General features: G+C 57.9%; 33 protein-coding genes and 3 pseudogenes (1 of these 36 running past the window's edge). 16 read left to right on the forward strand and 20 right to left on the reverse strand.

Annotation, left to right across the window (positions count from 1 at the left end):
- From B7449_RS05050 to B7449_RS05075, 6 genes are all read right to left on the reverse strand, one after another.
- Positions 1 to 607 carry the 5' portion of a mandelate racemase/muconate lactonizing enzyme family protein gene (locus B7449_RS05050; protein WP_039734531.1) on the reverse strand. It extends 551 nt beyond the left edge of the window, so the window shows 607 of its 1158 coding nt (coding positions 1-607); it begins with the start codon at positions 605 to 607; its stop codon lies off the left edge, out of view.
- Positions 604 to 1863 carry an MFS transporter gene (locus B7449_RS05055; RefSeq protein ID WP_082084766.1) on the reverse strand — a complete coding sequence of 420 codons (1260 nt, stop codon included), beginning with the start codon at positions 1861 to 1863 and terminating at the stop codon, positions 604 to 606. Before B7449_RS05055 ends, B7449_RS05050 begins: the two co-directional genes overlap by 4 nt.
- Position 1864: 1 nt before the next feature.
- A complete protein-coding gene (locus B7449_RS05060) occupies positions 1865 to 3466 on the reverse strand; it encodes a carboxylesterase/lipase family protein (protein ID WP_148431316.1) in 1602 nt (533 codons plus the stop codon).
- A gap of 31 nt (positions 3467 to 3497) precedes the next feature.
- On the reverse strand, positions 3498 to 5720 hold the full coding sequence (locus B7449_RS05065) for a TonB-dependent receptor (protein WP_048883414.1): 2223 nt from the start codon (positions 5718 to 5720) through the stop codon (positions 3498 to 3500).
- A gap of 369 nt (positions 5721 to 6089) precedes the next feature.
- Positions 6090 to 7310 (reverse strand): NAD(P)/FAD-dependent oxidoreductase, encoded by a 1221-nt coding sequence (locus B7449_RS05070; protein ID WP_039734533.1) that lies wholly within the window; start codon positions 7308 to 7310, stop codon positions 6090 to 6092.
- On the reverse strand, positions 7310 to 7633 hold the full coding sequence (locus B7449_RS05075) for a 2Fe-2S iron-sulfur cluster-binding protein (protein ID WP_039734563.1): 324 nt from the start codon (positions 7631 to 7633) through the stop codon (positions 7310 to 7312). Before B7449_RS05075 ends, B7449_RS05070 begins: the two co-directional genes overlap by 1 nt.
- Positions 7634 to 7822: 189 nt before the next feature.
- Here B7449_RS05075 and B7449_RS05080 point away from each other — a divergent pair, with 189 nt between their 5' ends.
- The 6 genes from B7449_RS05080 to B7449_RS05105 all read left to right on the forward strand — a co-directional run bounded on the left by B7449_RS05080 (position 7823) and on the right by B7449_RS05105 (position 15105).
- Positions 7823 to 9136 (forward strand): aromatic ring-hydroxylating dioxygenase subunit alpha, encoded by a 1314-nt coding sequence (locus B7449_RS05080; RefSeq protein WP_039734534.1) that lies wholly within the window; start codon positions 7823 to 7825, stop codon positions 9134 to 9136.
- 14 nt (positions 9137 to 9150) lie between these two features.
- Positions 9151 to 10587, forward strand: a complete 1437-nt coding sequence (locus B7449_RS05085; RefSeq protein ID WP_039734535.1) for a glutamine synthetase family protein — start codon at positions 9151 to 9153, stop codon at positions 10585 to 10587.
- 109 nt (positions 10588 to 10696) lie between these two features.
- On the forward strand, positions 10697 to 11503 hold the full coding sequence (locus B7449_RS05090) for an IclR family transcriptional regulator domain-containing protein (protein WP_039734537.1): 807 nt from the start codon (positions 10697 to 10699) through the stop codon (positions 11501 to 11503).
- Positions 11504 to 11697: 194 nt separating this feature from the next.
- Positions 11698 to 12765 (forward strand): lipase family protein, encoded by a 1068-nt coding sequence (locus B7449_RS05095; RefSeq protein WP_158003659.1) that lies wholly within the window; start codon positions 11698 to 11700, stop codon positions 12763 to 12765.
- 51 nt (positions 12766 to 12816) lie between these two features.
- Positions 12817 to 14274: an amidohydrolase family protein gene (locus tag B7449_RS05100; RefSeq protein ID WP_158003660.1), complete on the forward strand. Its 1458-nt coding sequence runs from the start codon at positions 12817 to 12819 to the stop codon at positions 14272 to 14274.
- Between the two features lie 57 nt (positions 14275 to 14331).
- Positions 14332 to 15105 carry an N-acyl homoserine lactonase family protein gene (locus B7449_RS05105; protein WP_039734539.1) on the forward strand — a complete coding sequence of 258 codons (774 nt, stop codon included), beginning with the start codon at positions 14332 to 14334 and terminating at the stop codon, positions 15103 to 15105.
- A gap of 112 nt (positions 15106 to 15217) precedes the next feature.
- Here B7449_RS05105 and glnT read toward each other — a convergent pair whose 3' ends face one another.
- The 6 genes from glnT to B7449_RS05135 all read right to left on the reverse strand — a co-directional run bounded on the left by glnT (position 15218) and on the right by B7449_RS05135 (position 21299).
- Positions 15218 to 16546, reverse strand: coding sequence for a type III glutamate--ammonia ligase (gene glnT, locus B7449_RS05110; RefSeq protein ID WP_048883419.1), 1329 nt, complete (start codon positions 16544 to 16546; stop codon positions 15218 to 15220).
- Positions 16547 to 16621: 75 nt separating this feature from the next.
- Complete coding sequence (locus B7449_RS05115; protein ID WP_039734540.1) at positions 16622 to 17959, reverse strand: FMN-binding glutamate synthase family protein; 1338 nt, start codon at positions 17957 to 17959, stop codon at positions 16622 to 16624.
- Positions 17960 to 17966: 7 nt separating this feature from the next.
- Entirely contained in the window at positions 17967 to 18653 is a 687-nt protein-coding gene (locus B7449_RS05120) for a GltB/FmdC/FwdC-like GXGXG domain-containing protein (protein WP_373321505.1), read from the reverse strand.
- Complete coding sequence (locus B7449_RS05125) at positions 18650 to 19549, reverse strand: class II glutamine amidotransferase (protein WP_039734541.1); 900 nt, start codon at positions 19547 to 19549, stop codon at positions 18650 to 18652. The genes B7449_RS05120 and B7449_RS05125 overlap by 4 nt, the downstream gene beginning before the upstream one ends.
- Positions 19550 to 19651: 102 nt before the next feature.
- Positions 19652 to 20305, reverse strand: a complete 654-nt coding sequence (locus B7449_RS05130) for a helix-turn-helix domain-containing protein (RefSeq protein WP_039734542.1) — start codon at positions 20303 to 20305, stop codon at positions 19652 to 19654.
- Positions 20306 to 20330: 25 nt separating this feature from the next.
- Complete coding sequence (locus B7449_RS05135) at positions 20331 to 21299, reverse strand: LysR family transcriptional regulator (protein WP_039734568.1); 969 nt, start codon at positions 21297 to 21299, stop codon at positions 20331 to 20333.
- Between the two features lie 85 nt (positions 21300 to 21384).
- Between B7449_RS05135 and B7449_RS05140 the strand changes: the two genes are divergently transcribed.
- The 5 genes from B7449_RS05140 to purU are packed head-to-tail and all read left to right on the forward strand — an operon-like array spanning position 21385 to position 27432.
- Complete coding sequence (locus B7449_RS05140; RefSeq protein WP_039734543.1) at positions 21385 to 22644, forward strand: sarcosine oxidase subunit beta family protein; 1260 nt, start codon at positions 21385 to 21387, stop codon at positions 22642 to 22644.
- A gap of 7 nt (positions 22645 to 22651) precedes the next feature.
- Positions 22652 to 22936 carry a sarcosine oxidase subunit delta gene (locus B7449_RS05145; protein ID WP_039734544.1) on the forward strand — a complete coding sequence of 95 codons (285 nt, stop codon included), beginning with the start codon at positions 22652 to 22654 and terminating at the stop codon, positions 22934 to 22936.
- Positions 22933 to 25965 carry a sarcosine oxidase subunit alpha family protein gene (locus B7449_RS05150; protein ID WP_039734545.1) on the forward strand — a complete coding sequence of 1011 codons (3033 nt, stop codon included), beginning with the start codon at positions 22933 to 22935 and terminating at the stop codon, positions 25963 to 25965. The genes B7449_RS05145 and B7449_RS05150 overlap by 4 nt, the downstream gene beginning before the upstream one ends.
- Entirely contained in the window at positions 25958 to 26563 is a 606-nt protein-coding gene (locus B7449_RS05155) for a sarcosine oxidase subunit gamma (protein WP_052279995.1), read from the forward strand. Before B7449_RS05150 ends, B7449_RS05155 begins: the two co-directional genes overlap by 8 nt.
- The gene (purU, locus tag B7449_RS05160) at positions 26560 to 27432 is read left to right on the forward strand and encodes a formyltetrahydrofolate deformylase (protein WP_039734546.1); all 873 of its coding nucleotides are present in this window, start codon (positions 26560 to 26562) and stop codon (positions 27430 to 27432) included. Before B7449_RS05155 ends, purU begins: the two co-directional genes overlap by 4 nt.
- 205 nt (positions 27433 to 27637) lie before the next feature.
- Here the strand turns inward: purU and B7449_RS05165 are convergent, their stop codons facing one another.
- The 5 genes from B7449_RS05165 to B7449_RS05180 form a co-directional block, all read right to left on the reverse strand.
- Positions 27638 to 29980, reverse strand: coding sequence for a TonB-dependent siderophore receptor (locus B7449_RS05165; protein ID WP_082084770.1), 2343 nt, complete (start codon positions 29978 to 29980; stop codon positions 27638 to 27640).
- Positions 29981 to 30427: 447 nt separating this feature from the next.
- Entirely contained in the window at positions 30428 to 30577 is a 150-nt protein-coding gene (locus B7449_RS19680; protein ID WP_141654744.1) for a DUF2474 domain-containing protein, read from the reverse strand.
- Positions 30564 to 31583: a cytochrome d ubiquinol oxidase subunit II gene (cydB, locus tag B7449_RS05170; RefSeq protein WP_039734547.1), complete on the reverse strand. Its 1020-nt coding sequence runs from the start codon at positions 31581 to 31583 to the stop codon at positions 30564 to 30566. Before cydB ends, B7449_RS19680 begins: the two co-directional genes overlap by 14 nt.
- Before the next feature lie 3 nt (positions 31584 to 31586).
- Positions 31587 to 33020, reverse strand: coding sequence for a cytochrome ubiquinol oxidase subunit I (locus B7449_RS05175; protein ID WP_039734548.1), 1434 nt, complete (start codon positions 33018 to 33020; stop codon positions 31587 to 31589).
- Positions 33021 to 33444: 424 nt separating this feature from the next.
- A complete protein-coding gene (locus B7449_RS05180) occupies positions 33445 to 34089 on the reverse strand; it encodes a TetR family transcriptional regulator (protein WP_039734549.1) in 645 nt (214 codons plus the stop codon).
- Between the two features lie 106 nt (positions 34090 to 34195).
- Between B7449_RS05180 and B7449_RS05185 the strand changes: the two genes are divergently transcribed.
- The 4 genes and pseudogenes from B7449_RS05185 to B7449_RS24750 all read left to right on the forward strand — a co-directional run.
- Positions 34196 to 34873 (forward strand): O-methyltransferase, encoded by a 678-nt coding sequence (locus tag B7449_RS05185; protein ID WP_141654745.1) that lies wholly within the window; start codon positions 34196 to 34198, stop codon positions 34871 to 34873.
- A gap of 430 nt (positions 34874 to 35303) precedes the next feature.
- Positions 35304 to 36752 carry a glycosyltransferase family 61 protein gene (locus tag B7449_RS05190; RefSeq protein ID WP_039734551.1) on the forward strand — a complete coding sequence of 483 codons (1449 nt, stop codon included), beginning with the start codon at positions 35304 to 35306 and terminating at the stop codon, positions 36750 to 36752.
- Positions 36753 to 36870: 118 nt separating this feature from the next.
- A pseudogene (locus B7449_RS24290) lies at positions 36871 to 37093 on the forward strand (transposase); the annotation flags it as partial.
- Positions 37067 to 37183, forward strand: a pseudogene (locus B7449_RS24750) (IS5/IS1182 family transposase); the annotation flags it as partial. The pseudogenes B7449_RS24290 and B7449_RS24750, both read left to right, overlap by 27 nt.
- 169 nt (positions 37184 to 37352) lie before the next feature.
- Here B7449_RS24750 and B7449_RS05200 read toward each other — a convergent pair.
- From B7449_RS05200 to B7449_RS05210, 3 genes are all read right to left on the reverse strand, one after another.
- Positions 37353 to 38846 (reverse strand): sugar porter family MFS transporter, encoded by a 1494-nt coding sequence (locus B7449_RS05200; RefSeq protein WP_039734552.1) that lies wholly within the window; start codon positions 38844 to 38846, stop codon positions 37353 to 37355.
- A 41-nt stretch (positions 38847 to 38887) separates the two neighbouring features.
- Positions 38888 to 39751: a shikimate dehydrogenase gene (aroE, locus tag B7449_RS05205; RefSeq protein ID WP_039734553.1), complete on the reverse strand. Its 864-nt coding sequence runs from the start codon at positions 39749 to 39751 to the stop codon at positions 38888 to 38890.
- Between the two features lie 85 nt (positions 39752 to 39836).
- Positions 39837 to 40922, reverse strand: coding sequence for a LacI family DNA-binding transcriptional regulator (locus B7449_RS05210; protein ID WP_199858322.1), 1086 nt, complete (start codon positions 40920 to 40922; stop codon positions 39837 to 39839).
- A 197-nt stretch (positions 40923 to 41119) separates the two neighbouring features.
- Here B7449_RS05210 and B7449_RS24295 point away from each other — a divergent pair.
- Positions 41120 to 41248 (forward strand): annotated as a pseudogene (locus B7449_RS24295) (IS481 family transposase); the annotation flags it as partial.
- Positions 41249 to 41282: the final 34 nt, after the last annotated feature.

Genomic DNA, 41282 nt, shown 5'->3' on the forward strand with positions numbered 1-41282 from the left:
ATCCCTGATTGGCATCCATGCGCAGCGTGATGCCATCCCCCAGCAGCCTGCGCAGTTCCGTGATGAGCGAGATATCCCGCGCGCTATCCACGCCCCCCTTGATCTGGAGGGTGCCGACACCATCTTCCACCGCCATGACGGCTTCCTGCACGGCCTCGGCCTGCGGCATCAGGCCCACCATATGCGCGACCGCCACGCCATCACGCACCTTTCCGCCCAGCAGCCTGTACACAGGCAGGCCTGTCACCTTGCCCCATGCGTCATACAGCGCGATACTGACGGCGCATTTGGCATAGACGTTCCCGACCGCCACATGGTTCATGATCTGGGCCGCACGCGTCACATCTGAAACATCCGACCCGATCAGTGCCGGCCCCAGCACGTTCTGGACCATTTCGATAACGGTTTTGACCGTCTCGCCAGCATGACGGCCAAAATCCCCGCCCCAGTCGGGAAGCGGTGTTGCTTCCCCCCAGCCGACAACGCCATTTTCCGTTTCGACCCGGACCGCGACAAAATTCCCCAGGTCCCCCAGCATGCCAGCCCAGCGGAAGTCACGCCGCGTGGGCAGTGAAAATGGGAACGCCGTAATAGAGATAATTTTCAAGTTCTCTTCTCCTCATGAAGAATTGGGGATGTCCGGTCTGGCGAATGGGTTCCGATACCGGTCTGGCTGGCCAGTCCTGTCCGGCCTCCGGGAACAAGCCACGCGGCAAGAAGCAGCGTGACCGACGCCAGCCCCCACAGGATATTCCACTGCGAAATGGCCAGAAAAACAGGTGGGGCAAGCAGGCAGACAAAGGACGTTATCTGCCCGATGATACCGGATGCGAGCCCAATATCCCCTGGGGACGTAACCAGTAATGGCAACTGTGCCGTGGCTGACCCGACCAGTCCCCCAAATGCAAGCAGCCACATGACCAGACCCAGCAGGGCGATCGGGAACGTCCCATACGGGAAAAACAGCACCAGGATCGCGAATATCCCCATCACGACCAGCAGGCGGTACAGGTTCCGGAAATCCACCTTGCGGATCAGAAGGTACCCCGTCAGGACACCACCACAGACCATAGCCAGTATCTTGGCCCCCGCAACGCCGCCGTTCGATACCTTCAGGCTCAGCCCGTACAGATGTTCAAGATAGGAAGGCGTGACCACACTGACCCCGTACGCCACGGCATTGGGCAGCGCCAGGGCAAGGGCGAGACGGGGCACGGCACGATCAAGCAGGAAAAGTTTCAGGCCCGCACGCAGGCTACGGACTTCCACGATTGCGGATTGTGCCGGAAGCCAGAACGCCAGCACGATCAGGACACAGAAAATACCACCGTCCCACGCAAATGACTGGCGCCAGTGGGTGCCTGTTGCAAACGGCACGGCCAGCAGCAGGCCACAGGCATAGCCAACCGGTCCATAGGTGGACCAGAAAGACAGCGCACGCGTACGGAGATTTCCATCAAGCCAGGAAACCAGGGCACTGGGGCAGGCGACCGCCATGCAGCCGAAGGCCGTACCTTCCAATGCCATGCCGCCATACAGCATTTCGGGATCACTGGCGCCAGCAAGGAAAATATTACCCAATGCCGCCAGAATACCGGCCAGGACCATGCCGTACCGGATGCCGATACGGTCAATCAGCCGCCCGATCGGCATGCAGGCCAGAGCGGCCGGGATCGAATAGATCGACAGCGCCATACCGGCTTGCGCACGCGATATATGCAGATCCCGCCCGATTTCGACAACAAACGACACGAATATGCCAACGCTGGTCATTGAAAGCACAATGCTTGCGTAACAGAAAGCGATCAGCATTGCGGATCTTACGTTCCGCCGGGCCACGGGCCTGTCTATTGCCGCATTCATGTCAGCCCTGCTCCAGCACGCGGTTTTCCATGGCTTTTCCCAGAAGTGCCAGCCTTTCGTAATTTTCTATTGGCACAAGCACCGGGGGCCGCTCATCCAGCCGGAACAGTTGCCGCTGTCCGGGCGTGTAACGTGGCCACTGGGGCAGGCCCGCACCGTTCGGGTTGCCGTTTCGTGCAAAATTCAGCCAGTAGCCCGACATCCTGCGCATGAGATCTTCCTGTTCGTGCTGGCGTTCGGACCATATTGGCTGGGTCTTGAACACAAAGCCTATTTCCGCGCCATGAAACGCATATCCCGGCGGCGCTGCGGTGGCATTTTTCGCACCCCATACAGCCGGAAGCGCATATCTGTAGTCAAAACGGTAGGCATAGCTTGTACTGACGCGGGCCATCATCATGGCCAGGACAATACTGTTCCAGTTGAAAACCAGATCCCCGAATACATCGCGTCCCATTGTTGTGGGCGTCGCCCCGGGTTCCGCCTGCATCAGGGACAGCACCCTGCCCGCCTCATTGCCATATATCTGATGGACAGCCTTGCCCAGGCCAGCGGCCGTGCCATTGCCGATGGGCGGGAACAGGCTGCCTTCATCATGATTATGTCCGGCCATGACCGGCACCCGGGCGCAGTTTCCGGCCGCCAGCATGCGAAAGGGATGTTCAGGCACAAGGAAACCGTCAATCACGGGATAGAACTGCCAGCTGAACCCGTATTCCCTGATCAGGATCTCTGGCGGCAGGCTACGTAGCCCGGCGAGATCGGGGTGGCCGATCCGACGACCGAAAGCGGCGCCTGCCTGCTGCATTTCAGGCAGTCGTCCGAGGAGAATTTCGGAATCCGGCCGCCCCAGCGGCGCACCGCTCTGGGCAATGGCGCGATGGAACAGCCCGCGTGACTGGGGCATGACCAGATGGTAGGCCACACTGAATGCACCGGCGGACTGCCCAAAAATGGTAACATTGTCCGGATCGCCACCAAAGGCTTCAATATTGTCACGCACCCAGCGCAGGGCGGCGATCTGGTCCATCAGGCCATAATTGCCCGAGACGCCCTGGGGGGACTCCCGCGCCAGTTCCGGATGGGCAAAAGACCCCAGAATACCAACGCGGTAGTTCAGGGAGACGACAACCACGTCCTCAGCCGCAAGTGCCGCGCCATTATAATGCGGATCCGCACTGGATCCCATGATGAAGGCGCCGCCATAAATCCAGACCATGACCGGACGGAGCGTCCCGCGACGCGGGGGCGCCCAGACATTCAGCGTCAGGCAGTCCTCGCTCATGTCCGCAGGGGTAAAGGCGCTGTCCGTATCACCGGAGAGCGAGGATGGCGCATACGGGCTATGACCGAAATGATCGGCCCTGCGCACCCCTTTCCATGCCCTGACAGGCTGGGGAGGACGCCAGCGGAGCGGGCCGACAGGTGGCTCGGCATACGGAATGCCAAGCCATGCGGTCACACCAGGAACAGCGGTAGAGACACCTTCCAGCGCCCCGTCCTTTGTCCGTATGACGGCGGAATGGGCCTCTGCCTTACTCCATCCGAGCATGGTCAGCCCCGAGCCGATCATGAAACCGCGTCGTCCTGTCTGCCCTCGCACCACGAAGCGCCTCCCCTATTCCATAACAGTATTAAAAGCCGGCACTGACCGTCGCCATGACCATGAACGGTGTCGAAACATAGTATGTGGGAGCCCCACCCGCTGCGATTGTCGTGCCTTTCAGGCCGCGCGATGCATTGGCGCTTGTCTGCACACCATACACACCCGACAGGTAATGGTTGTTCGCCGCGTTGATCATGTTGACACGGATTTCGGGCCGCTTGAGGAAACCGACATTGTTGAACCGGTACCCACCCGTCAGATCGAGCTGCACGTAAGGATCGATGGACGCATCATTCATGAAAGTCGAATACTGCCGCCCGACCCATTTCACGCCCGCGTTGCCGAAGAAGTGGCCATCGTCATAATCAAGCGCGAAACCAAGCTGGTATTTCGGGGCTTCGACAGCGCTTTTTCCCTTCGTGCGCAGATAATCCGCACCGACCTGCAGGTTGCTGTCCTGGCGGGCATCCAGATATTCAGCCGAAATATAGGGCCGCAGATGGTGCCAGGGTCCCGTGCCCATTTCGAAGTCAACGCCACGGGCATGTTCCCCACCGCCATTGATTTCGGACGGGATCTGCTGCGAACCGCGATAGGTTTCCGTGCTGACCAGACGGTTGGTAAAGTTGTAGTTGAAGAAGGCGATCCGCGCCATCAGGAGCTTTGAAGTATACCGGTAGCCAATTTCTTCAGTAATGGAGTATTCAGGTTTCAGGGACGTATTTCCCGCCTTGGTCTCCACGCCATTATAGGTCCCTTCGAACAGGGCATTGGATGACGGAACACGGAAAGCAGTGCTTCCATTGACATAGAACTGATGATGACGGTTGAGCTTGAACGTCGCGCCGAACATGGGCAGCGGTTCGGCATTGTTGGTGTTGGCATTATACGGCACGCCCGGCAGGGAGTTGACACCCTGACGCGTCACCATCGCTTCACGGAAACCGGCCATCATCTTCAGGCGGTCATGCAGCAGCGAGACCGTATCGGCAATGTACAGCACATTTGTCGTAACATAGGAGTGCTGCGCCATGAGCGAGATCGGATGACCGTTATACGTGTAGTAGTTCGTGGTGCCCCATGGGTCCAGCGGCGCGCCACTGGAGCTTACGCGCCCGTAATTCGAATACAGATCATCATTTTCGTACTGGAACCAGTAACCAAATGTAAGGGAGTTATGCTTCGTTTTATATTCAAGGTTCGTATTGAAACCTGACCGGGACGTTTCCTCGATATAGGGCTCATAGACCATCGAACTTCCGCCGATTTTTCCATCGCCATTCAGATCGACAGGCACGCTTGTCAGACCGGAGTAAACCGCGTTTTCACTTACGGTACCGCCAAAGCCCGTGGTGCCGAACATATAATATGTATAAGGGGTGAAGTTTAATTTCAGATTCCTGGTGATATTGATGTTGGTGGGCAGGGACACCAGCAGTGACTCATAGGGGTTATCATGCAGCTTGTAGTATTTTGAATTGGTGCCATTAGCCCAGTTGTTGGTGTAATTGTACTGACCGCCCTGATTATACTGGGCCAGGGTCGGATAGTTGTAGTTGGAAATATCAAATTCGCTGAACGAAATCGTCAGCTTGGACCGGCTGCCATGTCCCCAGTCCTTCAGCAGGCCAAGGTCCATGTGGGTCTTGGAGTCATGACCGTAACCGCGTGTGTGGTTGCCTTCCGACTGCGAGACGGAGATGAACATGCGCACGCCGGACCGACCGATCTCACCCGTATCCACACGGACAAAGCCACGCGCCATGTCATACGAACCGCCGGTGGAATCCGCGGTAATATGGAAGTTTTTGGATGGATCACGGGTAAACATGGTGACGACACCACCGGACGCATTGACGGTTGGTGTTGAAATATCCGGCGAACCCTGATCCAGCCGCACGCGTTCCAGGTTTTCTGTATCGGCCCATTCCGCCGGATTGACCTGGCTGTTGTAGGTGCTGGTAACGGGAATGCCTTCGTATACAAACCCCATCTGGGATGAATCGAGGCCACGCACCGAAAGACCGCCCCCCCCGAACTGCATGTTGAAGGGATCGCTCGATGCGGCATTGGCGCCGGGTTCATATTTGAGCAGCTGGAATATGGACTGTGTTGGCGACTGTTTCGCAATGAAATCGTGGCTGACCGTACTGGCCGACTTGAAGCCCGTTTCAGCCGAGATCAGGCCACCCCCCATCTGCCGCCCCGTAACGCCAGTCGAAGAAATGGCGCCATCGGCGGTAACGGTCATCAGTTCAACTTTCTGAGCTTCCGTCCGGTCTGCCGTTTTTTGTGCCTTATGCTGGCTTGCCCGGGTCTGCTTTGTCGCAACCGCGCTCTGAGCGCTAGATTGTTGCGAATATGTTGCGGCAACCACGCAGCTCGCCAACAGGAAAATTCGTCTACTAACGCTCATCTTTTATCTCCGGCCTGCAGAATATTACGACAATCAACCAAGTGCGCCTGACCCCGGCATGTCGTTACGGTCCAGCACCAAAAATGTAGCATCGCATGCGGTGATAAGAAACTATTTTTCCTTTCAGGAATTATCTTAGACGTCAGGTGTAGCACCAAACACACACAAAACTGCACCTTAGGGAAAGTATAAGTTGTGCTAATTCTATACTTTCAGGTCCAACTTCCCTTCATGTTCAAAACGTTGCTGCTCCAACTTCTTGCCGGCAGCCATCGCCCTACGGATCTGCATGTGAATGGCGGGGTTGTTGACGGTCTCGGCCGCGCACAGATTTTTTTCTGAATCGAAATGAAAGAATGAGCCCTTTCCATTTTCGATATCCCCATGCGTGATGGACGAGACGGCATTATCCAGAAAACCGACAGTCTGCAGCTTTGACCCCATCTGGTCAGACCAGAACCATGGCACCGGCCTGTAGGGGGTCGGATTGCCTGCAATGGTGGCGGCGACCGTCCTTGCCTGATCATGCGCATTCTGAACGCATTCCAGCCGCACCATGCGATCAACCTGAGCAACGGAAAAGCGCGTACAGTCCCCGATCGCATAGACGCAGGGGTCATCCGTCCGGCAGAATTCATCCACCATGATGCCATCGGCGCACCGGATACCTGCCTGCAAGGCCAGTTCCTCATTGGGGACAATCCCAAGGCCCAGTATGACCACACTGGCTTTCACATCCGGCTGGCCATCCAGCACGACCGCGTCCACCACGCCATCGGATGTTTCAAACCCGACCATGGGCGTATTCAGCAAAAGGCGTGATCCCGCCAGCACATGCTGACGCGCCACCCAGTCCGACAGCAGGGGTGAAGCCGACCGGGACAGGAGACGGCCGGATGCTTCTATAATAACAACATCACGGCCAAACTGCGTCCTGACTGTCGCCGCCAGTTCCAGGCCAACATACCCGCCACCCACGATTGCGACGGTCCCGTCCGTCGCCTTCAGGGTACGGACGATCTGACGCGCATCGGCAAGGGTGCGCAGGACATGCACATTGCCAGGCATTTCCCCTTTCCGCCACAGCCGGGGGCGACTGCCCGTCGCCAGCACCAGGTTGTCGTATTCCAGCGTCTCGCCATTGGACAGTGTTACGGTGCGCGCTTCACGACAGATGAAGTCCGCGCGCAGCCCGCGCCTCAGTTCGACCTGTTCATCTGTATAGAAGGCGTGGCTTTTCAGCTCGATATCTTCTTCCGACACCTTTGCGCAGATGAAGGTCTTCGATAGCGGGGGACGATGGTACGGCAGGGCATCATCCTCGCCCACAAGGATGATGCGTTCGGCGTAACCTGCGTCCCTCAGGGCCGATGCACACTGCACGCCAGCATGCGAGGCACCAATGACAAGCGTCCCCTTTCCCATTAAAACTGGCACTCCGGCACATCAACGCCAAAGGTTTCCACATCATCCGGCACGGTAATCTGGCATGCCAGGCGACTGTTGGGGCGCCGTTCCGCCGCGACACCGTCAAGCATTTCGGATTCTTCTTCATTCGCAGGGGGGATCAGCCCCACGTATTCCGGTTCGACATAGACATGACATGTGGCGCACGCGCACGCCCCACCGCACTCCGCATCAATTCCACGGACGTTTCCCTGCACGGCGACCTGCATGACGGTCTGGCCAGACTTGGCGGCGACCGATCGGGCGGATCCGTCAGGTAGGTGGAAAATCACTTCGGTCATGCTTGACATCCCCAATACATGCAATTGAGCGGTACACATGTCGTAACAAGTTTATTGTCACGAGTGCGAAACAAGCTTGCTCTTCTTCCACAATTAGCGCAAGCATAATGTCCATATACGGAAGTCTTGTTCGCTAATCGGACAAGATACAGCAAATACATCTGACATCTCGCTGGAGTACCTCGCGATATGATGAGTTCGGAACAGAACGATTTCATAACAAGAATTTCCGCCGGTACACCGGCCGGCACGCTGTTGCGCCGTTACTGGCAACCGGTGGCGCTGTCGGACGAACTTGAAGGAAAACGGCCTATCCGGCCGGCCAGGCTGCTGGGGCAGGATCTGGTTGTCTTCCGCGATGAAACCGGCAGGCTGGGCGTTCTTGACCGTGACTGTCCACACCGGGGGGCGGACCTGGCATTCGGTCGGCTGGAAGACGGTGGCCTGCGCTGCCCGTTCCATGGCTGGCTTTTCGATGTGCAGGGCCAGTGCCTTGAAACCCCGGCCGAACCTGCAGGAAGCAGGCTGTGCAGGAAGATCCACCAGCGTTCGTACCCCGTCGTGGAAAAAAGCGGCATCATCTTCGCCTATCTTGGTGAAGGCGAGCCCCCGGCCTTCCCGGCCCTTGACTGTTTTCAGGCCCCCGACAGCCATGTCTTCGCGTTCAAGGGACTGATGGAATGCAACTGGCTTCAGGCGCTGGAAGTCGGGATCGACCCGGCGCATGCAAGCTTCCTGCATCGCTTTTTTGAAGATGACGAACCCGAATCCGCCTATGGCAGGCAGTTCCGAGCGACATCTTCGGACAGTGACATGCCGATGACACGCGTGTTGCGGGAATTCGATGCCCCCGCAATCGAGGTCGATAAAACCGATTACGGCCTGCAACTGATCGCCACCCGGCCGATGAGCGGTGACAAAACCCATGTCCGCGTCACCAACCTTTTGTTTCCGCAGGCATTTGTCATTCCGCTTTCAAGCGAAATGACCATCACGCAATGGCATGTACCGATCGATGATACATCATGCTACTGGTACGCCATCTTCACCAGCTTCACGACACCCGTGAACAAGACCCATATGCGCAACCAGCGTCTGGAACTGTATACACTGCCGGATTACAGGCCACGTGTCGGACGCCATAACAATTACGGCTTCAATGTCGAGGAACAGCTCCACAAGACATATACCGGCATGGGCGAAGACATTAACGTACATGACCAGTGGGCCGTTGAATCCCTCGGACCAATCCAGGACAGGACGCGCGAACACCTGGGGCAGAGCGACAAGGGCATTATCGCCTACCGGCGCATTCTGGTTGATGCGATCACCAGGGCCATGAACGGCGAAACCCCGCTTATGGTCCTGACAGCCGATGAAGCAGCTGCGATCCAGGGCCCCGCCACCATGGACGGGGTCGCCCCCAGCAACAGTATCGACACCTACTGGCGTCAGGTCGACGCCAACCGACGCAACGGAGCTTCCTGGAAAAAACGCGATTAAAAAGTAGCGAGACAATGTCCTTCATAGAAAAATACGATCTGTGGTCACTGGAGCAGCAGCAGGCGGCCAGGGAAGTCCAGAACCGGATCAGGGCTGGGGACCTGTCGGTGGTCAGGTTTTCTTTTCCTGACCAGCACGGGGTCCTGCGCGGCAAGACACTGGTTGCAGGCGGGGTGGAGGGCGCTTTTAAAAACGGCCTGACAATCGCGTCATCGCTGTTAATGAAAGATACGGCGCACCGCACGGTCATTTCCGTCTTCACGCCCCAGAATGTTCCGGGGCTGAAGGAAATGCGCGGGTCGGCCGACATGGTCATGGTGCCTGACCCCACGACGTTCCGGGTGCTGCCCTGGGCGCCGCATTCAGGCTGGGTGCTCTGTGACCTGTATTTCAGGGATGGCCGGCCCGTTCCGATCGCCACGCGCCACCTGTGCCACAATGCCATGAAGTCGCTGGCCGATCAGGGATATGATTTCATGTCGGGGCTGGAGGTCGAATTCCACCTTACGCGCATGGTCGATCCCCGGCTTGCGCTGTCGGATGCAGGCCAGCCGGGGGAACCGTCCTCGGTGGAACTGACCCATCGCGGGTACAACTACTTAACGGAACTGAATTACGATACGCTGGACCCGATTCTTGAAGTCCTGCGGGAAAATGTTCAGGGCCTTGGGCTCGACCTTGCCTCGCTGGAGGTGGAATTCGGGCCCAGCCAGGTGGAAATGGTCTTCAATGTCGGGCGGGGCAGCCAGCCTGCCGATGACATGGTCCTGTTCCGTGCCGCCGCAAAGCAGGTCTGCCAGCGTCATGGCTATCATGCCAGCTTCATGTGCCGACCCCGCCTGCCCTCGGTCATGTCAAGCGGGTGGCACCTGCATCAGTCGCTGTGCGATCGCCAGACCCACCGGAATGTTTTCGAACCATCCGGCCCGGCGGACGCCATGTCGGACATAGGGCTGCACTGGATGGGCGGCCTGCTGAAGAATGCTGCCGCGGCGGCTGTATTCTCCACCCCGACCATAAATGGGTACAAACGCTACCGTCCCTTCTCACTTGCGCCGGACCGGGCGGCATGGGGCATTGACAACAGGGGGGTCATGGTACGGGCGCTATGCGCGCCGGGCGACAGGGCGTCGCGCGTGGAAAACCGTGTGGGCGAACCCGCAGCCAACCCCTACCTGTACCTTGCATCGCAGGTCGTGGCAGGCATGGACGGGCTGGCCAGAAAGATCGACCCTGGTCCCCCGACCGAAACCCCTTATGACAACCAGAGCCCCCTTCTTCCCCAGACCCTGGCCGAAGCGGTGGACGCGCTGCAGACCAACGAAACATTCCGCGCAGCCTTCGGGGGGCTGTTCATAGATTATATAACGCAGATAAAACGATCAGAAATCAGGCGGTATGAACTGGAGGTCAGCGAATGGGAACAGCGGGAATATTTCGACCTGTTCTGACCCCTGCCACATTACGGACAGGCCACCCCTGTCATGGCCGGGATGTGCCGGTCCGTATGACATGACATATCCATGGCCAACCTGACATAAACATGGGAACCATCAGAACATGAGCCGGCTTCAGAACAGCAGCGCCGATGCACGGAGTACAAACCCGGCTGGCAGGGATTTTTCGGAAGCACTGGCGCGTGGCCTTGCCGTTCTCGGGACTTTCTCATCCGACAGCCGGGCCATGACGCTAAGTGAAATCGCACGGAAGCTGGACCTTCCCCGCGCGACCGTGCGCCGCGCGCTTCTGACCCTTGTACATCTGGGCTATCTTGCCGAAGAAGGACGGCTGTTCAGGATCCAGCCCAAGATTCTGGAACTGGCCAGCAGTTATCTTGATACCAACCCCATATCGTCCATTCTCCAGCCATTGTGCGAACGACTGGCCACCGAACTGGACGCCAACTGTTCCGTCGCGGTCATGGACCAGACCGAAGCCCTGATGATCGCCTATGCTTCCCCCGGGAAATCTCCGACGTACCAGATCCGGGAAAACATCGGCATGCGGCTGCCCGCATATTGCAGCGCTGTCGGGCGTATCCTGATTTCCGCCCTCCCGCCCGAGGAACGTGACGCATTCCTCCAGAACCTGTCACCCGTACCTCTGACGCCATTTACGGTGACGGACAAACAGCGGTTAAGTGACATCTTCGCCCATACTGCCGAGACAGGTTTCTGTATTGTCGAACAGGAAGTCGAGATCGGGTACTGTTCGATTGCCGTTCCACTGATCCGGCGTGATGGGGTGCAGGTCGCCGCCCTGAACATGGGGACCCGCGTCGAGAAGATCAGTTCCCCCGAGAAAAAAGAGAGCATTATTCCGGTTCTGCATCAGGCATGTTCGGAAATAAGGAACCAGTTACTATGATACCAAAGTCTTGCTTGCTTTTATCCGTTGCTGCTGGCCTGACACTGGGCAGCGCGCATGCAGAAGGTGTTCTGGCCCCGCTCCCGCCCTTTTATGAATGGTCGGAACCTGTATCGGCTGCTCCGGGCACGATGCTCCGCACGGAAAAACTGACCGAGTCCTGGCTGCCCCCTGCGACAGGGAAAGCGCTGCGCATGCTGTACAGTTCCACGAATGGCCTGAACAATACAGAAAAGACCGCCGTATCGGGCTACATACTGTTTCCAAAATCCGCTCCCCCAAAAGGCGGCTGGCCGCTGGTTTCATGGGAACATGGCACCGTGGGCTTTGCCGATCAGTGCGCCCCGTCCCGGCGCGGGCCCAGTCCGCGCGATCAGGCCTATCTGGACGCATGGCTGAAAAAGGGATTTGCCGTTGTCGCAACGGATTACCAGGGACTGGGGACAGAAGGTCTGCATCCTTACCTGCTCTACCGGCCCGAAGCCTATAGCGCCCTTGATGCCGCGCGTGCGGTTATTGGCGACAGATCACTGAATATCCAGAACCGGATCGTCCTGATCGGACAGTCACAGGGTGCGGGTGCCGCACTGGCTGCCGCATGGGAATATCCGCATTACGCACCGCAACTGCATATTGTCGGTGGGGTGCTGACCGGACTGGTGACCGCCATTGGCGATAAGGAACGTAAAGGACAGACAAGCGTCGACAGGCATTATACGACCATCATGAAAATGGACCCTGCCTTTGCAATGCTGCGGCTGGCGGGCAGTGACCAGGCCATCGCGCCCCGGACCGACCTGCCTGCCTATCTGTCGGAAAAGGGAAAGGCGCTTTACAAGACGGCAAACGAGGGCTGTCTTCATGATCTGTTCAATCAGGCAAAGGCGCTTGATATCCATGAGGGCGGTGAACTGGTCAAGTCGGATCTTCCGCCATCCGATGCCAAATTCAACACCTATTTCGATCTGCCGGATGGCCATGTGACCATACCGCTTTTTGTCGGCACGGGCCTTTCCGATAACATGGCAGGCACCAACGGACAGTATGAAGCAGTCAAGACGCTGTGCCAGGCTGGCACATCCGTTGCCTGGTACAAATATCCCGGACTGACCCATAGTGGTACCGTCAATTACGCACTGCAGGATTCATGGCCCTTTGTTCAGGACGTCATGGATGGCAGGACAGTGCCCTCCTCCTGTCATGACCTTGCGGAACCTGGTCCCATACAGCCCCCGCGAACGGACGTGAAATTCAATAACTAAGCTTCCGGTATCAACCGGGATAATCGCAGTTTTCTGTTTATGGATGACACCATGGATCTGGATGTAGACTATCTTCTGGCCAACCCGACGGATCCTGAACTGGTGGCCAACCAGCGCCTGTGCCTGAACGGCAGGCATATCGCGCGTATTGTCCCCTCTCCTGATCCGGGTGGGACATCGCCCCGGGTGGCCATGCCGCCCTTTGCCAACGCGCATGACCATGGACGCGGTTTTCCCACCCTGTCTGTTGGCATAGCCGATGGTCCGCTGGAAATATGGATGGCGCGCCTTGGGCTGGAGCCGCGCGCCCTTTCCTATCTCAGCACGGCCTGCGCCTTTACCCGCATGGCGGAAGCCGGAATCGGTGCTGTGGTACACTGCCATAACACGCAGGATGGCCGCAGATTGCTGGAAGAAGCGCAAGGCGTGGCGCAGGCAGCCCGGCAGGTCGGGATCCGTGTTGCGTTCGCCCTGCCCTTTGCGGGGGAAAACCCGTTTGTCTATGGCGAAACGGCAGATCTGGCGCGCTTTGTCGATAATCCGCAGGCTCACCCGCAGCTATGGGCAGATCGCCATAAACGCACACTGGAAGACGGGCTGCATATCTTTGAAGAACTGAAGGCGCTGGAAACGGATACTTTCACCATACAGTTTGGCCCCGTTGGCCCGCAATGGACCAACCGGGAAACGCTTGAAAGGATTGCCGAGATTTCGGCGGTCGAAAACCGCCGTGTCCACATGCATTTCCTTGAAACAAAACTGCAGCGGGACTGGGCCGATCATCACTTCCCGCAGGGTATCGTAACCTATTTTGATGAAATTGGCCTGCTCAGTCCCCGCCTTACCCTTGCACATTGTGTCTGGCTTCAGCCGTGGGAACTGGAACTGCTGACACAACGCGGCGTCACGATCGCATGCAACCTGTCATCCAACATGCGTCTGTGCTCCGGCTTCCCGCCCCTGCCCCGGATCGTCCGTTCAGGCATTACGTTTGGTATCGGCCTGGATGGAATGGCGCTGGAAGACGATGACGATATCCTGCGTGAAGCACGCCTTGTGAGGGGCATAACGCAGGCCCTGGCCCCCGGCATTGACGGCCCGGGCGACATGAACCTGATGCTGCCCGCCTGCCTGAAGGCATTGATGCAGGATGGACGGTACCTTGTGACCGGATCGCGCGATGGAGGCCGTCTGGCCACAGGGGAGGTTGCGGATGTCGTTGTGCTGGATACCGGACGCATTCATGCGGCAGGTCCCGCCATGCCCCTGACCCCTGACATACTGATGTCGCGCCTGACACATCAGGACGTGGACAGCCTGATCATAAACGGGAAAACCATTGTCGAAAACGGTCGGTGCCGCACGGTCTCAAGATCCGACATTGAAGCAGAACTGCGCAGTACCGCCCGGTTCATCGATGCAAGGACCAATATGGACAGACAGGCGCATGACCTGCAGATGCACGACGGCATAAGACGCTTCTATCGGTCCGGTGCGCATACGGCCTGACTACGGTCCAATACAGATGACATACATGCAACAGACAACATACCATGGAGAAGTGGCATGACGGCCGTCGAACGTCTTTATATTCTTCTGTGTGGATATGAAGTCATACCCAAATCCGTCTCCACCCTGGGCCATGGGCAGAATTTCATGATCTGTGCCCCGATCTGTGTCTACCTGCTGAAAACGTTGACAGGGTGGACAATGCTCGATACTGGTCTGGACCCTTTTTATATTTCAACCGAGAAAAACAAAGCCAGATATTTTTCCGATTATGGCGTAACACCGCCCATTATCCGCGAAGGGCATGATCTTGAAGGACTGCTTGCGGAAATCGGCATCGGGCTGGACGACATTTCCGACGTCATTATTTCCCATCTGCACTATGATCATTCCGGATACATAAAAAAGCTTCCCAATGCCGTCATTCATATACAGGAAGCAGAATACTCTTACGCCATGGAGAGCAAGGAATACGGCTATTTTACCGAAGACTTCGCCAGTGATGATATTGCATGGACCTTCCATAACGGTGACTGGAACCTGTGCCCCGGGCTGGACCTGATTGCAACATGCGGTCATACGCCGGGGCACCAGTCGGCAATTGTTACCCTGCCCAGTTCGGGTAAAAAGATACTGACATTCGATGCCGGTGATTTACGCGAGAACTTTGCGCATGAAGTGCTGCCCGGGGTCACCTATGATGCCGAAGCGGCCCTTGAGTCCATCCAGCGGATCAATGCCCTTTCCCAGCGTTTCAATGCGGAACTCATCCTGTTCCATGACCCGCAGGAAATACAGGAACTGCCGCTATCCCCCAATTTCTATGCCTGAATGACCGGAATGCGGGCCGTAACGGACAAAGCGGCCCGCCCCATTTGCACCATGAAAACAGGCGGGAACCTGCCGGTCACCCGCCCTGCGCGCGTACACGTTTCATGTTTCTTCAGCAATCAAGTGTCGCCTGCCGCTCCCATGTGGACAGATGCCCACAATAGGCGTTCCACTCCCCCATTTTCAGGTTGATATAGGGGGTGACCAGCCCATCGCCCAGCAGTCGCCGCATCGCCGTGGACGTATCCAGCGCACGGACGGCATCCAGCAGGTTCAGGGGCAGTTTCTTGGCATCCGGGACGGTATGGCCGTGCGTGTACATGTTGATGTCCAGCGGCTTGCCCGGGTCAAGCCTGCGTTCCAGCCCATCCAGCCCGGCCGCCAGCAGGGAAGCCTGCAGCAGGTAAGGATTGGCCGCGCCATCGGGCAGTCGCATTTCAAAACGCCCCTTGCCCGGCACACGGATCATGTGGGTCCGGTTGTCCCCGGCATACGTAACGGAATTGGGGGACCACGTAGCGCCTGAAACCGTCCGCGGCGCATTGATGCGCTTGTAGGAATTCACCACGGGATTAAGGAAGGCGCACAGCGCATCCGCATTTTCGATCAGGCCACCGACAAAATGATACCCCTGCGCGGACAGTCCCAGCGGATCGCCGTCCGCATGACAGACATTCCTGCCGTTGTTCCACAGCGAGATATGCGCATGACAGCCGCTGCCCGTCAGGTTGACGAAGGGTTTGGGCATGAATGTCGCCCGCAATCCATGCTTCTCGGCAATGGAGCGCGTCATGAATTTGAAAAATACATGACGGTCCGCAGTGACCATGGCCTCATCGAATATCCAGTTCATCTCGAACTGGCCATTCGCGTCCTCATGGTCATTCTGGTAGGGTTGCCAGCCCAGATCCAGCATCGCATCGCATATTTCGGTAACGACATCGTACTGCCGCATCAAGGCCGATGCATCATAACATGATTTGGCAGCATTATCGTGCGGGTCACCAATGGCCTGCCCATCCGGTGTCAGCAGAAAGAATTCGCACTCTACCCCGGTCTTGACCGTCAGTCCGGCCTGCGCCGCCCGGACAATCATCCGGCGTAATGTATTGCGTGGCCCCTGTTCGATCCACTGCCCATGCATTTTCAGGTCGGATGCCAGCCAGCCAACTTCAGGCTTCCATGGCAGCTGGATCAGTGTCGTGGGGTCGGGTACGGCAACCAGGTCAGGATCAGCAGGAGAAAGCTGGAACGCAGCCGCAAACCCCGCAAATCCGGCCCCGTTCTTCTGCATTTCCTTTATGGCGACAGCCGGTACCAGTTTCGCCCGCTGTGCGCCAGACAGATCGGTATAGGAAATGAGAAAGTATTTTATTCCCCGTTCTTCAGCTACGGCTGCAAGATCGACAGGCGACCGCTGCGGGATAATATCTTGAACCATAAGCAGGATATCCGTGTTCAGTGTCGTCGAAAAATCTGAAAAGGAGCACCCGCGCGAAGGTACTCCGCCATGTCTTCAGAAGCCTTGCCTGCCCGGGTACCATTCCGTCCCGGCCAGGGGGATGCGGGTCATGGCGGCTGCTTCCATCGTCAACGCGACAAGGTCTTCGGGTTCAAGATTATGCAGGTGGCTCTTTCCGCATGCGCGGGCAATCGCCTGCGCTTCCATCGTCATGACGGACAGGTAATTGGCAATCCGCCGCCCCCCCAGAATGGGATCAAGGCGTGCGGCCAGTTCCGGATCCTGCGTAGTGATGCCGGCGGGATCGCGTCCGTCCTGCCAGTCATCATACGCACCGGGAACCGTGCCCAGCCGGGCGTATTCGTCCGCCAGTTCCGGGCTCTGGTCACCCAGTGCGATCAGGGCGGCGGTGCCAATGGCCACCGCATCCGCCCCCAGCGCCAGGGCCTTGGCCATGTCCGCGCCGCTGCGGATGCCGCCAGACACGATCAGCTGCACCTTGCGGTGCATGCCCAGATCCTGCAGCGCCTGCACGGCAGGGCGAATGGCCGACAGGATGGGCAGGCCGACATGTTCAATAAAGACTTCCTGCGTTGCCGCCGTGCCGCCCTGCATCCCGTCAAGGACCACGACATCCGCCCCGGCCTTTACCGCCAGCGACACATCGTAATAGGGACGGCTTGCGCCCACCTTGATATAGATGGGCTTTTCCCACGCCGTAATTTCCCGCAGTTCCTCGATCTTGATTTCAAGATCGTCCGGCCCCGTCCAGTCCGGGTGGCGGCAGGCGGAACGCTGGTCGATGCCTTCGGGCAGGTCGCGCATCCTGGCTACACGGCTGGAAATCTTCTGCCCCAGCAGCATGCCGCCGCCGCCGGGCTTCGCCCCCTGTCCCACCACCACTTCAATCGCGTCCGCACGGCGCAGGTCATCAGGGTTCATGCCATAGCGCGAAGGCAGGTACTGGTAGACAAGGGTTGAGGAATGTCCCCGCTCCTCCGGCGTCATGCCGCCATCACCTGTTGTCGTGGAGGTCCCGACCGCGCTGGCCCCGCGCCCCAGTGCTTCCTTGGCCTGTGCTGACAGCGCGCCAAAGGACATGCCCGCGATGGTCACCGGCGTCTTGAGGTGAATGGGTTTTTTCGCGAACCGCGTGCCCAGCACGACATCCGTGTCACAGCGTTCGCGGTAGCCTTCCAGCGGATAGCGGGAAATGGATGCCCCAAGGAACAGCAGGTCATCAAAATGGGGCAGCTTGCGTTTTGTTCCTGCGCCGCGGATGTCATAAATCCCGGTGGCGGCGGCGCGCTGGATTTCGGAAATGGTGAAAGGGTCGAATGTTGCGGAAAAACGCGGCTTCGTTCGCGGAGTCTTCTTGGTATTGTCTGTCATGGTGGCCTCAGTACGCCGCGGCGTTATCAACATGGAAATGGTACAGGCGACGCGCGGATCCATAGAGACGGAAGCTGTCCGCCGGATATTCGCTCACACCCGCGCGGTCCAGCAGGGACCGCAGGTGGGCCAGATCGTCAGCCGTCATGTCCTTTTCCTCGCAATCCGCGCCCAGGCTCCTGACTTCGCCACGCACGAAAATCTTCGCTTCGTACAGGCTGTCCCCCAGCGCTTCGCCCGCATCCCCACAGATGACCAGCGTGCCGGACTGCGCCATGAAGGCGCTCATATGCCCGACCGAACCACGCACCACGATTTCGATGCCCTTCATCGATATGCCGCAGCGCGCCCCGGCATCCCCATCAATCACCAGCAGCCCGCCGTGTCCCGTGGCGCCCGCTGCCATGCTGGCGTTGCCGCGCACGTGGGTACTGCCACTCATCATGTTTTCAGCAACGCCGGGACCGGCATTGCCTTCAATGGTGATGTTGGCGTGCTTGTTCATGCCGCCTGCGTAATATCCGGCCTGCCCGTCAATCACGACATCAATCGGAGCATTCAGACCAACGGCAAGGGCATGCCGGCCCTGAGGATTGCGGATGATCCATGCCCCTGTCGCATCCTCGCCCTGTAGCTGGCTGTTGGCTTCACGGAGCGTGCACCGGACCAGGTCGATTTCCTGCATGTTGCTCATGCCGCATGTTCCCAGTGATAGACGCGCTGTGGTTCAGGTTCAAAAACGGTTGCCTGCCCGATGCCTGGCAGCCGGGCGAATGCACGGTATTCGGAAGCGAACGCGACATAGTCATCCGTTTCCGCAATGACGGCAGGCTTGCATGCCACCGGGTCCCGCAGGACCGCGAACCCGTCGCGCGTGCCGACGACAAAGGTGTAAAAACCATCAAGATCCGTAAGCGAGGCCGTCAGCGCCTCATCCAGCCGTTCACCGTGTGACAGACGCCACGACAGATAGCCCGCGGCAACTTCCGAATCATTTTCGGTGGCGAATTTCAATCCTTCGCGCACCAGCTGGCGGCGCAGGGTATTATGGTTCGACAGGGAACCGTTATGCACAAGACACTGGTCCGGGCCGGTCGAAAACGGGTGCGCGCCAGCTGTCGTCACGGCGGATTCCGTCGCCATGCGGGTATGCCCGATGGCGTGGGTGCCACGCATGCCCGCAAGGTCGAAGCGGGTTGCGACATCTTCCGGCAGACCGACACCTTTATACAACTCGATGCTGTCACCGCTGGAAACGAATGTAATCCCGTGGCCGAATGCGTCGATGAACCGGCGCGCGGTCTTTTCATGTTCGGTCGGCAGAGTAATGACCGTGTGGTCATCGCGGCAGGTCATGGTTATTTCAGGACCAGCAATATCCGCCAGCCCTTTTTCAAAGCGTGCGGCCTGCGCGGGGGCGACGCCACGCACCGTAATCTTGGTCTGCCCGCGTCGTGCGCCGCCATAGACGGCAAAGCCTGCGCTGTCGGGCCCGCGCTCCGTCATGACCTTCAGCATCTGGGATGTCAGAAGCCCCAGTTCAGATTGAAGATCGGGATTTTTCAAAAACAACCCAACGATGCCACACATCGTCATTTCTCCGCCGAAAGAGGAAAAGATGTGACCATAAAGCCCTCATCTCCCCACCCTGTCAACGCAAAAGAACAAAACTTTCTTTAAAGGAAATTCCCGTCAGTCGTCCTGTCGCATATATATAATAATCGACAGGTAATTCATTGGTTTCTCTATCAATAGCTCCGGACCATGCGGGGCCTGGCAATCGAACATCAGTGTGTCCCCTGCCCCCATCTCATATGACTCGTTACCATGACGGTATAACACGCGACCGCTGAGCATGTAGATGATTTCCACCCCCTGATGGCGGAAACTGGTATACGGCTTCGCATCTTCATGCAGGGTGATCAGATAGGGTTCAACCACCAGGGTGCCATCCAGCAAATGTCCCAGCAACTGGTATTCATGACCGGCTTTCGTGCCCCGGCGTTCAATGACAACCCCCTGTCCCGCCTTGACAAAGGAACAGTCGCGCTGCTCCTCAAACGTGGCGAACAGCTGGCTGAGCGGTACATTCAGCGCACGGCATACGGATTGCAGGGTGGATAACGAGGGCGAAATCTGCCCGTTTTCTATTTTCGACAGCATGCCCAGCGATATGCCCGCGCCGCTGGCCAGATCAGCGCCAGTCAGTTCGGCCTTGCGCCGCAGATGGCGGATCTGCGCGCCCAGCGACTCTTCGAGCGTCAGTTCACGGACCGGACCGGCGGATGAGCCGGTGATCAGTTCGGTGGTCTTTTTTTCAGAACGGGGCTTGCGCGCGGTACTCATGTCTCTTCTCCCGGAAAGGCAAAAATCAGGACAGGACGTCCATCTGGTCGGCAAAGGCAGGGAAGCAGGCGGCCAGTTCACCCAGCGTCCGGTCCATGAGGACAGCCCGGAGCGATCTGGCAAAATCCAGCGGCAGACGCCCGAATTCGCGCCGCCGCGCCACCAGCGTCAGCCTACGGCGCAGCGTGCCGTTCGGCAGTGGATGACATACCAGCCCGTCACCACCATCGAAGCCAGCCTCATACATGCATAGCGGCGTGGTAATGGCGACACCCCCCAGCCTGCAGGCGGCCAGGACCCCCTCCGGACGGTCAAATTCCTGGCCATAGGGAATGTCCAGATTCAGCCGCCGCAGGTATCGTTCCACCTCCATGCCCGTGCGTGAGCGCAGGGAAAACCGCACGAAAGGGTGGGCTGCGAAAAATCCCGGCAGGTCCGGCAGCCGTGAAGGTGGCTGCAGCCCGGCGGGGCACAGCAGCATGTATGGCTCCTCGAACAGTGGCCAGCGCTCCAGATCCGCGACATCTTCCAGGTCATCGACACTGAGGACAAAATCAATCTGCCGGGTCAGCAGGGCGGTGACATGGGACTCGGTCAGGCCGGCATGCACCACCAGCCGGTCCACGCGGTCGCGCATGAAATGCGATACATCGCCCATTACGGCACGCGACAGGGAATCGACTATGCCGATACGCAGCAGGTCGACCCGGCCGGAGCGCATTTCATGCAGGCGTCCGACGATCTGACGCATCTCGACCATCAGCCCGACTGCATACTGACGCAGCACCGTGCCCGCCGCCGTCAGCACCATGGGGCGCACCCCGCGGTCAAACAGTTGCGTTCCCACCCGCTTTTCCAGCTCGGCGACTGTCTGTGACACGGCGGGCTGGGTTATGCCCAGCATCCGTCCCGCCGCCGCCATGCTGCCGTTGTCGCATACGGCAAGAAAGACGTTCAGCGCGGACAGGTCAAACGGGGGAGCGTTCAATGACATCATCCCATACCATAAGAAAAATTTATAATGTCTCCATTATGAAAGCCGTTAGCATGGACTACGGTGGCAGAGCGAAGACTTCGTAATGAAAAGTAATCATTATTCCATTTTTACCCTTCTGAGGGAAGCTCTGCGCGGGCAGGCGGGCTGGCGCCCCGTATGGCGGGACGCACGGCCACAGCCCGCCTATGACGTTGTAATCGTGGGGGGCGGCGGCCATGGCCTGGCCACCGCCTATTACCTTGCCCGGCGGTATGGCATCCACCGCGTGGCGGTCGTGGAAAAGGGCTGGATCGGCAACGGCAATATCGGCCGCAACACGACCATCATCCGTTCGAACTACCTGCTGTCGGGCAATATTCCCTTCTACGAATGTTCCATGAAATTATGGGAAGGACTGGAGCAGGACATCAATTACAACGCCATGGTCAGCCAGCGCGGCGTGCTCAACCTGTTCCATAACGATGCCCAGCGCAACGCCTATACCCGCCGGGGCAACGCCATGCGGCTGCACGGGGTAGATGCGCGGTTGCTGGACGCGGCAGCAGTACGCCGGAAGCTGCCGTTCCTGAATTATGATGCCGCCCGTTTCCCCATACTGGGCGGCCTGCTGCAAAAACGCGGCGGCACAGTGCGGCATGACGCCGTGGCGTGGGGTTTCGCCCGGGCGGCCGACCGGCTGGGTGTGGATATCATCCAGAACTGCGAAGTCACCGGCATCCGCATGCATGCGGGTCAGGCGGTCGGGGTTGAAACCACGCGCGGGTTCATTGGCGCGGGGCGCGTGGGACTGTCATGTGCCGGCAATTCGTCACGGGTCGCGGCCATGGCGGGCCTGCGCCTGCCGATTGAAAGCCATGTACTGCAGGCCTTTGTCAGCGAAGGTCTGAAGCCATTCATCGACTGCGTGGTGACGTTTGGCGCGGGCCACTTCTACATCAGCCAGTCCGACAAGGGCGGGCTGGTGTTTGGTGGTGATATCGACGGCTATAATTCATATGCCCAGCGCGGAAACATGCCGGTCATCGAGGACGTGTGCGAAGGCGGCATGGCGCTCATGCCCCGGATTGGCCGTGTCCGGCTGCTGCGCCACTGGGCCGGCCTCATGGACATGAGCATGGATGGCAGCCCCATCATCGACAGGACACCGGTGGACGGCCTCTATCTCAACGCCGGGTGGTGTTATGGCGGGTTCAAGGCAACACCTGCATCAGGTCTGTGTTTCGCACACCTGATCGCACGTAACGAACCCCATCCGGTCGCAACCGCATACCGGCTGGACCGCTTCGGCCGCGGGGCCGTGATCGACGAAAAAGGCATGGGCGCGCAGCCCAATCTGCACTGAGGTTCCAATGCGTCTGAACTGTCCCTGCTGCGGACCACGCGGCCTTGAAGAATTCACCTATCGGGGGGATGCCACGGTTCACCGTCCCGGTACGGATGCACCGGCACAGGCATGGGTGGAGTATGTCTACCTGCGGGACAATCCCGACGGATGGCACCGGGAACTGTGGTACCACGGCGCGGGCTGCCATGCATGGCTGGTCGTGACGCGCAACATGCGCACCCATGAAATTGCCGATGTCGCCCGCGCGGCAGATGTCGCGCGCCTGGCCAGGGAAAACGCCGGATCATGAAACTGCCGTGGAAGAAAGGCGCCTGCCCCTCCCGCCCGTCAGGACAGACCGGACGCCGTATCCCCGCCAATGGGATCGATCCGGACAGGATCATCCGTTTTACCTTTGACGGGACAAGCTATGACGCATATCCGGGTGACACGCTGGCGTCAGCCCTGCTGGCCAATGGCCTGCATCTTGCAGGCCGTTCGTTCAAGTATCACCGCCCGCGCGGCATCCTGACGGCTGGACCGGAAGAACCCAATGCCCTGATGGAACTGCGCACGGGCGCACGACGCGAACCCAACAGCCGCGCGACTGTCACCGAAATATTCGACGGGCTGGATGCCTGCAGCCAGAACCGCTGGCCATCCCTGAGAATGGACGCACTTGGCGTTAACGGTCTGTTTTCTCCCCTGTTTACGGCCGGGTTCTACTACAAGACCTTCATGTGGCCCGCCGCATTCTGGGAAAAGGTATATGAACCCCTCATCCGCCGTGCCGCGGGTCTCGGTCGGGCCGCGGATGCGGCAGATCCTGACCTGTATGAAAAAACCACCACGTTCTGTGACGTGCTGGTGGTGGGCAGTGGCCCGGCGGCGCTTGCCGCCGCCCTGGTGGCGGGACGTTCGGGCGCGCGGGTCATCCTGTGTGAACAGGACAGCGTGACAGGTGGTCGCCTGCGGGCGGACCGGACCGACATTGATGGCGTTCCCGGCTGGCAGTGGGCGGACCGGACCGTGACCGCCCTGCGCCAGATGCCCGAGATGCGCATCATGACGCGCACCTGTGTTTTCGGGACATATGACGGCGGCACCTATGGCGCGCTGGAACGCGTGGCGGATCATATTCCCTGCCCCGCCAGCGGCCAGCCCCGCCAGCGCCTGTGGCGCATTGTCGCCCGTCGCTGCATTGTTGCGGGCGGCGGAATTGAACGCCCCATGGTCTTCCCCAACAATGACCGTCCCGGCATCATGCTTGCCGGGGCCGTGCGCACCTATATCAACCGTTTCGGTGTCGTGCCGGGGCAGCGCGCCGTCGTCTTCACCAATAATGACGATGGCCTGTGCACGGCCGTGGACCTGCAGCATGCCGGTGCAGCGGTCACCGCCATTGTCGATACGCGCGCGGAGGCCAGTGATATGGCGCAGCAGGTGGCCCGCGGCACTGGCGCCCGCCTGTTCACTGGCGGCACGATTGCCAATACCTATGGACGCCTGAGGGTTCATGCTGCGGCCATACGGGACCGGTCGGGCAGGGTCAGGCATGTGGCCTGCGACCTGATCGCCATGTCGGGCGGCTGGAACCCGGAACTGAGCCTGACAACACATCTGGGCGCGAAACCGGTTTATGACCCGGAACTGTGCGCTTTCACAGCCGGATCTTTCCCGCCCGGCATGCTGGCGGCTGGCGTGGCCAATGGTACCTTCACAACCGCCGGCTGCCTGCACGAAGGGGCTGCGCGCGGGCAGGAAGCCGCTGCCGCGTGTGGCTTTGACACCGAACTGCCGCCTCTGCCCGCCGCACCACGGGAAAGCTACGGCATTCAGGCCATCCAGCCCGCGCCACGGGATCAGGCAGGCGGGGATGGCAAGGCGTTCATCGATTTCCAGAATGACGTTACGGCAAAGGACGTGCGCCTGGCCGCGATGGAGGGTTTTCGCTGCGTTGAACATGTCAAGCGCTACACCACGCTGGGCATGGCAACCGATCAGGGAAAGACATCCAACATCAATGGCCTGACGGCACTGGCGCAGCAGACCGGTCGGGACATTGTCCGGACGGGCACGACCATGTTCCGCCCGCCCGTGCAGCCCGTGGCCATCGGCGCGCTTGCAGGCGCGCATCGCGGCAGGCATTTCAAGCCGGACCGATTGACCCCCACCCATGAATGGGCGCGCCAGCAGGGCGCCGTGTTTACGGCCAATGGCATATGGCACCGGGCACAGTGGTTTCCGCAGGACGGGGAAACCCACTGGCGCGATACCGTCAACCGCGAGGTGAGGACCGTCCGTACGGCTGTCGGGTTCTGTGATGTCACCACGCTGGGCAAGATCGATATCCAGGGGCCTGACGCCGCCACCTTCCTTGATCGGCTGTATGTCAACGGGTGGCAGAAACTGCCCGTGGGGCGGGTCCGCTACGGCCTGATGCTGCGGGAGGACGGTTTTGCCTTCGATGATGGCACCACGGCGCGACTGGATGAGCAGCATTATGTCATGACCACGACCACCGCACATGCTGGCGCGGTCATGCAGCACATGGAACTGTGCCACCAGTGGCTGTGGCCGGAACTGGATGTCCACTTCATATCCGTAACCGATGAATGGGCGCAGCTGGCCATTGCCGGTCCGCGCTCACGCGATGTGCTGCGTCATGTCGTTGATCCGGATACGGACCTGTCCAATGACGCTTTCGGGTATATGCATGCAGCCGAAATCACCATATGTGGCGGACAGGCCGCGCGCCTGTTCCGCCTTTCCTTCTCCGGGGAACTGGCCTACGAACTGGCGGTTCCCGCACGGTATGGCGATGCGCTGGCACGACTGCTGATGAAGGTTGGTGCCCCGTATGGCATCGCGCCCTATGGCACGGAAGCACTGGGGGTGATGCGCATTGAAAAGGGTCATCCTGCCGGACCGGAACTCAATGGCCAGACGACGGCGCATGACCTGAACATGGGGCGGATGCTGTCCACCCGGAAGGACTTCATTGGCCGCACCATGGCCGCACGCCCTGCCCTGACCGACCCCGCGCGTCCCACGCTGGTTGGCCTGCGTCCGGTCCATGCACACGATGAACTGGTCGCCGGCAGCCACCTGCTGCCCCATGGCGCTGAGGCCACGGGCGCGCATGATCAGGGATGGATCTCGTCTGCCACATGGTCCCCGACACTGGATGGATGGATCGCGCTGGGCTTCCTGTCTGGCGGTCCCGGCCGTCATGGCGAGACGATCATGGTCCATAACCCACTGGCCGACAGCCAGGTTGCCGCAGTCGTCTGCCCCCCCACCTTCTTCGACCCTGCCGGAGACCGCCTGCATGCCTGAGACACTGGCCGCCACGCCGCCCATTCCATCAGCCCCCTTTACGCCACCCGGGGGCAAACAGGCCGCGCGCGTCACGATCGGACCGGGGCCGGATCTGCAGCTTGCCAGCATGCAGTTTTCCCCTGCGTCCCATGCTGCCGTCCAGACCGCACTGCTGGCGACATACGGCGTTGAGGCGCCTGTGACACCCCATGCCCGCGATGGCCATGACGCCGTGCGTTTCATATGGGCGGGACTGGACCTGTGGCTGGTCTGCGCGCCCCGGGGGCAGCCTGACCTCGTCGCCGGGCTGCACAGGGCGACACGGCCCCACGCGGCCATTACGACACAGGGGGATGGACGCAGCGTCATACGGGTCAGCGGCCCGGATTCACGGGCAATCCTGTCCAAACTTGTCCCGATTGACCTGCATCCCCGTGCGTTCGCGCCCGACTGCACGGCCCTGACGCTGGCAGGACATATACCCGTCCAGATCGTACAGCATGACATGACGCCGACATACGACCTGTTCGTTTTTCGCAGTCTTGCCCACAGTCTTTACCACGACCTTTGCCACGCGGCGCGTGGTGGCGTACCTGTATCGGAAGTTTACCCATGACCAAGGGTGTCAAAACAATCTATATCGTAACGATAAAATGCCCCAACCGTCCCGGCATCGTGGCGGGAATAAGCCATGGTCTGGCTGAACTGGGCGCGAATATTACCGAAGCCCAGCAGTTTGACGAAACGGAAAGCAGGCAGTTCTTCATGCGTGTCGTCTTTGAAATACAGGACGGCACAACGGACAGGTCGGTGCTGGAACAGGAATTCATGCGTCTGGCCCATGAATTCGACATGACGTGGTCCCTGACCACCACGGCCCAGCGCCCACGGGTTCTTATACTGGTGTCCCGTTTTGATCATTGCCTGGTGGACCTGCTTTACCGCTGGCGGATCGGGGAACTGGCGATTGATCCGGTCGGCATTATTTCAAACCACCCGCGTGACGTATATAAAAACCTGGATTTTGGCGGCATTCCCTTTCATTATCTGCCGATAACGCCGGAAACCAAACCAGCGCAGGAAGCGCAGATCCTCCGGATCATGGACGATAGCCAGGCCGAACTGGTCGTCCTTGCACGATATATGCAGATCCTGTCCAATGACATGTCGCACCGGCTGTCAGGACGCTGCATCAACATCCACCATTCGTTTCTGCCCGGTTTCAAGGGCGCACGCCCATATCATCAGGCCTTTGCCCGGGGGGTCAAGCTGATCGGCGCAACGGCTCATTATGTGACGAGCGATCTGGATGAAGGCCCGATCATCGAACAGGATGTCGAGCGTATTTCCCATGCCGATACACCCGATGACCTTGTGCGCAAGGGGCGTGACATAGAGCGCCGCGTTCTGGCCCGTGCCGTCAGGTACCATATTGAACGCCGTACCATCATAACTGGCCACAAGACGATTGTATTTACGTCTTAAGCGACGTCCGCAGGATACCTGTCTGGTGGCATGGGGCTTTATTTTCGAACAATGGAATGGTCCCGGCCAGATCAGGGGCGTATCCAGCCGGTCATATCATCCCGGAACAGCCTGCCTGACCCTCCGCTTTACCGGCAGCCACAGGCGATCCGTATCACACAGAAGGAGGCACGCGGTCCGCATGCCTCCTTTCACGAAACGTGGATCAGAACTCCATCGAAAGTGTGAAGTGATAGACACGCGGCAGCCCCGCATACAGGGTTGATGCGGCACCGGATGTGCCACTGGGCGCACCTGTATAGACCGAAGCCCAATAGCGTTCGTTCGTGGCGTTGCTGACACCAAAACGCGCAACCCACGGGAACCTGGACACATGGAAGGCATAGCGCGTGCCAAGATCCAGCGTGGTGTAAGACCCGGTGTGCAGCGTATTGGTGATGTTGGCCGCACGGTTGCCCATGTAATGGACACTGGCATTAAACGCCCAGCCCGAAGCGAAGGACCCCAGTGAAGCCGGCAGGCGGTAATCCAGCAGCAGGTTGGCCTGCAGCGGGGCTGCGCCCACGATCTCCTTGTTATTATAGGCGGCGGTCTTGCTGTTGACCAGTTCCGCGTCCAGCCAGGTCATGCCAGCCAAAACTGACAGGTTGGGCAGGACTTCACCTGAAATCTGGGCTTCCACACCGTAGTTGCGCTGCGTGCCACCATATTCATAGGTCTGACAGTTCGTGTTGCTGGCGCAGGTACCATTGGCCGCAGCAACATACATGGCGTAAGGCGAGGTCATGCGGAAACCTGCAACATTGAACTGCATTTTCTGGTAACGCAGCTTATAGCCCACTTCGTATTCTTCCGAATGCCCGATCGGCAGCGCAAGGTTCGTATTGGTATAGGCCGCGTTATTGGGTGTAACGGGACCGGCCTCTACAGAACGGCCATAGGTGAAATACAGGGTCTGGTTCTGGGTCGGCTTGTATATGACACTGGCTGTCGGGCTGAAGGCCGCATCGGCCTCGACAGTTTTCCTGAGCGCGCTCGAGGCATTGAGCGCGTTCTTCTGGTCGATCCAGCTCCACGCCAGCGTACCCATGACAGACCAGTGCTTGTTAATCCGCATCGTATCGCCAATGATGAAGGACTGGCTCATGACGCTGCTGGATTTATAGCGACCGGTATAATAGGGCTGCGTGCCGTTGGTCGGCGCAGCACCATACATGCTGTATGTGCCAAGGCTCTGCTTGGTGGTCACTGCATTGGTGGGGTTATAGTTGCCCATCATGTAACCATTGGTACCAATGACCAGATCGTGCGTCAGCGGACCGGTATGAACACGACCGTTGAAATAGGCCATGTTACTGCCAACACGGAAATCATCTGCCGTTGTCGTGGCCGTAGCACTTGAGGAATAGATGCCCTCATATCCCTGGGTTGCGCTAAGGGAGTCGGTGATGCCGAAGGACTGGCGCATGGCATCCTGATACAGTCCACCCAGGGTAAAGCTCCAGTCCCTGTTGATCTGGTGCTTGATCTTGGCAAGGAAGGTATTGGTTTCCATGTTGTAGCCGCTCCAGTCCGGCGCCATGCGCCGCCCCAGATCTGGCGCTTCGGGCAACTGCCCGCCAATGCCGGTGGGATTGGCGGCAGTGCCGGCGGGAATGCCAAAGCCCGGCGCCATGCCACGTTCATCATAGGTATAGTGGCTGGCGTCGAGTTCGAGGACCGTCTTGGAATCGAAATGGATATCAAAATCGGCGCTGACCATCTCACGCCGGATCCAGCTGCCCGGCGCATAGGCCGAGCCATTGGCGTGCAGCATGTTCAGGCGGTAACCAAACCAGCCATTACGGCCAACCCGGCCCGAAATGTCGCCATTGACCGTGGGCGTGCCAATGGAATCCACACCGACCGAAAGCCGTTCGGTGCGGCGGTTGGTCGGACGCTTGAGGGTATATTCAAACACGCCAGCCGGGTTTTCCGGCCCGTACATGGCCCCGGCCAGACCGTTGAGGACCTGCAGGTTATCAACCCATTCCGCCGGATAGGGCGTGGTGGAGACCACATTCAGCCCGTCAAGGCGGGAGTTGGCGATCACATCGGCCTCGAACCCACGCGACTGCGGCCGCGACGTGTTGGGATCACCGCGGATTTCCAGCTGCACTGAAGGCAGGTACTGCGCCATGTCATTGATGTTACGCAGCTGCTGGTTGACGACGACGTCATGCGGCACGCCCATGACGGAATAGGGCGTATCCAGCGTGTCGCGGTTGCCCAGCGGTCCCAGATAGATGTTCTTGTTCATATATTTGGCGCCAGTACCATCCGCCGCATGGTGGCCATGAACGGTGATCGTTTCCCCGTTTGAACCATCCAGTATCCCGGCAATGGGGGCTGCCGCGCCCGATACCTGGCCTGCAGGCGTTCCGGTGGCCTGGTTTTTTGCAACGGTCGTTCCGGGGGACGCCGCCTTTACGGCAACTGGCCTGCCAGTCTTATCCTGCGGCGTAGATGTTGCCGGCGCCCCCAGCGCAGTGCTGGCCAGCAGGAACATTCCCGACGTTCCGGTTATAAAAAAAGTACTATAGCAACGAAGCATAAGGCTGTTCGTCCGTGATATGAACAAATGACGTTGGGCCCTTCCTTCCATTCCCGATATGCCGCTGTCTATATATATTCGTATCTAGACCTGTATTCAGGCATATATAGATGTAAGGTGTTGCCAGAATAAGACAGCCACCGGGTCATTCCGGTCACTTCAGCATCACATCACGTCGGTCCGACCGGGTGGTCGTGTACCTTGACGGTTATCCCGGCGTCACCAGTGGGATGACGGCAGGATTTGCATTCGGACTTTTTTCGCTGCCCAATGATGCCTGCCCGGCTTCATCCAGTCGGGCAGGCATGCAGGCGCGCGCGATACGGCTGCGGATTTCGGGCACCCTCCGCATCGCGCAAAATTCCCGTGCCCTGCCGCAGAACGCCGGACATGCCGTCCGTTTTACCTGGGCACGATCAGGTGCAGCAGGGACGCAGCCCCCAAAAACACGCAGGTGCTCAGTGACCAGATCGCAACGAACCATGCGATCCGTGCACCGGTACGGGGTGGCGCATCATCACCGTTCCCCCGGACAATCTCAGTGATACCCATCGGTTTCCGTCACCTTTCCGCGAAAGACGTGGTAGGAATAGATCGTGTAGGTCAGGATGATCGGCAGCAGGATGGCGGTGCCGATCAACTGGAAGAACTGGCTGGATGGCGGGGACGACACGTCCCACAACGTCAGGCCCGGCGGCACGGCATAGGGCCACACCGTAATCCCCAGACCGGACAGGCACAGGAAGAACCAGCCCAGCGCACACAGGAACGGTCCCTTCGAGTGCCCCCTGCGCAGCCCCATGACAAACAGCATGGCCAGCACGACCACCAGAACCGGCACGGGAGCAACAAACGCAATGTTCGGCCAGTCGGTCCAGCGGCGCAGGTACGGTGCGTGCAGCAGCGGCGTCCACAGGCTGACCGCCACAATGCCGATGAACAGGCCCACAGCAAGCCGGGCAGCCCAGCGGCGGCAGGATTCCTCCAGCACGCCGGTCGTGCGCCAGATCAGCCACGTTGCCCCCAGCAGGGCGTAACCGCACATGACCGACAGGCCACACAGGACGCTGAACGGCGTCAGCCAGTCGAGCGGGCCACCGGCAAAGGCACCGTCAACAACCTTGATCCCCTGCACCACGCCACCGAGAATCGCGCCCTGACAGAAGGCGGCAATGGCGGAGCCTGCCATGAAACCGGCATTCCACATCCCTTCCCTGCCCGTGCCGCGCGTCATGACACGGAATTCAAACGCCACGCCGCGAAAGATCAGCGCGAGCAGCATCAGTACGATCGGCAGGTAAAAGGCCGGCAGCAGGGTGGAATATGCGCCGGGAAAGACACCGTAGAGCACGGCTCCACCCAGCACCATCCACGTCTCGTTCCCATCCCAGACGGGCGCGATGGTGTTGACCATCACATCCCGACGGTCCGGGTGACGTTCAAGCGCGAACAGCATCCCGATGCCAAGGTCAAAGCCATCAAGGACGACATAGATCGAAATGGCGGCCACCAGTATGACGGCCCATACGATGGGGAGCCAGTATGCGAAGTCCATCATGCCTCAGGCTCCTTTGCCAGTAGAGGGGTCAATCACGCCCGGATGCATGCGGGCTGCCAGAATATCGGGAGCGTGGTCAGGCGGGGTATCATGCTCGCCTTCCTGCGGTGCGCGGCCCAGCATGCGGACCAGAATGCCCATGCCGGAGCCGAACACGAGCACGTAGACCACCACGAACGCCGTCATCGAAAACGCCATGGAGGACAGGGCAACCGGCGATACACTGTCGGATGTGCGCAGCAGGCCGTAGACCGTCCACGGCTGACGACCGACTTCCGTCGTGATCCAGCCGCACAGCAGCGCCAGGAAACCTGCAGGCGCCATGCACAGCGCGACACGATGGAAAACCGGGTTGGTGAACAGGGTGCGGTTCCGCCGCAGCCACAGGGACCACAGTCCCACCAGCATCATCAGCATGCCAAGGGCCACCATGATGCGGAAAGAAAAGAAGATGACATAGGACGGTGGCCGCTGGTCACGGGGAAAGTCCTTCATGCCCGGCACCTTGCCGTTCAGGCTGTGCGTCAGGATCAGCGACCCGGCCAGCGGCAGTCTGATGGCATAATCCGTATGTTCGGTCTTCATGTTGGGAATGCCGAACAGCAGTTCAGGCGCATGATCTTCCGATACCCAGTCCCCTTCCATCGCCGCGATCTTCACCGGCTGGTATTTAAGGGTGTTCAGGCCATGCGCGTCGCCAGCAAGGATCTGCAGGGGCGCCACGACCGCAGCCATCCACATGGCCATGGAGAACATGACCCGTACGGGTTCACTGGCCGCCTTTCCTTCTTTCCGTGCCCTGAGCATGTGCCACGCCCCCGTGGCCCCCACGATGAAGGCGACGGACAGGAACGCCGCCAGCCCCATATGCACCAGACGGAACGGAAAGGACGGATTGAAGATGATGGCCAGCCAGTCCGCAGGCATGAATCGCCCGGTAGCCGGGTCGATGGTGTAACCACGCGGGGTCTGCATCCATGAATTGGATGACAGGATCCACGTCATGGAAATCAGGGTGCCGACCGATACGCAGCATGTGGCCGCAAAGTGCAGCTTGCGCCCCACCTTGTTCATGCCGAACAGCATGACGCCGAGGAAGCCTGCCTCAAGGAAGAAGGCGGTCATGACCTCATAGGACAGGAGCACGCCGGTAATCGGCCCGGCCTTTTTGGAAAAGATCGACCAGTTGGTGCCGAATTCATACGACATGACCAGTCCCGATACGACCCCCATGCCGAAGACGATGGAGAACACCTTGATCCAGTATCGGTACAGGTCAAGGAATACGGGGCGTCCGGTTTTGAGCCACAGCCCCTCCAGAACCGCCAGATAGGCCGCCAGCCCGATGGAAAAGGCCGGAAAGATGATATGGACGCCTACGGTAAAGGCGAACTGAAAGCGCGCCAGAAGGAGCGCCGGGTCATGTGCGTACTGCATCGATACTTTCCAAAACTCATGCCGGAAGACTTGGAATTTATAAATAACTTCCCGGCATAGTGGTTCCGTCAGCGATATCCCGCCCTGAAGGACGGATGCATGCTGCGGTGTCTTGGACAACGGAATAGATCAATCAGCAGCAGGACGTCAAAGATAGATTATACATGAGATTATAAACGGCGCTTATGAACAAAACATATTCACGGCATGTCTGGTTATGGCAGAATACAGAAAACTGAAAAATACCATTCTCCGGTCCGATAATATTTTATGATTACTGTTCATGCCCTGGCAGACCCTGCCATGCATTATGGACGTAAAGACAGGATGGGAGGCTTTTCTGGAAGAGCTGTCACACCTGCAGCCCTGTTCATATGAAGTTGAATAAGCTGCCCCCTGTCCGCTATTCATCCCCGGCCTTGCCTTATCGTGTCCGTCCTGCACCTGCAAGATGCGTCAGATAGGCCACAAACATGTCGGCCATGCCGCTGGCATAGGATGTGATGTCCGCATCGGTTCTCGGTATTTCGGAAAATGCCTTGCCGACCGCGCTGAATGTCGTCGTTATCAGGTCACCGGCAAGATCGCGCGTCATGTCCGAGGCATCAGGAAGAACCTCATGCATGAACCGCGCGATGATGCCGTCCGCCGCCCGTCGTGCCTCAACGGCTTCCGGCGCATACCGGTAGAGCGGTGCGGCATCATTAAGCGCCACACGGACTGCCGCCTCTTCGCATTCGGAACGGATGAAGGCATGAACCAGCCTGCGCAGGCGTTCCAGTGCGGGTTGGCGGACATCTTCAAGGATATCGCGCAGCATATCGCTTGTCCGTCTCCATTCATCCGTCTGGAGCCGGAACAGGATCGCGGCCTTGTTAGGAAAATACTGATAAAGCGAGCCGATGCTCACACCTGCCCGTTCCGCCACGCGCGCCGTCGTAAAACGCGCCGCACCTTCTACCGCCAGAACATGAACTGCCGCTTCCAGAATTGTGGCGACAAGCCCTGCAGAGCGTGCCTGACAGGGCTGTTTCCGGACTGAAATCCGTGGGTTCCGCTGATCAGCCATATCGTTCCGGAAATGCGAATAGGAAACGTGACGGATTAATCGTATTTTTTGGACCGCGCAAGGTTCGCACAACACCCGATCACAACGATTGAATGGAACCATCGCCATGACTGCCCGCATGCCCGCGGACACGACCCTGACCAGCGCGCCCGTTGCCCCCCTGCTGGACCGCCTGTTTGCACAAGCGGATGCGGCAACAAGCCCGGCCGTGGCCGGATTATCGCGCGAAGATTTATACTGTCTGGCCGGAAGCCGAACCGACTACCTGAAATTCTACGGCCTTGCAAAAGACCTGTGGCTTCCTGTTTCGCGCACGACGGGCACACTGCTTTACATGCTTGCACGCGCCATCCGGGCGCAGGATATGATCGAATTCGGAACATCCTTCGGTATCTCGACAATTCACCTTGCTGCCGCCCTGCGCGACAATGGCGGTGGCCGGTTGATCACGACCGAGTTCGAACCCGCCAAAATCGCGCGCGCCCGGCAGCATCTCGAAGACGCCGGACTGACAGATCTTGTGGAATTGCGTGAGGGAGATGCCCTGACCACACTTGCCACTGACCTGCCCGCGACCATCGACCTCGTCCTGCTCGACGGCGCCAAGCCACTTTATCCCGATATCCTGTCGCTGCTGGAAAGCAGGCTGCGGGCAGGCGCGCTGGTTATCGCGGATAATGCCGATCTCAACCCTGACTACCTGGCGCGTGTACGCACCACTGCCAATGGCTACCTGTCCGTGCCGTTTGCGGAAGATGTCGAAGTGTCCATGCGGCTTGGCTGAACACCATTCAGGATTGCGCGACCCCCGCCCTGAACACGCGATGCAACCAGAAGGCAGTTTTCTGGTTATGCTTGTCCAGAAAGCTTTGACAGATGCTGCCTTTCCAAAAGAAGACAGCATCCAAAACCTGTTATTCTGGATAATACCTTATCATCCCATTCATAACGTCACAGGCGCGCAGTTTCATAACGTCACAGGCGCGCAGTCCGGCAGATGCAGCGCAGCATGCATCGCCGCGCGGGCGTCATCGAACATGTCAGTCGTTCCATTGCGCGCAATGTCGGCAAGGATACGATTGCGCATCGCAATATCCTCCTGCGTCCCTGGCAGGAAGAATTTCCAGTACCAACAGCATTCTGAAATTTATATTATATTCATAATAATACACTATTAAGAATATCCTATAGAATTTTCAAACAGGTTCAAGTCAATGAGAGAAAAAGTCCATCTAAGAAAAATAAGTATAAAAAACTATAAAAATTCCTTATTTAAAAAATTTGAAATCATAAAAAAGGAAAATTTGGATAAAGTTCTCGGACCGTCTCATTTTTATATGGGGATACAATCTGCCATTTATGCAAATGATGGGTCTTTAATTCAGGAAACGGAGCGCGGCGGCGGGTTCGATGGTGACCTTGTTGCCGATTTCAATGCAAAAAATATAAGTTCCTTTAAGGTAGAAAACGTTATCCGAGGAAAGTCTTTATATATAGGAAACTTTTTCAAACATTATGGGCATTTCATTATGGAAGGAATATCCAGATTATGGATAGAAAATATATCAGAATATGACAATTATCTCTTGTCACCTTTTGTTGGCGGCTATGAAGAATTTGAACTTCTGGATTTTCACCGCAGCGCCTACCGTGGATTAGGCATAGATACAAATAAGATAAATATACTAAAAGAAAACACGGCCATAGAAAATCTGGACGTTCCTGAAAAATCATTGATAATAAATAGCCATTGCAACATTATCTATAGAAAAATTGTTAAAAATTTAGTGGATTTTTACAAAAAAGACGATCTGAATAAAAATATTTACGTCTCAAGGGAAAGCAATGACAGAATCGGAAACACGAAGGAAATAGAAGAGCTTTTTTCTAAAAACGGATTTGAGATTATTCTGCCAGGACAGATGTCACTTATTGAGCAGATAAACACTTTTTATAATTCCATAACGATCGTAGGCCTCCCTGGCAGTGCACTGCATAATAATATTTTTTCAAAGGAGATGCATACACTTGTTGAATTAGGCGACAGAAGGTCATGGGACAAGCCGATCTCAACACAATTAATAACAAATAACATATCAAACGCAAATTCGCATTACATTCCATTTGACAAAAAATACGATTTCATCAATACGGATGAACTTGTTAATAAATTAAAGTCCGTAAATTCACTCAACATATATAATTTTGATAGCCCAAATTGTATATTCCGTGGATCTTTTCTTCTTGACGCCGATTACACATTTCATACTCAGAATGCCGGTGATATAAATCTCAACAGAAAAAGCATTTATTTATTTGATTTCAGAAACCCGATAGAAGGATTCTCCATAAACATTCACGAAAAATCACTAATTTTAATCAGATACAAAACAATGGATGAGTATGGGCAATTTAGCGACTGGCATCATTCAGGAGAATTTTCTGGATCGCGCGGAAAATCCATTATCTTGAAAGGATTTATGTTTGAAATAATCGATGGCGCAGAAATGTTTGACGTAGAATGCGTGGGATATTTTTCAGGAAACCAAAAAGAAAAACGTGTCACAAACAACGAATTATGCACTACAAATGAAGGGTATTTAACTGGATTTAAATTTTTAATTCACATGAAAGATGAGTATAAGCGATTAATGTCTTTTTAATATCTTCCTAAATCAACCTCCGCTGGCAATTATGCTTTTTGACACATCTGGGTGTGCTTCAAAATGTGCGTGGTTCGGTTCGTGCTGACAGATGCCGCATCTCGCCGCATGACAAGGGATGATGCCAGCACGCTCTGACAGGTGCGACCTGGAGTATGCAAGCGACCTGCGCGATGCGGAGTGGGCGCTGATTGCGCCGGGTCATGAAGGCGATCCTCCATATCGTCATCTCGGGCTGCCAGGGGCGGCAATTGCCGCGTCACTTTCCCGCCTTCACAACCGTACAGGGCTATTTCTGCCGTTGGATCTGCAAGGGACGATGCCGCCACCTCACGAAGGATGTCGAGGTAACAATCTCGTCATCCTGCGCGTGGTTGATGATCGCCCATATCCACAGAGTTCTGCGGAAAATAAATCAAACCGCTTTCTAATTCAGGCTCCTGGATTTTCGATCTGTCAGAACTGATCGCGGCAAAGCCATTGACTACCATGCGGCACAGCGCGTGACGCCATCTTCAAAAGCACCTTTCCCAGTCGATGTGGCCACAGGCCCTACAATTGTGTGACGTTCGACAGGAAGGATCGTCCTGGTTCTTCCAGTCAGAAATTCCGACGCGTACCAGTCTGCTTGCCAATATTTGTATAGAACGTTCCAGATCGAAGCGCGCTTTCAATTTCTTCCAGTGTGGTTCCTGCCGTCTCGGGCACATATTTCCACACGAAGACAAAGGCCGCGACATTTATGAAACCGAACAGCCAGAAAGTACCCGTCGTGCCCAGCGCCTCAACCAGCGACAACGTGACAAGGGAGACAAGCGTATCGGACACCCACACCGTCGCACTGGCCATTCCCATGGCCTTGCTGCGGACAAACAGGGGAAAGACTTCGGCAGCGATCAGCCACACCGCAACGGATAGAGAGCCGAAATTAAAGAAGATATAGCCCAGAAGGGATACGACCATAAGGACCAGCCGCACCCCCGTAAGTGGTGCGGAACTGAGGAATACAGCCCCCAGCACGAACAGGGACAGGGCAGCGAGTGGCAACATATACAGCATCATGCGCCGACGACCGATGCGGTCTATGAACGCGATCCCCATTGCCGTTGTAATTGTGGATGTAACCCCGACGGACACGGATGTCAGCAATGCCGCCGAATGACCCAAACCGGCCTGCGACAGGATGATGGGCGCATAATAGACAATGACATTGGGGCCGGATAGCTGGGAGAAAGCCGCAACCCCCAATGCCGCCAGAAGAGCAGGCCGTATCCAGCGCTGTTTCAGGCTGGCCCCGTTGTCTCCGTCTGCCTCTCCCGCATCGACTGTCAGGACATCATCCAGTTCCTGCCGCACAATATCCTTATGCCCCCGCAGTTTATACAGGATCGACACTGCACGGTGTTCATGTTCATGATGCAGCAGCCAACGCGGACTTTCCGGCAGGAAGATCATACCAAAAGCAAGGAGAATTGCCGGAACGGCTCCGAGCATGAACATCGCACGCCATGACTCGACACCACCGGACAGTTCATACCCCACGAAAAACGCCAGAAGCAGACCAAGTGAAAAAACCAGTTGAAACAGCGATACCAGTCCCCCGCGCCGGGACGCCGGGGCCAGTTCGGCGACATAGACCGGCACGATCTGCGTGGTGGCACCTATCGCCGCACCCAGCCATAGGCGCGCGAAAATCAGGATGCTGACATCAGGGGCAAGCCCGCACCCCAGCGATGCCACGATGAATATACCGGCAGCCACCATGATGGCAGGCCGGCGTCCCCATCGATCTGATACGGGGCCACTCAGCAAGGCACCAAAGATCGCCCCGATGTTCAGCGCCGCAGCCACCCATTCCTGTCCCGCCGTAGAAAGTGAAAATGTCTGGGTAACGAAAATCAGGGCGGAAGCGATGATCCCGGTATCATATCCGAACAGCAGACCACCCACCGCAGCAACCGCGGCGGCAATGGACACATACCGGCGCGCGGAAAGGGTCTGGTCCCCCCGATGCACCATGGCCGCAAGTGCGGACAGGGCACGTCTATGGGTATGGTAGCGGGATATGTCCTGAATATTCGGGGTAGTCGGCATCCCGGGCTTTCCTTTTCCCTGTGGTCAAGACGAACTGGTGGTCAGCCTGCGTCTGATGCGCCGAAAATATCGCTCAGGGTCTGTTTCATCACGCCTGCATCCAGCGTTTTTCCAAGCCATAGCTCAACGCCGATCACGCCCTGATTGACCAGCATGCCCAAGCCATCAAGCGATGTGCAGCCACGTTCGCGGGCTTCACGCAGGAAGCGTGTCATTGGTGGATTGGGAATGACATCCGCCACGATCTGGCCCTTTGCCAGCGTGTCGAGATCGATTTCAGGCATGGCCTGCGCGTCACCAAGACCGACCGACGTGGCGTTAATGACAATATCGGTGTCATCTGGAATGCAGGCTTTTCCCGACCATGGGCAGCCGGCTGCGTCACTTCCGGTATTGTCGCGCACCAGTGCTGCAATGGTTTCGGCTTTTGCCGCGTCGCGGTTGACCACCGTTATGTGGGCGGCTCCCGCCAGCCCCAGTTCCACCGCAATGGCGCGGGCCGCCCCACCCGCGCCAAGCATAAAGATTTTCTTGCCAGCCGGATCAACCACATCCCTGAGCGAGGCGAGAAAGCCCTTGCCATCGGTATTGTTGCCCACCAGCCTGCCATCGCGAATGGCGACACAGTTGACGGCACCAATAATCCGCGCGGCTTCCGCCAGTTCATCCAGATATTCGATCACGGCCACCTTATGGGGCAGGGAGCAATTGAAACCTGCCCATTCCATGGCAACTGCGCCCCTTACTGCCGCCTTCAGATGCGCAGCCTTGACATCACAATTGATATAGCGCGCATCGATCCCGGCATGGCGGTACGCCGCCTCGATCATTGCGACGGTCGGATTGTCAGCGCAGGGCGTGGAAAACGAGCCGGTAAGAATGCTGCGGAAATTCTGGTTGCTCATACGACGTTCCTGATGGGTGAAGAGGCGGATTGCATAGCTATGCAAAACAAGACGCTTTTTACGCCCGGACGCAAGCCCTAATCCGTCAGTCAGTCAGGGTTGTGCTACCGCGTTCGATCAACTGAGCGTCAACAACATGGGTGCGCGAAAGGGGGCTGTCTTTTGCCACAAGGGCTTCATCCAGCAGTTCCATGGCGCCTGTAACCATCCGCTCCGTACGCTGATCGAAAGATGTCAGGTCGTAGCTGCGCCATCCAGCCTGAGGGATATTATCATATCCAAGAATAATGACATCGCGTGGACAGATCAGGCCCATACGTTCCCGCAGGGCATCAATCGCACCGCAGGCCATCATATCATTGCTGGAAAAAATGCCGTTTGGCCGGATGCCCCGTTTCCACAGGCGGGTGATGGCATCGTAGCCACTGTCGTAGGTATCATCACCCCGCAACCGGGTCAGTCCGGTCATGGGCATTCCTGCCTTCCGCAACCCCTGGCAGAACCCTTCGCCACGTGCGCGGGAGGCGGCATTCTTGCCTGGACCAGCCAGCCAGACCGGTTGCGTCACGCCCCGTTCCATCACCAGGCGCGCAGCAGCAACCCCTGCCCCATGATTGTTGGAATTGACCGTCGAGATCCAGGGGCCCACCAGCGAGGAGTTAAAGCAGACAACCGGTATCTGAAGTTGGGACAATGCCCGCACCACCGTTTTGGATCCGATTGCCAGCGAGGTGACGATGGCATCAATCCGGTAACTCAACAACTGGTCAAGCGCACTATCAAGGGTCAGGGCATCATCCACATACATGAGCAGTACCTGAAGGCCGCTTTCACGTAACGCGGTCGCCAGACGTTCAAGCGCCGTGGCATAGAACGGGTTTTCCAGCCCGCCAATCACCACGCCAACCATGTATGACCGCCCCGAGAGCATAATGGCCGGAATACGGTTGGGCCGGTAACCAAGGCTGGCGGCTGCGGCCAGCACCTTCTGCTTTGTGCGTGGGGAAATGCTGGCATCAGGAGAAAATGCGCGCGATACAGCCGATTGGGATACGCCAGCCAGCCGGGCGACATCAGTGGACGTAACGGCACGAATGACGGCTTGCTCCTGCAGATCACGATTAATGACGGGTTTACCCCATGCGGGGCTGTAATACCATGCTGGCGGCAGGACCGATGACTTTCATTGCCCTTATCATAATCGACCGCCGCGTTCGTGCATATTGCGAATTTCAAAGCAGCGGGATCAAATCATAAGGAAGCCGCTCAGGCCAGGATGTGAAGTGGCCCCGTCCGTTCGGACAGTTGTGTAGGCTTGATAAGCTATACCCGGTTGTCGTTACGCCGCCATACATTATTACCCATAGACGACTGCCCGACACCGAAGGCGACAAGCCGAAGCGTTCAAAGTTCAAGACCTATCCGATCGGCTACTTTCATAGCGACATCGCCGCTGCAGTTCCATACCACATCCATACCGTGCTGACCGTAACCGGCCGTTTGAGGCCGCCTTATGATTGAGGATTGTGAC

Origin of the sequence: Komagataeibacter intermedius TF2 (assembly GCF_000964425.1) — a bacterium.
GTDB lineage: Bacteria > Pseudomonadota > Alphaproteobacteria > Acetobacterales > Acetobacteraceae > Komagataeibacter > Komagataeibacter intermedius.

What these genes read in the sequence shown, in the direction of transcription:
- B7449_RS05155 (WP_052279995.1), top strand. Translation starts at nt 25,958, where the DNA reads ATGCCTGAGACACTGGCCGCCACGCCGCCCATTCCATCAGCCCCCTTT.
- aroE (WP_039734553.1), bottom strand. Translation starts at nt 39,751, where the DNA reads ATGAGCAACCAGAATTTCCGCAGCATTCTTACCGGCTCGTTTTCCACG.
- B7449_RS05130 (WP_039734542.1), bottom strand. Translation starts at nt 20,305, where the DNA reads ATGAGTACCGCGCGCAAGCCCCGTTCTGAAAAAAAGACCACCGAACTG.
- B7449_RS05200 (WP_039734552.1), bottom strand. Translation starts at nt 38,846, where the DNA reads ATGCCGACTACCCCGAATATTCAGGACATATCCCGCTACCATACCCAT.
- B7449_RS05190 (WP_039734551.1), top strand. Translation starts at nt 35,304, where the DNA reads ATGAGAGAAAAAGTCCATCTAAGAAAAATAAGTATAAAAAACTATAAA.
- B7449_RS05075 (WP_039734563.1), bottom strand. Translation starts at nt 7,633, where the DNA reads ATGACCGAAGTGATTTTCCACCTACCTGACGGATCCGCCCGATCGGTC.
- B7449_RS05105 (WP_039734539.1), top strand. Translation starts at nt 14,332, where the DNA reads ATGACGGCCGTCGAACGTCTTTATATTCTTCTGTGTGGATATGAAGTC.
- B7449_RS05065 (WP_048883414.1), bottom strand. Translation starts at nt 5,720, where the DNA reads ATGACCGTTACCGCCGATGGCGCCATTTCTTCGACTGGCGTTACGGGG.
- B7449_RS19680 (WP_141654744.1), bottom strand. Translation starts at nt 30,577, where the DNA reads ATGGGTATCACTGAGATTGTCCGGGGGAACGGTGATGATGCGCCACCC.
- B7449_RS05080 (WP_039734534.1), top strand. Translation starts at nt 7,823, where the DNA reads ATGATGAGTTCGGAACAGAACGATTTCATAACAAGAATTTCCGCCGGT.
- B7449_RS05145 (WP_039734544.1), top strand. Translation starts at nt 22,652, where the DNA reads ATGCGTCTGAACTGTCCCTGCTGCGGACCACGCGGCCTTGAAGAATTC.
- B7449_RS05185 (WP_141654745.1), top strand. Translation starts at nt 34,196, where the DNA reads ATGACTGCCCGCATGCCCGCGGACACGACCCTGACCAGCGCGCCCGTT.
- B7449_RS05055 (WP_082084766.1), bottom strand. Translation starts at nt 1,863, where the DNA reads ATGAATGCGGCAATAGACAGGCCCGTGGCCCGGCGGAACGTAAGATCC.
- B7449_RS05165 (WP_082084770.1), bottom strand. Translation starts at nt 29,980, where the DNA reads ATGTTCCTGCTGGCCAGCACTGCGCTGGGGGCGCCGGCAACATCTACG.
- B7449_RS05120 (WP_373321505.1), bottom strand. Translation starts at nt 18,653, where the DNA reads ATGAGCAACATGCAGGAAATCGACCTGGTCCGGTGCACGCTCCGTGAA.
- B7449_RS05135 (WP_039734568.1), bottom strand. Translation starts at nt 21,299, where the DNA reads ATGTCATTGAACGCTCCCCCGTTTGACCTGTCCGCGCTGAACGTCTTT.
- B7449_RS05175 (WP_039734548.1), bottom strand. Translation starts at nt 33,020, where the DNA reads ATGCAGTACGCACATGACCCGGCGCTCCTTCTGGCGCGCTTTCAGTTC.
- B7449_RS05100 (WP_158003660.1), top strand. Translation starts at nt 12,817, where the DNA reads ATGGATCTGGATGTAGACTATCTTCTGGCCAACCCGACGGATCCTGAA.
- B7449_RS05150 (WP_039734545.1), top strand. Translation starts at nt 22,933, where the DNA reads ATGAAACTGCCGTGGAAGAAAGGCGCCTGCCCCTCCCGCCCGTCAGGA.
- B7449_RS05125 (WP_039734541.1), bottom strand. Translation starts at nt 19,549, where the DNA reads ATGTGTGGCATCGTTGGGTTGTTTTTGAAAAATCCCGATCTTCAATCT.
- B7449_RS05180 (WP_039734549.1), bottom strand. Translation starts at nt 34,089, where the DNA reads ATGGCTGATCAGCGGAACCCACGGATTTCAGTCCGGAAACAGCCCTGT.
- glnT (WP_048883419.1), bottom strand. Translation starts at nt 16,546, where the DNA reads ATGGTTCAAGATATTATCCCGCAGCGGTCGCCTGTCGATCTTGCAGCC.
- B7449_RS05095 (WP_158003659.1), top strand. Translation starts at nt 11,698, where the DNA reads ATGCTGTACAGTTCCACGAATGGCCTGAACAATACAGAAAAGACCGCC.
- cydB (WP_039734547.1), bottom strand. Translation starts at nt 31,583, where the DNA reads ATGATGGACTTCGCATACTGGCTCCCCATCGTATGGGCCGTCATACTG.
- B7449_RS05090 (WP_039734537.1), top strand. Translation starts at nt 10,697, where the DNA reads ATGAGCCGGCTTCAGAACAGCAGCGCCGATGCACGGAGTACAAACCCG.
- B7449_RS05070 (WP_039734533.1), bottom strand. Translation starts at nt 7,310, where the DNA reads ATGGGAAAGGGGACGCTTGTCATTGGTGCCTCGCATGCTGGCGTGCAG.
- B7449_RS05140 (WP_039734543.1), top strand. Translation starts at nt 21,385, where the DNA reads ATGAAAAGTAATCATTATTCCATTTTTACCCTTCTGAGGGAAGCTCTG.
- purU (WP_039734546.1), top strand. Translation starts at nt 26,560, where the DNA reads ATGACCAAGGGTGTCAAAACAATCTATATCGTAACGATAAAATGCCCC.
- B7449_RS05085 (WP_039734535.1), top strand. Translation starts at nt 9,151, where the DNA reads ATGTCCTTCATAGAAAAATACGATCTGTGGTCACTGGAGCAGCAGCAG.
- B7449_RS05115 (WP_039734540.1), bottom strand. Translation starts at nt 17,959, where the DNA reads ATGACAGACAATACCAAGAAGACTCCGCGAACGAAGCCGCGTTTTTCC.